The 57,671-nt window shown below is 68.9% G+C and carries 47 protein-coding genes, 1 pseudogene and 1 riboswitch (1 of these 49 running past the window's edge); of the genes and pseudogenes, 27 read left to right on the top strand and 21 right to left on the bottom strand.

What is annotated here, in order from left to right:
• From ACFOM9_RS07285 to ACFOM9_RS07245, 9 genes are all read left to right on the top strand, one after another.
• Positions 1-156: the 3' portion of a GNAT family N-acetyltransferase gene (locus ACFOM9_RS07285; RefSeq protein WP_386708307.1), read on the top strand. It extends 456 nt beyond the left edge of the window; the window shows 156 of its 612 coding nt (coding positions 457-612); its start codon lies beyond the left edge, outside the window; it ends in the stop codon at positions 154-156.
• A gap of 2 nt (positions 157-158) precedes the next feature.
• Positions 159-980: a septum site-determining protein MinC gene (minC, locus tag ACFOM9_RS07280; RefSeq protein WP_386708304.1), complete on the top strand. Its 822-nt coding sequence runs from the start codon at positions 159-161 to the stop codon at positions 978-980.
• A 117-nt stretch (positions 981-1,097) separates the two neighbouring features.
• On the top strand, positions 1,098-1,907 hold the full coding sequence (gene minD, locus ACFOM9_RS07275) for a septum site-determining protein MinD (protein ID WP_386708301.1): 810 nt from the start codon (positions 1,098-1,100) through the stop codon (positions 1,905-1,907).
• A 2-nt stretch (positions 1,908-1,909) separates the two neighbouring features.
• Complete coding sequence (minE, locus tag ACFOM9_RS07270; protein ID WP_386708299.1) at positions 1,910-2,173, top strand: cell division topological specificity factor MinE; 264 nt, start codon at positions 1,910-1,912, stop codon at positions 2,171-2,173.
• Positions 2,174-2,435: 262 nt separating this feature from the next.
• Positions 2,436-2,978, top strand: coding sequence for a hypothetical protein (locus ACFOM9_RS07265; protein ID WP_386708349.1), 543 nt, complete (start codon positions 2,436-2,438; stop codon positions 2,976-2,978).
• A 320-nt stretch (positions 2,979-3,298) separates the two neighbouring features.
• A complete protein-coding gene (locus tag ACFOM9_RS07260; protein WP_386708296.1) occupies positions 3,299-4,114 on the top strand; it encodes a hypothetical protein in 816 nt (271 codons plus the stop codon).
• Positions 4,115-4,254: 140 nt separating this feature from the next.
• Entirely contained in the window at positions 4,255-4,998 is a 744-nt protein-coding gene (locus tag ACFOM9_RS07255) for an endonuclease/exonuclease/phosphatase family protein (RefSeq protein WP_386708294.1), read from the top strand.
• The gene (gene clsB, locus ACFOM9_RS07250) at positions 4,995-6,200 is read left to right on the top strand and encodes a cardiolipin synthase ClsB (RefSeq protein ID WP_386708291.1); all 1,206 of its coding nucleotides are present in this window, start codon (positions 4,995-4,997) and stop codon (positions 6,198-6,200) included. The genes ACFOM9_RS07255 and clsB overlap by 4 nt, the downstream gene beginning before the upstream one ends.
• Complete coding sequence (locus tag ACFOM9_RS07245) at positions 6,197-7,135, top strand: lysylphosphatidylglycerol synthase transmembrane domain-containing protein (protein WP_386708288.1); 939 nt, start codon at positions 6,197-6,199, stop codon at positions 7,133-7,135. Before clsB ends, ACFOM9_RS07245 begins: the two co-directional genes overlap by 4 nt.
• Here ACFOM9_RS07245 and ACFOM9_RS07240 read toward each other — a convergent pair.
• Both ACFOM9_RS07240 and ACFOM9_RS07235 read right to left on the bottom strand, forming a co-directional pair.
• Positions 7,132-8,415, bottom strand: a complete 1,284-nt coding sequence (locus tag ACFOM9_RS07240; RefSeq protein WP_386708285.1) for a sensor histidine kinase — start codon at positions 8,413-8,415, stop codon at positions 7,132-7,134. The two genes, ACFOM9_RS07245 and ACFOM9_RS07240, sit on opposite strands and share 4 nt — an antisense overlap.
• Entirely contained in the window at positions 8,408-9,115 is a 708-nt protein-coding gene (locus ACFOM9_RS07235) for a response regulator transcription factor (protein WP_386708282.1), read from the bottom strand. Before ACFOM9_RS07235 ends, ACFOM9_RS07240 begins: the two co-directional genes overlap by 8 nt.
• A 195-nt stretch (positions 9,116-9,310) precedes the next feature.
• Here ACFOM9_RS07235 and ACFOM9_RS07230 point away from each other — a divergent pair, with 195 nt between their 5' ends.
• The 8 genes from ACFOM9_RS07230 to ACFOM9_RS07195 all read left to right on the top strand — a co-directional run bounded on the left by ACFOM9_RS07230 (position 9,311) and on the right by ACFOM9_RS07195 (position 23,280).
• Positions 9,311-10,147, top strand: coding sequence for a phosphatase PAP2 family protein (locus ACFOM9_RS07230; RefSeq protein ID WP_386708279.1), 837 nt, complete (start codon positions 9,311-9,313; stop codon positions 10,145-10,147).
• The gene (locus ACFOM9_RS07225; protein WP_386708276.1) at positions 10,144-11,805 is read left to right on the top strand and encodes a phosphoethanolamine transferase; all 1,662 of its coding nucleotides are present in this window, start codon (positions 10,144-10,146) and stop codon (positions 11,803-11,805) included. The genes ACFOM9_RS07230 and ACFOM9_RS07225 overlap by 4 nt, the downstream gene beginning before the upstream one ends.
• Positions 11,802-12,572: a COG4705 family protein gene (locus tag ACFOM9_RS07220; RefSeq protein WP_386708273.1), complete on the top strand. Its 771-nt coding sequence runs from the start codon at positions 11,802-11,804 to the stop codon at positions 12,570-12,572. The genes ACFOM9_RS07225 and ACFOM9_RS07220 overlap by 4 nt, the downstream gene beginning before the upstream one ends.
• Positions 12,573-12,639: 67 nt before the next feature.
• Positions 12,640-13,074 (top strand): EamA family transporter, encoded by a 435-nt coding sequence (locus ACFOM9_RS07215; protein WP_386708270.1) that lies wholly within the window; start codon positions 12,640-12,642, stop codon positions 13,072-13,074.
• Positions 13,075-13,159: 85 nt separating this feature from the next.
• Positions 13,160-15,124 carry a M2 family metallopeptidase gene (locus ACFOM9_RS07210; RefSeq protein WP_386708267.1) on the top strand — a complete coding sequence of 655 codons (1,965 nt, stop codon included), beginning with the start codon at positions 13,160-13,162 and terminating at the stop codon, positions 15,122-15,124.
• Positions 15,125-15,347: 223 nt separating this feature from the next.
• Entirely contained in the window at positions 15,348-20,801 is a 5,454-nt protein-coding gene (locus tag ACFOM9_RS07205) for a HAMP domain-containing protein (RefSeq protein WP_386708264.1), read from the top strand.
• Entirely contained in the window at positions 20,798-22,570 is a 1,773-nt protein-coding gene (locus ACFOM9_RS07200; RefSeq protein ID WP_386708261.1) for a response regulator, read from the top strand. Before ACFOM9_RS07205 ends, ACFOM9_RS07200 begins: the two co-directional genes overlap by 4 nt.
• 2 nt (positions 22,571-22,572) lie before the next feature.
• A complete protein-coding gene (locus ACFOM9_RS07195) occupies positions 22,573-23,280 on the top strand; it encodes a sensor histidine kinase (protein WP_386708346.1) in 708 nt (235 codons plus the stop codon).
• A gap of 47 nt (positions 23,281-23,327) precedes the next feature.
• Here ACFOM9_RS07195 and ACFOM9_RS07190 read toward each other — a convergent pair whose 3' ends face one another.
• Positions 23,328-24,590 carry a multidrug effflux MFS transporter gene (locus ACFOM9_RS07190; RefSeq protein WP_386708258.1) on the bottom strand — a complete coding sequence of 421 codons (1,263 nt, stop codon included), beginning with the start codon at positions 24,588-24,590 and terminating at the stop codon, positions 23,328-23,330.
• Positions 24,591-24,866: 276 nt separating this feature from the next.
• A riboswitch (glycine riboswitch) is annotated at positions 24,867-24,984 on the top strand.
• A 64-nt stretch (positions 24,985-25,048) separates the two neighbouring features.
• Here ACFOM9_RS07190 and gcvP point away from each other — a divergent pair.
• Positions 25,049-27,931 (top strand): aminomethyl-transferring glycine dehydrogenase, encoded by a 2,883-nt coding sequence (gene gcvP, locus ACFOM9_RS07185; protein ID WP_386708255.1) that lies wholly within the window; start codon positions 25,049-25,051, stop codon positions 27,929-27,931.
• Between the two features lie 291 nt (positions 27,932-28,222).
• On the opposite strand, the gene ACFOM9_RS07180 is transcribed toward gcvP, so the two are convergent.
• The 5 genes and pseudogenes from ACFOM9_RS07180 to lexA all read right to left on the bottom strand — a co-directional run bounded on the left by ACFOM9_RS07180 (position 28,223) and on the right by lexA (position 35,520).
• Positions 28,223-28,801, bottom strand: a complete 579-nt coding sequence (locus tag ACFOM9_RS07180) for an alpha-ketoglutarate-dependent dioxygenase AlkB (RefSeq protein WP_386708343.1) — start codon at positions 28,799-28,801, stop codon at positions 28,223-28,225.
• 247 nt (positions 28,802-29,048) lie between these two features.
• Positions 29,049-32,396: an error-prone DNA polymerase gene (locus ACFOM9_RS07175; protein WP_386708252.1), complete on the bottom strand. Its 3,348-nt coding sequence runs from the start codon at positions 32,394-32,396 to the stop codon at positions 29,049-29,051.
• A gap of 64 nt (positions 32,397-32,460) precedes the next feature.
• A complete protein-coding gene (locus ACFOM9_RS07170; RefSeq protein WP_386708249.1) occupies positions 32,461-33,900 on the bottom strand; it encodes a Y-family DNA polymerase in 1,440 nt (479 codons plus the stop codon).
• 385 nt (positions 33,901-34,285) lie between these two features.
• Positions 34,286-34,888: pseudogene (gene imuA, locus ACFOM9_RS07165) on the bottom strand (translesion DNA synthesis-associated protein ImuA); the annotation flags it as partial.
• The gene (gene lexA / locus ACFOM9_RS07160) at positions 34,888-35,520 is read right to left on the bottom strand and encodes a transcriptional repressor LexA (protein ID WP_386708246.1); all 633 of its coding nucleotides are present in this window, start codon (positions 35,518-35,520) and stop codon (positions 34,888-34,890) included. The gene lexA and the pseudogene imuA, both read right to left, overlap by 1 nt.
• A 239-nt stretch (positions 35,521-35,759) precedes the next feature.
• Here lexA and ACFOM9_RS07155 point away from each other — a divergent pair, with 239 nt between their 5' ends.
• Positions 35,760-35,924 carry a hypothetical protein gene (locus tag ACFOM9_RS07155; RefSeq protein ID WP_386708351.1) on the top strand — a complete coding sequence of 55 codons (165 nt, stop codon included), beginning with the start codon at positions 35,760-35,762 and terminating at the stop codon, positions 35,922-35,924.
• Between the two features lie 8 nt (positions 35,925-35,932).
• Complete coding sequence (gene xth, locus ACFOM9_RS07150; protein WP_386708243.1) at positions 35,933-36,916, top strand: exodeoxyribonuclease III; 984 nt, start codon at positions 35,933-35,935, stop codon at positions 36,914-36,916.
• A 181-nt stretch (positions 36,917-37,097) separates the two neighbouring features.
• Here xth and ACFOM9_RS07145 read toward each other — a convergent pair whose 3' ends face one another.
• Entirely contained in the window at positions 37,098-37,322 is a 225-nt protein-coding gene (locus ACFOM9_RS07145; RefSeq protein ID WP_386708240.1) for a hypothetical protein, read from the bottom strand.
• A gap of 208 nt (positions 37,323-37,530) precedes the next feature.
• On the opposite strand from ACFOM9_RS07145, the gene ACFOM9_RS07140 reads away from it, so the two are divergent.
• The 4 genes from ACFOM9_RS07140 to ACFOM9_RS07125 all read left to right on the top strand — a co-directional run bounded on the left by ACFOM9_RS07140 (position 37,531) and on the right by ACFOM9_RS07125 (position 39,517).
• Entirely contained in the window at positions 37,531-37,980 is a 450-nt protein-coding gene (locus ACFOM9_RS07140; RefSeq protein ID WP_386708237.1) for a hemerythrin domain-containing protein, read from the top strand.
• 13 nt (positions 37,981-37,993) lie between these two features.
• The gene (locus ACFOM9_RS07135; RefSeq protein WP_386708234.1) at positions 37,994-38,335 is read left to right on the top strand and encodes a thioredoxin family protein; all 342 of its coding nucleotides are present in this window, start codon (positions 37,994-37,996) and stop codon (positions 38,333-38,335) included.
• Entirely contained in the window at positions 38,332-38,892 is a 561-nt protein-coding gene (locus ACFOM9_RS07130; RefSeq protein ID WP_386708231.1) for an isochorismatase family cysteine hydrolase, read from the top strand. Before ACFOM9_RS07135 ends, ACFOM9_RS07130 begins: the two co-directional genes overlap by 4 nt.
• 124 nt (positions 38,893-39,016) lie before the next feature.
• Positions 39,017-39,517: a lipocalin family protein gene (locus ACFOM9_RS07125; RefSeq protein ID WP_386708228.1), complete on the top strand. Its 501-nt coding sequence runs from the start codon at positions 39,017-39,019 to the stop codon at positions 39,515-39,517.
• A gap of 56 nt (positions 39,518-39,573) precedes the next feature.
• On the opposite strand, the gene ACFOM9_RS07120 is transcribed toward ACFOM9_RS07125, so the two are convergent.
• The 5 genes from ACFOM9_RS07120 to ACFOM9_RS07100 all read right to left on the bottom strand — a co-directional run bounded on the left by ACFOM9_RS07120 (position 39,574) and on the right by ACFOM9_RS07100 (position 44,306).
• Complete coding sequence (locus tag ACFOM9_RS07120) at positions 39,574-40,158, bottom strand: GIY-YIG nuclease family protein (RefSeq protein WP_386708225.1); 585 nt, start codon at positions 40,156-40,158, stop codon at positions 39,574-39,576.
• A gap of 107 nt (positions 40,159-40,265) precedes the next feature.
• Positions 40,266-41,192, bottom strand: coding sequence for an NAD(P)/FAD-dependent oxidoreductase (locus ACFOM9_RS07115; RefSeq protein WP_386708222.1), 927 nt, complete (start codon positions 41,190-41,192; stop codon positions 40,266-40,268).
• A gap of 196 nt (positions 41,193-41,388) precedes the next feature.
• Positions 41,389-42,732: a DUF763 domain-containing protein gene (locus ACFOM9_RS07110; protein ID WP_386708219.1), complete on the bottom strand. Its 1,344-nt coding sequence runs from the start codon at positions 42,730-42,732 to the stop codon at positions 41,389-41,391.
• Positions 42,733-42,862: 130 nt separating this feature from the next.
• Positions 42,863-43,198 (bottom strand): hypothetical protein, encoded by a 336-nt coding sequence (locus ACFOM9_RS07105; protein WP_386708216.1) that lies wholly within the window; start codon positions 43,196-43,198, stop codon positions 42,863-42,865.
• Between the two features lie 352 nt (positions 43,199-43,550).
• Positions 43,551-44,306: an SDR family NAD(P)-dependent oxidoreductase gene (locus ACFOM9_RS07100; protein ID WP_386708213.1), complete on the bottom strand. Its 756-nt coding sequence runs from the start codon at positions 44,304-44,306 to the stop codon at positions 43,551-43,553.
• A gap of 153 nt (positions 44,307-44,459) precedes the next feature.
• Here ACFOM9_RS07100 and ACFOM9_RS07095 point away from each other — a divergent pair, with 153 nt between their 5' ends.
• On the top strand, positions 44,460-45,344 hold the full coding sequence (locus tag ACFOM9_RS07095; RefSeq protein ID WP_386708210.1) for an AraC family transcriptional regulator: 885 nt from the start codon (positions 44,460-44,462) through the stop codon (positions 45,342-45,344).
• A gap of 79 nt (positions 45,345-45,423) precedes the next feature.
• Here the strand turns inward: ACFOM9_RS07095 and ACFOM9_RS07090 are convergent, their stop codons facing one another.
• A complete protein-coding gene (locus tag ACFOM9_RS07090; RefSeq protein ID WP_386708207.1) occupies positions 45,424-48,099 on the bottom strand; it encodes an excinuclease ABC subunit A in 2,676 nt (891 codons plus the stop codon).
• Positions 48,100-48,226: 127 nt separating this feature from the next.
• On the opposite strand from ACFOM9_RS07090, the gene ACFOM9_RS07085 reads away from it, so the two are divergent.
• Positions 48,227-48,736, top strand: coding sequence for a DUF411 domain-containing protein (locus ACFOM9_RS07085; protein WP_386708204.1), 510 nt, complete (start codon positions 48,227-48,229; stop codon positions 48,734-48,736).
• A gap of 166 nt (positions 48,737-48,902) precedes the next feature.
• On the opposite strand, the gene ACFOM9_RS07080 is transcribed toward ACFOM9_RS07085, so the two are convergent.
• From ACFOM9_RS07080 to ACFOM9_RS07070, 3 genes are all read right to left on the bottom strand, one after another.
• Positions 48,903-49,205, bottom strand: a complete 303-nt coding sequence (locus ACFOM9_RS07080; RefSeq protein WP_386708201.1) for a hypothetical protein — start codon at positions 49,203-49,205, stop codon at positions 48,903-48,905.
• Between the two features lie 335 nt (positions 49,206-49,540).
• Positions 49,541-50,077, bottom strand: a complete 537-nt coding sequence (locus ACFOM9_RS07075) for a DUF4199 domain-containing protein (protein WP_386708198.1) — start codon at positions 50,075-50,077, stop codon at positions 49,541-49,543.
• 304 nt (positions 50,078-50,381) lie between these two features.
• Positions 50,382-50,798 carry a response regulator transcription factor gene (locus tag ACFOM9_RS07070; RefSeq protein WP_386708195.1) on the bottom strand — a complete coding sequence of 139 codons (417 nt, stop codon included), beginning with the start codon at positions 50,796-50,798 and terminating at the stop codon, positions 50,382-50,384.
• 480 nt (positions 50,799-51,278) lie between these two features.
• On the opposite strand from ACFOM9_RS07070, the gene ACFOM9_RS07065 reads away from it, so the two are divergent.
• Positions 51,279-53,327, top strand: a complete 2,049-nt coding sequence (locus ACFOM9_RS07065; protein WP_386708192.1) for a M13 family metallopeptidase — start codon at positions 51,279-51,281, stop codon at positions 53,325-53,327.
• Between the two features lie 208 nt (positions 53,328-53,535).
• On the opposite strand, the gene ACFOM9_RS07060 is transcribed toward ACFOM9_RS07065, so the two are convergent.
• The 3 genes from ACFOM9_RS07060 to ACFOM9_RS07050 form a co-directional block, all read right to left on the bottom strand.
• Entirely contained in the window at positions 53,536-55,281 is a 1,746-nt protein-coding gene (locus ACFOM9_RS07060; protein ID WP_386708189.1) for a UvrD-helicase domain-containing protein, read from the bottom strand.
• Positions 55,278-57,296, bottom strand: a complete 2,019-nt coding sequence (locus tag ACFOM9_RS07055; RefSeq protein WP_386708186.1) for an ATP-dependent nuclease — start codon at positions 57,294-57,296, stop codon at positions 55,278-55,280. The genes ACFOM9_RS07060 and ACFOM9_RS07055 overlap by 4 nt, the downstream gene beginning before the upstream one ends.
• Before the next feature lie 89 nt (positions 57,297-57,385).
• Positions 57,386-57,671 (bottom strand): hypothetical protein (locus ACFOM9_RS07050; protein WP_386708183.1); only part of this gene is annotated, 286 nt, incomplete at its 5' end.

Here is a 57,671-nt window from a genome sequence, read left to right as displayed (position 1 = left end):
GGCGACCCCTCGGGCATCCGCGCCTCGATGCTGATCAAGGAACTGTGCAGTTACGCCTGGGTGCGCGAGCACTACGGCGAGCGGCTGCCCGACGTCCCGTGGCTGACGCAGCCCCGGCCGCCTGTCGCCGCGCCCCACCGCGCGACGGGAACCTGAGCGTGGGCGCGCCCTCCGCTCCGCCCACCCACGACTACGAACCGGCCGGCGAGCTCAAGATCGGCCAGGTGGGTGTCGCCAACCTGCGCGTGCGCACGCTCGACGTCGCCCGCCTGGCCACGGAAATGGCCGACCGGGTCAAGCGCGCGCCCAAACTGTTCGCCCGCGCGGCGGTGATCGTCGATTTCGGCGGCCTGGCCGCCACCCCCGACGCCGCGACGGCGCGCGCGCTGCTCGACGGTCTGCGCAGCGCCGGCGTGCTGCCGGTGGCGCTGGCCTACGGCAGCAGCGACAACGAAAAGCTGTCGGTGGAGCTGGGTTTGCCATTGCTGGCCAAATTCCGGGCGCAGTACGAATCGGCGGCAGAACCGCCGGCAGCGGCTTCCGTTGGAGCGGCTCCAGCCGCGAGTTCCGCCTCCTCACGCAAGATCGCGACTGAAGCCGACCCCGCAAGGCCAGACGCGGGCGAGGCCAGGGCCTCGGCCCCCGCCGGCCAGCCAGGCCTGATCCAGGCCACGCCGGTCCGCTCCGGCCAGCAGGTCTACGCCGACAACCGCGACCTGACCGTGCTGGCCACCGTGGGCGCCGGCGCCGAAGTCATCGCCGACGGCTCGGTGCACATCTACGGCACCCTGCGCGGCCGCGCGCTCGCGGGCGCGCAGGGCAACGAAAAGGCACGTATCTTCTGTCGGGCGTTCCACGCCGAACTGGTCGCCATCGCCGGCAACTACAAGGTGCTGGAAGAGATCCCGAAGGAACTGCACGGCAAGGCGGTGCAGGTGTGGCTGGACGGCGGGCAGCTTAAGATCGCGGCACTGGAGTGAGCGTCGTGACCGGCGGTTCGCGATCGCGGACCGCATCCACCGGCAATCACCGCGCCGCGTCCCTGCTCTTTCGAATCACCCATCACCAATCACAAGAATAAAAAACGGAGAAGTCCTTTGGCTGAAATCATCGTAGTCACCTCGGGCAAGGGCGGCGTCGGCAAGACCACCAGCAGCGCCAGCCTGGCATGCGGCCTGGCGCGCCGCGGCAAGAAGGTCGTGGTGATCGACTTCGACGTCGGCCTGCGCAACCTCGACCTGATCATGGGCTGCGAGCGCCGGGTGGTGTACGACTTCGTCAACGTCACCCAGGGCGAAGCCTCGCTGCGGCAGTCGCTGATCAAGGACAAGCGCTTCGACAACCTGTTCGTGCTCGCCGCCTCGCAGACCCGCGACAAGGACGCGCTGACCAAGGAAGGCGTGGAGAAGGTGCTCAAGGACCTCGCCGATGACGGCTTCGAATACATCATCTGCGACTCGCCGGCCGGCATCGAGAAGGGCGCGTTCCTGGCGATGTACTTCGCCGACCAGGCGGTGGTGGTGGTGAACCCCGAAGTGTCCAGCGTCCGCGACTCCGACCGGATCCTCGGCCTGCTCGATTCCAAGACCCGCCACGCCGAGAACGGCGAACCGGTCAAGGCCAACCTGCTGCTGACCCGTTACAACCCGCAGCGCGTCGAGGGCGGCGAGATGCTGTCGATCAAGGACGTCGAGGAAGTGCTGGGCCTGAAGACGATCGGCGTGATCCCCGAATCGGGCGATGTCCTCAATGCGTCCAACAAGGGCGAGCCGGTGATCCTGGACATGGAATCGATGGCCGGCCAGGCCTACGACGACGCCGTCGCGCGGCTGATGGGCGAGGACCGCCCCATGCGCTTCACCCAGCTGGAGAAGAAGGGCTTCTTCAGCAAGATCTTCGGGGGTTGAGCATGGGCATGTTCGATTTCCTCAAGGCCAAGAAGAACACCGCCTCGATCGCCAAGGACCGCCTGCGGATCATCATCGCGCAGGAGCGCACCAACCGCAGCGGACCCGACTACCTGCCGCTGCTGCAGCGCGAACTGCTGGAAGTGATCCGCAAGTACGTCAGCGTCGACGTCGACGCGGTCAAGGTGGACGTGGTCAAGGACGGCGAGCACGACGTGCTCGACATCTCGGTCGCCCTCCCCGAAGGGCGCGCGGCGGCGGTTTGACGCCGGCGTCGCTGTCGGCTCGACCAGCCGCCTTGCCGCCCCTGGGATATCCGAAGCCCTCCCCTTTCGAGGGAGGCCGGGTGGCGATGGGAGTCCATCCGCTGCAGTGAACCGATGCATGCACCGCGCCGAACCCCATTCCCACTCCAGTCCGTCCGACCCTCAGGCACGGCCTGCGGCCGTTGCCGACGGCGCGGGCCAGCCGCTGGCAAACACGCCTGATCCGCTTGAAGCGGAGCGGGCCGGGAGCGGATCGGACGAGATCGCGGCAACAAGGTTGGACAAGGACGTGCTGCGCCTGCGCGACATTGCGTACGCCGACGCCGCCGCCCTGCTCGCCCGCTACGACCTGCGCCTCGAACGCGTGGCCGACGGCGAACCGATTCCTGGCAGCTACTGGGGCGAAGACGAGGCCGGGTTGATCGGCCAAGTGGTGCACGTGCGCGATGACACGCCCGTGCATTCGCTGCTGCACGAAGCCTGCCACCTCATCGTGCTGCCGCCCGAGCGCCGCGCGGCGGTGCATACCGACGCCACCGACTCGATCGAGGAAGAAGACGCGGTCTGCGTGCTGCAGGCGTTGCTCGGGGACGCCCTGCCCGGCGTCGGCCGCGCGCGCGTGCTGGCCGACATGGATGCCTGGGGCTATACGTTCCGGCTCGGCTCGGCTGCCGCCTATTTCGAACGCGACGCGGCGGCAGCCTGGCACTGGCTGCAGGCATGCGGCCTTGTAGGCGCGGACAAGACGCTGCGGATTCCCGCGGCATCGGGCGAAGACCCCGGCGACGCCACGCAGGCGGGTTGATCCGGAAGCTGCCGCACGACGACGCGGCGCCGCCTGCACGCGGCGCGCCTTGCCTGCGCTGCACCGGCAGCACGATCGCGATAATTCACCGCGATTGCATCCGCGCTGTACGCCGATTGGCGGCTTGCGCTGCGATCGTCGCGATGGGCGCCCGTCCGCTGTCGCAGCGCGGCGGCTTCTGCAAGCATCGTCGATCCCGCACGCGGCGGACGATCGACCACGTCACCGTCGACGCGGAAATCCGAACCCCCGGATCCAGGGTCCTCCGTGCGACGCGCGCGGCTCGAACGCCCGCGTCCGCCGTCTTCAGGAAAGTGCCAATGCCCGTTGCCACGCGCCCCCTGTTCGCTGCCATCCCCGCCCTGTTCGCTGCTGCCACGATTGCGCCGGTCGCGGCGCAGTCGACGATGGCCGACCCGGGCGCGATGTTCGACGGGACGATGGCGGTGGCGCGCCTGTCGGATGCGGAGGCCAGCTGCGAGCAGCTCTACGCCGAAGCCACCCACCTGGAACGCACGGTCGCCGCAATGCCCAAGCCGGAGGATCCCGCCACGCTGGCGATGAAGATGCAGGCCGACATGCGCGAGGCGCAGCACAGGATGGTGGCCGGGCAGCGCGCGCGCAGCCTCGGCACGTCGCTGCTGTCGCTGGTGCCGGGCGGGGGCATGGTGGCCGGCGCGGTGTCCTCGCTGGGCAGCAGGGGCGCCGGCACGGCCGCGCTCGACAAGACGATCGAGGAGTCTATGCGCGCGCAGCAGGACAGCGTGGCGGCGATGATGGCCATGTCGCGGCTGCAGGCGCGGCAGGGCTACGTCACCCAGCTGTTCGTCGAGCGCGGTTGCAAGCCCTCGCAGCTCGACGCCGCCGCGGTCGCCGTGGCCGCTGCCGCCCTGGGAGACAGCGGCGCGGTTGCGATCGAACATTCGACCACAGCGAAGCCTGCCGGCGACGCGCAAGGCGCGGCGCGCTTGGATGGACAGGTACGGGAGGCTGTCGTCTCGCAAACGCGCCTGCCAGCCGGCACGCGGGAAGCCGAGCAGACGCCTTCCGCTCCCATGGTTCCGGATGAAAACGGGGCCGGCGCAGCTTCGGACACCGACGCTGCGACAGACACGCCGGGTGCGGGCGACGCCTGAGCCCGCCGCATATCGCCCGAGCGCACGCGTCGCGCCCACCATCCCGGATCCGCACCGGACGCGGCGATGACGCGACACCACATGCACGCGGCATTGCTTAGCGTCGTCGTTCCTCCCGCGCACCCGCGCCGAACGGATCGATGACCGACTTCACCCTGCTCACCCTCAACATCCACCAGGGCTTCAGCGCGCTCAACCGGCGCTTCATCCTTGCCGAGCTGCGCGAAGCGGTGCGCGCCGTGGCGGCCGACGTGGTCTGCCTGCAGGAGGTCCTGGGCGCGCACGAACCGCATGCGCAGCGGCACACGGACTGGCCGCCGGTGCCGCACTACGAATTCATCGCCGATACGCTGTGGCCGCAGTTCGCCTACGGGCGCAACGCGGTGTATCCGGAAGGCCATCACGGCAACGCGGTGCTGTCGAAATTCCCGATCGCGCGCCACCTCAACCACGACGTGTCGGTGCCTGCGGCAGAGCAGCGCGGGATGCTCTGGTGCGTGCTGGACGTGCCGGGGCAGTCGCTGCAGATCCATGCCATCTGCGTGCACCTGGGCCTGCGCGAATCGCACCGGCGTCTGCAGCTGGAGGCGCTGTGCCGGCTGGTGAGCGAACACGTGCCAAGCGATGCGCCGCTGCTGGTCGCCGGCGACTTCAACGACTGGCGCCGGCGCGCCGACGCGCTGCTGGCGCGCTGTGGGCTGGATGAAGTGTTCGTCGCCGCCACCGGCCGCCTTGCGCGCACGTTCCCGGCGCGGATGCCGCTGCTGCCGCTGGATCGCATCTACGCGCGCAACATCGCCTCGGCACGGCCGCGGGTGCTGTCCGGCCGGCCGTGGTCGCACCTGTCTGATCACGCGCCGCTGCTCGTGGACGTCCGCACATGAGCCGCGGGCCCGCGCGCGACTGGATCGGCGGCAACCGCGTCGAACTGCTGGAAAACGGCGAGGCGTTCTTCCCGCGCGTCATGGCGGCGATCGAAGCGGCGCAGCGCGAAGTGCTGGTGGAGACCTTCATCCTGTTCGACGACAAGGTGGGGCGCCAGCTGCAGGCGGCGCTGGTCGCAGCCGCGCGCCGCGGCCTGCGGGTCGAACTGACGATCGACGGCTACGGATCGCCCGACCTCCCGCACGCGTTCACCGCTGCGCTGGTGGACGCCGGTGTCGGCCTTCGCTACTTCGATCCCAAGCCGCGGCTGCTGGGCATGCGCACCAACCTGTTCCGTCGCCTGCACCGCAAGATCACGGTCGTCGACGGGAAGACGGCCTTCGTGGGCGGGATCAACTTTTCCGCCGACCACCTCGCCGACTTCGGCGCCGAGGCCAAGCAGGACTACACCGTCGAGATCGCCGGGCCGGTGGTGGCGGTGATCCGCGCCTTCGCCCTCACTGCCCTGCACGCCCCGGCCGCGCCGCGCGGCTGGGAGCGCGTGCGGGACGAGACGCGCGCGAGCGACACCGAAGGCGGGGCGGACGTGCGCTTCGTGTGCCGCGACCGCCGCCACCCTACCGACATCGAGGACGCCTACATCCACGCGATCCGCGCAGCCCGGCACCGGGTGGTGATCGCCAACGCCTACTTCCTGCCCGGGTACCGGCTGCTGCACGAACTGCATCGCGCGGCGCGCCGTGGCGTGTCGGTGACGCTGCTGCTGCAGGGCAATCCGGACATGCCGATGGTCGCCAACGCCGCCCGTGGCCTGTATCCGTACCTGCTCGGGGGCGGCGTGCGCATCGTCGAATACTGCCAGCGCCCGCTGCACGCCAAGCTCGCGCTGGTCGACGACGACTGGGCGACGGTCGGCTCCAGCAACCTCGATCCGCTGAGCCTGTCGCTGAACCTGGAAGCCAACGTCCTGGTCCGCGATCGCGCATTCTGTGCGCATGTCCGCGACCGCCTGCAGTGGCTCGTGGACCACCACTGCCGCGAGATCGACGCCAGCGCGCTGCCCCCGCGCACGCCGCTGCGCACGCTGTCGCGGCTGGTGATGTTCCACGTCATCCGCCGCCTGCCGCGCTGGGCCGGACTGTGGCCGGCGCACACCCCGCGCGTGGTGGCGGTGTCGCCGGGAGAGGAGCCGCCGCAGTGAGCGCCCGGGCCACGTGGCGACGACTGCAGCCGCTGCTGGTGGTGGGGTTCCTGGTCGCCGCCGGCTGGCTGCTGTGGCGCCAGGCGCACGACATCGCGTGGAACGAGGTCGGTGCCGCGCTCGCGGCGTACCCGCCGTTGCAGCTCGGCGCCGCGGTGCTGGCTGGGCTCCTGGCGCACGCCTGCTATTGCGGACTCGACCTGCTCTCGCGCCGCATCGTCGGCCACGGACTGCCCTGGACGCGCACGCTGGCGATCGCGTTCGTCAGCTACGCGATGAACCTCAACATCGGCGGCACGCTCGGCGGGATCGGCTTCCGCTACCGGCTGTACGCGCGCAGCGGCGTGGACGTGGCCACGATCTCGCGGATCGTGGCCTTCGCCATCGCCGGCAACTGGTCGGGCTTCCTGCTGCTGGCCGGGCTCGTGTTCCTGTTCGCGCCGCTGCCGCTGCCATCGCAGTGGCACCTGGCGCAGGACGCGCAGCGGCTGCTCGGCGGCGGCATGCTCGCGCTGCTGGGCGGCGCGCTGGCGATGGCGGCCTGGTCGCCGCGGCGACACTGGACCTGGCGCGGCCAGGGCGTCGAGCTGCCGTCGTTCGGCCGTGCGCTGGCGCAGACCGCGATCGCGGCTGTCAGCTGGCTTGCGATCGCCAACCTGCTGCACCTGCTGCTGCCCGACGGCATCGGCTACTTCGACGCGCTGGGCGTGTTGTTGTGCAGCGTGCTGGCCAACCTGGTGATCCGCGTGCCCGGCAACCTCGGCGTGCTCGAGACCGTGTTCCTCGGCCTGCTGGGTGGGCGCGCCGGCGGCGCCGAAATCCTGGCCGCGCTGCTCGCGTACCGCGCCATGTTCTACCTCGGCCCGCTGCTGCTCGCCCTGGGTGTCTACGCGTGGCTGGAAGCCGGACGACGGCGCGGGCGGGACGCGTCCTAGGATCCTGTACGCGCCGCGCCGAGATCGAGCCTCACCCGCGTGCCGCGCGGTTCGCGCGGATCGATGCGCAGGCGCCAGCCGAGGTGCTCGCACAGGCGCGCGATCAGGTCCAGGCCAATGCCGCCGCCGTCGCGCCCCCCACCCCCACGGGCCATCCGCGCATAGATGGCGCTGATCTCCTCGGGCGACATGCCGTGGCCGGGGTCCTCGATCACCACCACCGCACCGGGCTCCAGGGCAATCGAGATCGTGCCGCGATCGCTGTTTTCGATCGCATTGCGCAGCAGGTTGCCGATCGCGGCCTGCACGATCGCCAGCGGCGCCAGCAGTTCGCAGGGGGCAAGCCCACGCACTTCCAGCTCGAGGTCCTTGTCGGCGCACAGGTGGCGGTGGTCGTCGACGATCTCCGGCAGCAACTGGTCGAGGCCGAAGCGGTCGCTGACCTGCGCCAGCCGCTGCGGATCCTTGGCCAGCACCAGCAGCAGTGACAGCAGCTCCTCGACGCCGCGCGCGGTACGCAGCACGCGCGAGAGCTGGTTGCGCACCGCATCGGGCGTGCCCGGCTGGCCGAGCGCCAGCTCGGTGGCGCCAGCGATCACCGCGATCGGCGTGCGCAGTTCGTGGCTGCTGCTGTCGATGAAGGCGCGCTCGCGCTCGACGAAGCGCTCGTTGCGCAGCAGGTAACCGTTGACCGCCTCCGAAATCACCACCAGCTCCGAACTCGCACGCTTGCCGACCGTCACGCGCTCGCCGGCGCGATCCGGGCGCAGCGCACCGATGTCGCCGGCGAGATCGGCGAGCGGCTTGACCAGGCGCCGCAGGCCCCAGGCGATCAGCAGTCCCGACAGCGCGAGGCCGCCAAGCGCGGATCCGACCATCAGCGTGGTCAGGTGGCGCTCGCGATCCTCGAACTCGGTGATGTCCAGGGTCAGGATCATCCGCCGCCCTTCGATGTCCTTGACCAGCACGACGCGCCTGCCGCCGTTGACGCGCACCTCGTCATGCAGGCCCGGGCCCAGCCGGGCCACCTGTGCCGGTGGCGCGCTCCCGCCGGGCTCGCCGTACAGCGCCACGTCGGCGGTATCGCGCCAGCGGTAGCCGGGGTCCTCGCCGCGGCGGCTCAGGTAATGGTCCAGTTCCGACTGCAGCAGCGAACTCCAGACCACCCGCTCGGCGCGCTCGTTGACCACGTTGCCGTGGTAGACCACCGCCAGCGACAGCAACAGCATGTAGGCCACCACCAGCAGCGTGATGCGCAGCCGCAGGCCGGTCCTACGCATCGACGGCACCGGCATCCTCGCCCTCGGATGGGGCGGCGATGCGGTATCCGACGCGCGGCAGGGTGTGGATCAGCTTGGCCTCGAACGGAGCGTCTACGCTGCGCCGGAGTTCGTAGACATGCGAACGCAGCATGTCGCCATCGGGCGGCTCGTCGCCCCACAGGGCGTGCTCGAGGCGCTCGCGGGTGACGGCCGCGGGGCTGGCCTGCATCAGCACTTCCAGCAGCTTGCGGCCGGCCGGGAACAGGTGCAGGTGCTTGCCGGCGCGGGTGGCCTCCAGCGTGGCCAGGTCCAGGCGCAGGTCGGCCACTTCCAGCACGCGCTTTCGTCCGCGGCCACCGGCGCGCGCGGCCAGCGCCTCGAGCCGCACCTCGAGCTCCGGCAGCGCGAACGGCTTGGTGAGGTAGTCGTCGGCGCCGGCCCGGAAGCCGGCGATCTTGTCGGGAAGTTCGTCGCGCGCGGTCAGCATGATCACCGGCGTGTCGCGGCCATGGTCTTCGCGCAGCCGCCGGATCACCTCCGGCCCGGCCAGCCCGGGCAGCATCCAGTCCAGCACCACCGCGTCATAGGCCTGCGTGCTGGCAAGGTGCAGGCCGGTGACGCCGTCGGGGGCGGCGTCGAGCACGTGTCCGCGCGCCTCGAAGTACTCGAACAGGTTGGCAACGATGTTGCGGTTGTCCTCGATGACCAGCAGCCGCATGGAAGCGTTCCTTGGATGGGCCGGAACCGGCTTTCGCGCAGCATCGCACCCCCGATGTCGAAATTGCATCGGAATGGCGCTTAACGGCGATCCAACCCGGCTCCTACGGCGCTCCGACAGCGGCGCCACCAAGATTGTCGCCGGTCCGGTCTTCCATGCCGGTGTCATCGCCATCGCTCCCAGCACGAGTCCGTCTTGGACAATCCGCTCTCGCCCGGCTCCAGCGCGTCACATGCTCGCGCGGCCCGCGCCGAACTCCCGGCTGGCATCGATCCACGCCGTCCCGGTGCCGCCGGTTGGGCCCGCACTGGCGTGCCGTCATGGCTCTGGTGGCAGCTGCTGCTGCCGCTGGCGGCATTCGCCGCCGCCAACTTCGTGTTGCTCCAGCTCGGCGGTGATCGCTGGATTGCCGGCCACCTCTACTTGTGGGAAGGGGGCCATTGGGCGCTGAAGGACAACCTCGTCACCAGCACCCTGATCCACCAGGGCGGCAAGCGGCTCAGCGCCTTCGCCTGGCTGGGCGTCGTGGCGTGTGCCCTGGTCGCGTGGCGGCGACCGGCCTGGCGTTCGTGGCGAACACCGCTGCTGTACCTCGCGCTGGCGGTTTTGCTGTCCACCAGCATCGTGGCCTGGATGAAATCCTGGACCCACGTCGACTGCCCCTGGGACCTGGTCGGTTTCGGCGGCACGCGCAGCTACCACGACCTGCTGGCCGCCCTGCCTGCACACGCTGCGCTTGGGCGGTGCTTTCCCGCCGGCCATGCGAGTGCGGGGTATGCCTGGCTCGCGCTGTTCTTCTTCCTTGGCGAGACGCGCCCGCAGTGGCGCTGGAAGGGGTTCGCGGCAGCATTTGGCGCGGGCATGGTCTTCGGCATCGCCCAGCAGTTGCGAGGGGCCCACTTCGTGTCGCACGACCTCTGGACGCTGCTGATCTGCTGGCTGATGGCAGTACTGCTGCATCGGGTAATGTTCGCCCGGCGCACGCCCGTGCAGGCCGCGAGTGCAGCTGCCCCGGCGAGCCGAACGCCATGAACGCCGTTGCCCAGGCCACCGCGCCAGCCGCCGCCAGCCGCATGGCATGGCTGCGCCGCCGTCCCATGATTTCCACCGAACTGCTGGCGCTGCTCGCCAGCCTGTTCTTCACCGTCGCCTGCAACTACGAGCTTTGGCACACGCTTGTCGCCGACCTGCACGCGCATGCCAGGCTGGTGGTGGCGGTGTTCGTCTTCGTCACCGCGCTGCAGGCATTCCTGCTCGGGCTGGTGCTGGGGCGCTGGACGGCGAAGCCGCTGCTGACGGTGTTGTTCGCGACCACCGCCTTTGCCGCCTATTTCATGGGCACCTACAAGGTGTACCTGGACCCGGACATGATCCGCAACGTCCTGGAAACCGACCCGGGCGAAGCCAGCGAACTGGTCGTCTCGGGCCTGGTGCTGCCGTTGCTGGGGCTGGCCGCGCTGCCGATCGTGGCCCTGTGGCGGCTGCGGCTGCGCCGACGGACGCTGCTCCGGGCCGCGTGGATCCGCCTGGCCTTCCTCGCCGGGATGCTTCTGCTGGCGGCGGGCGGAGCGCTGCTCGCATTCCAGGATCTCTCGGCGCTAGCCCGCAACCATCGCGAGGTGCGTTACCTGGTCACCCCGGCCAACTACGTGGCGTCGCTGTCCAAGGTGCTGCTGGCCACGCCGCCCGGCCCGGCCAAACCGCTGCAGCCGATCGGCGAAGATGCCCACGAGCTGCCGCGTGCATCCGGCACGCGACCGCGCCTGCTGGTGTTCGTGCTCGGCGAAACCGTGCGCGCACAGAACTGGGGGCTGGATGGCTATATTCGCCAGACCACGCCGCGGCTGTCCGCAATGAAGGACGTCATCAACTTCCCCGACGTCGAGTCCTGCGGCACCAGCACCGCGGTCTCGTTGCCGTGCATGTTCTCGCCGCAGGGTCGCCACGCTTACGACGCGAAGATGATCCGCAGCCACCAGTCGCTGCTGCATGTCCTGCAGCGTGCCGGCGTGCAGGTGCTATGGCGCGACAACCAGTCCGGATGCAAGCGCGTCTGCGACGGACTGGAGTTCGAATCGACGTCCAACGCCGCTGATCCGGCACTGTGCAACGGCAAGCGCTGCTTCGACGAAATCCTGCTGTCAGGCCTGCAGGCGCGGATCGTGCCGGACGGCCGCGACCGCATCGTCGTCCTGCATATGCTCGGCAACCACGGGCCGGCGTACTACCAGCGCTACCCGCCGGCATTCCGTCGTTTCACCCCCACCTGCGACACCGAGCAACTGGGCGATTGCAGCCGCCAGCAGATCGTCAACAGCTACGACAACGCGGTGCTCTACACCGACCACGTGGTCGCCAGCGCGATCGACCTGCTCCGCAACCAGCCCGGCTACGACAGTGCGCTGGTGTACGTGTCCGACCACGGCGAATCGCTGGGCGAGGACGGCCTGTTCCTGCACGGAGTGCCGCGCGCGATCGCGCCCAGCCAGCAGACCCACGTACCGATGGTGATGTGGCTTTCGCCGGGCTTCGCCGGCCAGCAGGGACTCGACCTGGCGTGCGTGCGCGACGCCGCGGATGCTTCGGCCAGCCACGACAACCTGTTCCCCACCATCCTGGGCATGTTCGAGGTCCAGACCGCCATCTACGATCCGAAGCTCGACCTGCTGCGCCGCTGCAAACACGCATGACCGTGGACAAGGAGGCGTTGGGAACACGCGCATTCGCCAAAGTCCCCGAAGTCACCCTCGGCTTCTGGATCATCAAGGTGCTGGTGACGACGCTGGGCGAAACCGGCGGCGACGCGGTGACGATGTCGATGCAACTGGGCTACGCGGCCGGCACCGCGATCTTCCTGGTGCTGTTCGCCGTCGCAGTCGTGGTACAGGTCCGCGCCGAGCGCTTCCACCCATTCCCGTACTGGACGGCGATCATCATGTCCACGACGGTGGGCACCACGCTGGCCGACCTGGTCGACCGCTCGCTGGGGATCGGCTACGCGGGCGGCAGCATCCTGCTCGTGCTGCTCCTGCTGGCCTCGCTCGCGCTGTGGAAGCACAGCACGGGCTCGATCGACGTGGGCAGTGTCGCGTCGACCCGTGCCGGGACGTTCTACTGGGTGACCATCGCGTTCTCGCAGACCCTGGGCACCGCGCTCGGCGACTGGTCCGCGGACTCGGCTGGACTCGGCTACGCTGGCGGCGCGCTGCTGTTCGGATCGCTGCTGTTGCTGGTGGCGCTGGCGTACTTCAGGACATCGATCCCGCGCACCGTGCTGTTCTGGACCGCCTTCGTCCTCACCCGTCCGCTCGGCGCGGTGGTGGGCGACTTGCTGGACAAGCCGCCGCAGCACGGGGGCCTGGGACTGGACCGCTATGGCGCCAGTGCGGTGCTGCTGGCGCTGGTCGCGACGTTGGTGATGGTGCTTCCACAACGGCCGGCGCGGCGCGCACACTGATCGCTGTCCGGCGCGGCTTCGCGTTGCCGGACCGGCGGACCATCCATCACGATACGGAGGAGCGGCAATGGGCCACGGCATGGGCTGGTTCCACTGGGCGCTGCTGTCCGCCTGCTTCGCCGCGCTCACCGCGATCTTCGCCAAGCTCGGCCTGCAGCGCGTCGATTCGGATTTCGCCACGCTGATCCGCACGGTGGTGATCGTGGTCGTGCTGGGGGCCTTCGTCGCGGGGACGGGGAAGCTGGGCAACCCGCTCGCGCTGCCGCGGTCGACGCTGTGGTTCCTGGTGCTGTCGGCGCTCGCAACCGGCGCCTCCTGGGTCTGCTACTTCCGCGCACTGCAACTGGGCAATGCATCGCAGGTCGCGCCGGTGGACAAGCTCAGCGTGGTCCTGGTGGCGGTCTTCGCGTTCGCGTTCCTGCGCGAACGGCCGAGCCCGCGCGAATGGCTGGGGATCGCGCTGGTCGGTGCAGGCGTGCTGGTGCTGGGCTTCCGTCGCTGAGCCGTCGCGTCGCGCCGCCCACGCTTGCGACCGGAGCGGCCACCCACTAGCCTGCAGCCTTCCTGCCACGGCCCCGGGGAATTCCGTGACCTATCGCCACCTCCTGCTCGCCCTGTCCGTCGCCGGCGTGCTGGCGCTGTCCGCGTGCAAGCGCGAACCGTCGACCGACACCGCCATTCCCAAGGACGAGACCGCGGACCAGTTCATCGAACGGGTCAACGGCGAACTCAGGGCGATGTACCCGGAGATCACCGCCGCACAGTGGATTTCCAACACCTACATCACCGACGACAGCAAGCTGATCGCGGCCAAGTCCAACGAACGCTTCCTGACCCAGCTCAACGACTGGCTCGAGCAGGCCAAGCGCTTCGAGGGCAAGGAGATGTCCCCGCCGACCGCGCGCGCGATCAACCTGCTCAAGATCGGCACCTCGATGCCGCCGCCGCAGGACCCGGAGAAGCTGGCCGAACTGACCCGCATCGCCACCGACATGGAAGGCATGTACGGCGCCGGCACGTACTGCACGGGGGAAGGCGACGCGGAAAACTGCCGCCAGCTCGGCGAGCTCGAGGACGTGCTGCGCAATGACCGCGACTACGACGACCAGCTCGACGCCTGGCGCGGCTGGCATTCCATCGCCAAGCCCATGCGCGACAAGTACACGCGGTTCGTCGAACTGGTCAACGAAGGCGCGCGCGACATGGGCTATGCCGACGCCGGCGAGATCTGGCGCTCGGGCTACGACATGCCGCCGACCCAGATCGGCCCGGAAACCGACCGCCTGTGGAACCAGGTCAAGCCGCTTTACGACCAGCTGCACTGCTATGCGCGCACGCGGCTCGAATCGAAGTATCCGGGCGAAGGCTCGGTCGACGGCCTGCTGCCCGCGCACCTGATGGGCAACATGTGGCAGCAGGACTGGAGCAACCTGTGGGACCTGCTCGAGCCCTACCCCAACGCCGGCAGCCTCGACATCACCGGCGCGTTGAAAAAGCAGTACGAAGCCGATCTCAATGAAATGCTGGTCAAGCAGAACGTCATGCTCGATACCGACGGCCGCGCGGAGGTGGTGCACGCCGCGCAGCTGGCGATGGCAAAGAAGATGGCCGAGCGCGCGCAGGACTTCTACGTCTCGCTGGGCATGCCCAAGCTGCCAGCGAGCTACTGGGAGAATTCGCAGTTCATCAAGCCGCGCGACCGCGACGTGGTCTGCCACGCCAGCGCCTGGGACATGAACATGAAAGGCGACGTGCGCACCAAGATGTGCATCAAGCCCAACGAGGAAGACTTCACCACGATCTACCACGAGCTTGGCCACCTGTACTACGACCTGGCCTACAACAAGCAGCCGCCGCTGTTCCAGGCCGGTGCCAACGACGGTTTCCACGAGGCGATCGGCGACACCATCGTGCTGGCGATGACGCCCAGCTACCTGCACTCGGTGGGCCTGGTGGGCGAGCAGCAGCAGGGCCACGACGCGCTGATCAACTCGCAGATGCGCATGGCGCTGGCGAAGGTGGCCTTCCTGCCGTTCGGGCTGATGATCGACCGCTGGCGCTGGGGCGTGTTCGACGGCTCGATCAAGCCGTCCGACTACAACACCGCCTGGTGGCAGCTCAAGGCGAAATACCAGGGCGTGGCGCCTGTCGAAGCGCGCGGCGAGGAATTCTTCGACCCGGGCGCGAAGTACCACGTGCCGGGCAACACGCCCTACACGCGCTACTTCCTGGCGCACATCCTGCAGTTCCAGTTCTACAAGTCGCTGTGCGACGCGGCCGGCTACAAGGGACCGCTCAACGAGTGCAGCTTCTACGGCAACAAGGTCGCCGGGCAGAAGTTCTGGGCGATGCTCGACAAGGGCGCCAGCCAGCCGTGGCAGAAGACGATGAAGGAGCTGACCGGCAGCGAGAAGCTCGACGCCGCCCCGGTGCTGGAGTACTTCGCGCCGCTGCAGGAATGGCTGAAGCAGCAGAACGAAGGCCAGTCCTGCGGCTGGCAGGTGCCTGCGCCGAAGCCTGCGCCAAGGGAAGACAAGCCCGCCGCGGCTTGAGTGCCTGCCCTTCCCCGGCGTGCGGGAGCGCGCGCCGTATCCAGGCACTGCCCGCGTTCTTCACGTTCGCGACGCCGGCCGATGCGCTGTCGCGGCCCGCGGCCGGCTCGCCCCCGTGTTCCGCCGCGCGCCCGCCGGCGTGATTGCCATGTGAACGTTTCCGTCACGGTCCGATTCGTATCGTTCCGGGTCGGTTCGGGCATCCGCACGCAGGGGGCATGTGATGACTGGGACATTGGAGGCGGAACGACGTCCGCAGCGCGGGGATGCCCTGGACGACGGCGCGGACGAGCCCATGCGGCGGATGCTGTCGGCGATGCAGGCGGTCGCGCAAGGGGATTTCACGGTCGAGCTGCCGGGCCACTGGGACGGCCTGGAAGGCCGGCTGGCCGACGCGTTCAACGAGGTGGTGCGCGGCAACCGCGCGCTCGCATCGGAACTCGGGCGCGTGGGCCAGAAGGTCGGTCGCGAAGGCATGACCCGGCAACGCATCGCCCTGCCCAACCGGCATGGCTGCTGGGGCACGATGGAGGAATCGGTCAACGACCTGGTCGACGATCTGGTGCGTCCGGTCGCCACCATCACCGAGGCGATTGCCGGCGTCGCCAAGGGCGACCTGACCCGCAGCGTGCCGCTCGAGTCCGACGGCCGCCCGCTGCAGGGCGAGTTCATGCGCTCGGCGATGATCGTCAACCGCATGATCGAGCAAATGGGCGAATTCAGCTCCGAGGTCACGCGCGTGGCGCTTGAAGTCGGCACCGCCGGCCGCCTCGGCGGACAGGCCAATGTCGCCGGCGTCTCCGGCGTCTGGAAGGAACTGACCGAGTCGGTCAACCAGATGGCCTCCAACCTCACCGCGCAGGTGCGCAACATCTCCGAGGTGACCATCGCGGTCGCCAACGGCGACCTGTCGCGCAAGATCACGGTGGACGTGCGCGGCGAGATCCTGCAGCTCAAGGAGGCCATCAACACGATGGTCGACCAGCTGCGCGGCTTCGCCTCCGAGGTCACGCGCGTGGCGCGCGAGGTCGGCACCGAAGGCAAGCTGGGCAACCAGGCGATCGTGCCCGGCGTCGCCGGAACCTGGAAGGACCTGACCGACTCGGTCAACGCGATGGCCTCCAATCTCACCAGCCAGGTCCGCAACATCGCCGAGGTGACCACGGCGGTGGCGCGCGGCGACCTGTCGCGCAAGATCGCGGTCGATGCGCAGGGCGAGATCCTGCAGCTCAAGGACACCATCAACACGATGGTCGACCAGTTGAACGGCTTCGCCGCGGAAGTGACGCGCGTGGCGCGCGAAGTCGGCACCGAGGGCAAGCTGGGCGGCCAGGCCCAGGTGCCCGACGTCGCCGGCACGTGGAAGGACCTGACCGACCACGTCAACTCGATGGCGTCCAACCTGACCAGCCAGGTCCGCAACATCGCCGAGGTCACCACCGCGGTCGCCAAGGGCGACCTGTCGCGCAAGATCACGGTGGACGTGCGCGGCGAGATCGCCGAGCTCAAGGACACCATCAACACGATGGTCGACCAGCTCAACAGCTTCGCCGCCGAGGTCACGCGCGTGGCGCGCGAGGTCGGCAGCGAGGGCAAGCTCGGCGGCCAGGCGCAGGTGCCCGGCGTCGACGGCACGTGGGCCGACCTGACCGACTCGGTCAACGCGATGGCGTCCAACCTGACCAGCCAGGTGCGCAACATCGCCGAGGTCACCACCGCGGTCGCCAAGGGCGACCTGTCGCGCAAGATCGCGGTCGATGCGCAGGGCGAGATCCTGCAGCTCAAGGACACCATCAACACGATGGTCGACCAGTTGAACGGCTTCGCCGCCGAGGTCACGCGCGTGGCGCGCGAGGTAGGCACCGAAGGCAAGCTCGGTGGCCAGGCCCAGGTGCCCGGCGTCGCCGGCACCTGGAAGGACCTGACCGACAACGTCAATTCGATGGCGACCAACCTCACCACCCAGGTGCGCAACATCGCCGAGGTCACCACCGCGGTGGCCAGGGGCGACCTGTCGCGCAAGATCGCGGTCGATGCGCAAGGAGAAATCCTGCAGCTCAAGGACACCATCAACACGATGGTCGACCAGTTGAACGGCTTCGCCGCCGAGGTCACGCGCGTGGCGCGCGAGGTCGGCACCGAGGGCAAGCTCGGCGGACAGGCGCAGGTGCCCGGCGTCGCCGGCACCTGGAAGGACCTCACCGACAACGTCAACTCGATGGCGACCAACCTCACCACCCAGGTGCGCAACATCGCCGAGGTGGCCACCGCGGTTGCCAAGGGCGACCTGTCGCGCAAGATCGCGGTCGACGTGAAGGGCGAGATCCTTGAGCTGAAGAACACGCTCAACACGATGGTCGACCAGCTCAACGGCTTCGCCGCCGAAGTCACGCGCGTGGCGCGCGAGGTCGGCACCGAGGGCAAGCTCGGCGGCCAGGCGCAGGTACCGGGCGTTGCCGGTACCTGGAAGGACCTGACCGACAACGTCAACTCGATGGCGACCAACCTCACCACCCAGGTGCGCGGCATCGCCAAGGTGGTGACCGCGGTGGCGACCGGCGACCTGCAGCAGAAGCTGACCGTGGAGGCGGCGGGCGAAATCGCCGCGCTGGCCGACACCATCAACGGCATGACCGACACGCTGGCGATCTTCGCCGACCAGGTCACCACCGTCGCCCGCGAAGTCGGCGTCGAGGGACGCCTCGGCGGGCAGGCCAACGTGCCCGGCACCGCGGGCATCTGGAAGAACCTGACGGCCAACGTCAACCAGCTCGCTGCCAACCTCACCACCCAGGTGCGCGCGATCGCCGAGGTCGCCACCGCGGTGACCCAGGGCGACCTGACCCGTTCGATCACGGTCGATGTCCGCGGCGAACTCGCCGATCTCAAGGACAACATGAACCTGATGATCGGCACCCTGCGCGCGACCACCGAGAGCAACAGCGAGCAGGACTGGCTGAAGACCAACCTGGCCAGTTTCAGCGGCATGATGCAGGGCCAGCGCGACCTGATCACGCTCGGCCAGATGCTGCTGTCGGAGCTGGCGCCGCTGGTGAACGCGCAGCAGGGCCTGATCTACATCGTCGACGCGAACGATGCCAGCCGCGAACCGCGCCTGCGCCAGCTCGCGCGCTACGCCGACGCGCCCGGAGCGCCTACGCCCGCCACGCTCGCGTTCGGCGAGGGGCTGGTCGGGCAATGCGCGGCGGAAGGCCGACTGATCCTGATCGACGACGTCCCGCAGGGCGCGGTGCAGATCGAATCCGGCCTGCTGAGCGCCGTGCCGAAGAACGTCATCGTGCTGCCGGTGCTGTTCGAGAAGCAGATCAAGGCGGTGCTCGAGCTTGCGTCGCTGTCGGGGTTCACGCCGTCGCAGCGGATCTTCCTCGAGCAGCTGTCGGGCAGCATCGGCATCGTGCTCAACACCATCGAATCGACGATGCGCACCGAGCGGCTGCTGTCGCAGTCGCAGCAGCTGGCCAGCGAATTGCAGGTGCAGCAGGATGAACTGCAGCAGACCAACGAGGAGATCGCGCTCAAGGCCCAGATGCTCGCCGAGCAGAAGGCCGAGGTCGAGCAGAAGAACCAGCAGATCGAGCACGCGCGGCGCGAACTGGAGGACAAGGCGGCCGAACTGGCGCTGACTTCGCGCTACAAGTCCGAGTTCCTCGCCAACATGTCGCACGAGCTGCGCACGCCGCTGAACTCGATCCTGATCCTCGGCCAGCAGCTGGCGGAGAACCCGGACGCCAACCTCAGCGGGCGCCAGGTCGAGTTCGCCAAGACCATCCACGCCGCCGGCACCGACCTGCTCAACCTGATCAGCGACATCCTCGACCTGTCGAAGATCGAATCGGGCACGGTCACCGTCGACAGCGAGACGGTGCGCTTCGCCCACCTCCGCGAGAACCTGATGCGCGCGTTCCGCCACGAGGCCGAGCGCCGCAACCTCGAGTTCACCATCGAGATCGACCCCGCCCTGGGGCCGGCGCTGAGCACCGACCCCAAGCGGCTGCAGCAGATCCTCAAGAACCTGCTCTCCAACGCCTTCAAGTTCACCCAGCACGGCAGCGTGCGGATGCGGGCCTACAAGGCCGACTCGGGCTGGTCACCGGGCAACGACGTGCTCGCCGCGTCCGGCACGGTGGTCGCACTGGAAGTCAGCGACACCGGCATCGGCATCTCGCCGGACAAGCAGAAGATCGTGTTCGAGGCGTTCCAGCAGGCCGATGCCGGCACGGCGCGCCAGTTCGGTGGCACCGGCCTCGGCCTGGCGATCAGCCGCGAGATCGCCGGCCTGCTCGGCGGTGAGCTGCAGCTGCGCAGCATGCCCGGCGCGGGCAGCACGTTCACCCTGTACCTGCCGCTGCACTACGCCGGCGCCGACCGCGTCCACGATGCGCGCGCGACCCGGCTGCAGGCGCAGACGGGCACGTCCGCGGAGGAAGCGCCGGCGGCACCGCTGGAGGCGGTGGCCGACGACCGCGCCCAGCCGGCCGGCGATGCGCCAACCCTGCTCCTGGTCGAGGACGACACGCGCTACGCGACGGTACTGCGCGACCTGGCGCGCGCGGAGGGCTTCCGAGTGCTGGTCGCCCACACCGGCGCCGAGGCGCTGCGACTGGTGCAGGACGAGCGCCCGACCGCGATCTGCCTCGACATCTTCCTGCCCGACATGCTCGGCTGGACGCTGCTGGCGCGACTCAAGCACGACGCCGCCACGCGCCACATCCCGGTGCAGATCCTCACCGTCGAGGAAGGTCGCCACCAGAGCCTGGAACGCGGCGCATTCTCCTACCTCGCCAAGCCGGCCAGCACCGAGGCCATCGGCGCTTCGCTGCAGCGCATCCGCGAGTACGCGATGCCGCGGGTCAAGCGCCTGCTGGTGGTGGAGGACGATGCCAACGAACGCATCGGCATCGAACAGCTCATCGGCCACGACGACATCACCATCGACACCGTCGGCAGCGGCGAGGATGCGCTGCAGGCGCTGGCCGGCGGCGGCTACGACTGCGTGGTGCTCGATCTGCGCCTGCCCGACATGACCGGCTTCGAGTTGCTCGACCGCATCCAGGAGCGCCCTGCCCTGCACGACCTGCCGATCGTCGTGTTCACCGGCAAGGAGCTCACCGCCGACGAGGAACAGCGGCTCAGGCGCGCCGCCAAGAGCGTGGTGATCAAGGGCGTCGAATCGCCCGAACGCCTGCTCGACGAGACCGCACTGTTCCTGCACCGTGTGATCGCCGACCTGCCGCCGGGCAAGCAGCGCATGGTCGAGCGGCTGCACGCCTCCGACGAGGTGCTCGCCGACAAGCGCGTGCTGGTGGTCGATGACGACGTGCGCAACATCTTCGCCATGTCCAGCGTGCTCGAACGCCACGGCATGCGGGTCAGCACCGCCGGCAACGGCCAGGAGGCAATCGAGAAGGTGGCCAGCGAGGGCGACATCGGCCTGGTGCTGATGGACATCATGATGCCCGGGATGGACGGCTACGACACGATGCGCGCGATCCGCGAACTGCCCGATTCGCGCGCCTTGCCGATCGTCGCCATCACCGCCAAGGCGATGAAGGGCGACCGCGAGAAGTGCCTGGAGGCCGGCGCGTCCGACTACCTGGCCAAGCCGGTGGTGACCGATGAACTGCTGGGCGTGCTGCGGCAATGGCTGCATCGTTGAACGCTTCCCCGCTCGATGCGCTGCCGCCGGTCGCGCGCAGTCCAGGTTCCGAGCCGGCCGGGATCCTGCTGGTCGACGACCAGCCCGGACGCCTGCTGACCTACCGCACGATCCTCGAGCCGCTCGGCGAGCGGCTGGTGCAGGCAAGCTCGGGCCGCGAGGCGCTCAAGTCGCTGATGGAGGACGACTTCGCGCTGATCCTGCTCGACGTCAACATGCCGGGCATGGACGGCTTCGAGACCGCGAGCCTGATCCACCAGCACCCGCGCTACGAGAAGATCCCGATCATCTTCGTCACCGCGGTCAACGTGTCCGACATGGACCGGCTGCAGGGCTACAAGCTTGGCGCGGTCGACTACGTGATGGTGCCGCTGATCCCGGAGATCCTGCGCGGCAAGGTCGAAGTGCTGGTCGAGCTGTACCGCAAGCGGCGCGAGCTGCAGGCGCTCAACGCCAGCCTGGCCGCGCAGAACCAGGCGCTGCAGCGCGAGAAGGCGCGCGAACTGGAAGCGCTCAACGAGTCGCTGCGCGTGGCCAACGAGGCGCTCGCCACGCGCAACGCCGAGCTGCAGAAGGAGGTCGCGGAGCGCGCGCGCGCCGAATCGCGGCTGCGCGACGTCGACCATCGCAAGGACGTGTTCCTGGCGACGCTCGCGCACGAGTTGCGCAATCCGCTTGCGCCGCTGCAGAACGCGCTCAACATCCGCCGCCTGCGCGGCAATGGCAACGCCGACCTGCTGCAGGACACGATGGAACGGCAGGTCGCGCTGCTGGTGCGGCTGATCGATGACTTGCTCGACATCGCCCGGATCACCCAGGACAAGCTGACCCTGGCGCGCGCCAACATCCGCCTGGCCGACGTCCTGCACGCCGCGGCCGAGATCGCCCAGCCGTGGCTCGACGCGGGCCACCACCGCTTCGAGCTGGCATTGCCGGCTGAGGATCTGTTCCTGCACGCCGACCTCGCGCGGCTCGCGCAGGTGTTCGCCAACCTGCTGAACAATGCCGCCAAGTACTCCGACCCGGGCAGCAGGATCGGCCTGGAGGCCGTCCTCGACGAGGACGGCGACGAAATCGTGGTGAGCGTGCACGACACCGGGATCGGCCTGGCGGGCGACCAGCTCGAGGCGGTGTTCGATGTCTTCCGCCAGGTCGACACCGCGATCGAACGCTCGCGCGGCGGTCTTGGCATCGGCCTGACCCTGGTGCAGAAGATCACCCGCATGCACGGCGGCCAGGTCGATGTGCAGAGCGCGGGACCCGGCACCGGCTGCACGTTTCGCGTGCGGCTGCCGCGCGTCGTTGCCTCGACGCCCGCGACGACCGCCGGCAACGCGGCGCCCGCCGATGCGCGCGCGACGAACGCGGAGCGCGGCGGCACGCCCGAGCGCCTGGCGCGCGTGCTGGTCGTCGACGACAACCGCGATGCGGCCGACACCCTGGCGATGATGGTGCAGGTGCTCGGACACGAGGTCGCACGGATCTACGACCCGGCCCAGGTCGAGGCCGAAGTCGATCGCTTCGCCCCGGACCTGGTCTTCCTCGATGTCGGCATGCCCGGGCGCAGCGGCTACGACATTGCCCGCAGCCTGCGCGACAGGCACGCGGGGTCCACGCTGGGCATCGTCGCGGTCACCGGCTGGGGGCAGCCCGACGACCGCGCCCGCACCCGTGACGCCGGCTTCGACGAGCACCTGACCAAGCCGCCGCAGCTCGAAGCGATCCAGCGCCTGTGCGCATGGGCCGGCGAACGGAGCGCGCGCGCGTGAGCATGCCGCCCATCACCTCGTGGATGGACCGGCTCGCGCACGACCTGCGCGGGCCGCTGGCGCCGATGCTGACCGCGATCTACCTGCTGCGCGAGGGCACGGCCCAGGGCAGGCAGCGCGATGACCTGCTGGCGCTCATGGAGCGCCAGGTGCAGCGGCTGGCGAGCATGATCGACGAGGTCAGCGACATCGGCCGCGCCGAAAAGGGACGCCTGGTCGGGCGCATGGAGCCGATCGACCTCGAACTGCTGCTGGGCGAAGTCGCCTCACGCCTGCACGCCGTGCCCCCCGAGATCTCGTTCGCGCCCGACACCCGCGGATCGCGCATCCGCGGCGACGTCCTGCGCATCGGCCAGCTGTTCCAGATCCTGCTGGGCCTGCAATTCTCCCGCCGTCACCCGGCCGCGGTGCGCGCGCAGCTCGCGCGCGACGGCACCGACCTGCGCATGACCTGCGTGGTGCATTGCCGGGACGCAGCAACGTTTCCGATTTCGTCGCTGCTGAGCCTCCCGCATCCCGAGCCGCAGGACGACTCGCTGGGCCTGGGGCTGATGATCGCCGCCGCGATCGCCGAGGCACACGGCGGCAGCCTGCAGGGCGGCGCAGCCGGCGCCGACACGATCGAACTGGTGCTGAGGCTGCCGGAGTACCCCGGCGACGACGACGCGCAAGAGCCGGCCCGGGCCGCGATCGACCCGGCCGCCCGGTGAGCAACGCCGGCGCCCATCGACGGCGCTGACGCGCTCGCGCACGGTGGCTACAGCCGTTCGGTTGGTTCCAGCGCCGCGGCTTCCGGCGTGCACTCGGGCACGTGGCGGCCGGCCATTCCCATTTCCCAGCGCCAGAACACCCAGCCCAGCAGCGCGAACAGCGCGGATCCCAGGGCGAGGTGCAGGCCCTTGTGGCTCAGCAACGGCGACAGCACGCCCGCGACGATCGCGTTCATCACCAGCCCGGTGAACGCCTGCAGCGACGAGGCCGATCCGCGCTGCCGCGGATACATGTCGAGCACCGCCAAAGTCAGGATCGGGAACACCAGCGCGATGCCGAACGACCCGATCGCCATCGGCAGTACCGCCCACGGGATCGACGGTACCGGCATGAACAGGTTGTAGGCCACGTTGACCGCCGCGCCCACGCCGCAGCAGGCAAATCCGATGTTGGCCAGCCGCGCGCCGCTGATCCTGCCGGCCATGCGCCCGGACGTGAATGCGCCCAGCATCATGCCGCCGATCATCGGGATGAAGAACCAGCCGAACTGGCGTTCGTTGAGCCGCATCAGGTCCATCACGAACGCCGGCGCCGAGGCGATGTACAGGAACAGCGCGCTGAAGTTGAACGTGCCCGAAGCCGCCAGCCGCTGGAAACGCGGATTGACGAAGATCGCCGCGTAGTCGCGCAGCAGGCGCCTGGGCGCCAGCGACAGCCGCATCTCCACCGGGTGGGTTTCCGGCAACGCCACCGACACCGCCAGTAACAACAGCACCGAGAACCCGACCAGGAACCAGAAGATCGCCGACCAGTGGCCCCAGCCCAGGATCCAGCCGCCGATGATCGGTGCGATCGCCGGCGCCACGCCGAAGATCATCGACACTTGGCTCATCAGCCTTTGCGCGTCGTCGCCGTGCAGGACGTCGCGGATCAGCGCGCGACCGACGATCAGGCCGACGCCCGCCGACAGTCCCTGCAGCGCGCGGAACGCCAGCAGCGTCGACAGGTCGCGCGACAGCGCGCAGCCCACCGACGCCAGGGTGAAGACGGCCAGCCCGCCGATGATCACCTTGCGCCGGCCGATCGCGTCGGACAGCGGCCCGTGCACCACGCTCATCAATGCATACGCGATCAGGTAGATGCTGATCGTCTGCTGCATCGCCAGCTTGTCGGCGCCAAGTTCCGCGCCGATGTGGTCGAAGGCCGGGAAGATCGTGTCGATCGAGAACGGGCCGAACATCGCCAGCCCGCCCAGCAGCAAGGCGAGGCGTCGAAGCGGGACGGTCGGGGTCGGCTGGGGAGTGGGCATGGGGGAGGCGCGGCAAGGAAACGAGTTCCCCCGCTCCGGCACCGAAGCGGCCGGCCATCTTACGCGGCATGGCGCTGGCGCCGCATGGATCGTCGCGGCGCGATGCGTTCAGCGGAGCTCCGCCCCTGCGCCTTTTTCCCGCCCCCGCCCCGAACGCCACATGCGGCCGGGCTATAATCGCCGCTGCACGCAGCGGGAGAAGCGACCAGGCCAGGACGGCATGGCGCTGCCGAAGGCGCAACGCCCGTAATCGCTCAGGCCCCAGACCGCCGCGCGCCACAACACTCTGGAGAGACCGGCGGCCGCCAGCGGCGCGAACCGGCGCCGAAGGGGCACGAAGCGCGCATTCCCCGGCCGCTTCCAAACTCTCAGGCAAAAGGACAGAGGGGCGCCCACCGTGCGGGTTCGCACGCCCGCTCACGCAGGCCAGCCCTGCTGGCCACCTACGGACGCCCTCCATGCCCACGACGCCTTCCCTGCGCGACCTCGAACACAACGAAGCGTTCGTCGAACGCCACATCGGCCCCAACGACGCCGAGATCGCGCACATGCTGCGCGTCGTCGGCCACGACTCGCTCGATGCGATGACCGATGCCATCGTCCCGGCCTCGATCCGGTCGAAGGACCCGCTCGCGCTGCCGCCGTCGCTGACCGAGGTCGACGCGCTGGCCCGGATCCGCGCCATCGCCGACAGGAACGAAGTGTTCCGCAGCTTCATCGGCCAGGGCTATTACGGCACTCATACGCCGAACGTCATCCTGCGCAACATCCTCGAGAACCCCGCCTGGTACACCGCGTACACCCCCTACCAGGCGGAAATCTCGCAGGGCCGCATGGAGGCGCTGATCAACTTCCAGACCATGGTCGCCGAATTGACCGGGATGGAGATCGCCAACGCGTCGCTGCTCGACGAAGCCACCGCGGCGGCCGAGGCGATGACGCTGGCCAAGCGTTCGTCGCGCTCGAAGTCCAACGTCTTCTTCGTCTCCAAGAACGTGCATCCGCAGACCCTGGAAGTGCTGCGCACCCGCGCCGACGGCCTCGGCATCGAACTGCACGTGGGCGACGACGCCGATGCGGCCAGCGTCGAAAGCTACGGCGTGCTGCTGCAGTACCCCGACACCTTCGGCCGCATCCACGCCTACAAGGCGCTGGTCGAGGCCGTGCACGCGCGTGGCGGCCTGGTGGCGGTGGCCACCGACCTGCTCGCGCTGACCCTGATTGCCGCGCCCGGCGAATGGGGCGCCGACATCGTGGTCGGCAATACCCAGCGCTTCGGCGTGCCGTTCGGCTTCGGCGGCCCGCACGCGGCGTTCATGGCCTGCCGCGACGCCTACAAGCGCTCGATGCCCGGGCGCCTGATCGGCGTGTCGGTCGACGCCGAGGGCAACCCGGCCTACCGCCTGACCCTGCAGACCCGCGAGCAGCACATCCGCCGCGAGAAGGCCACGTCCAACATCTGCACCGCCCAGGTGCTGCTGGCGGTGATGGCGAGCATGTACGCGGTCTACCACGGGCCCGATGGCCTGGTCCGTATCGCGCGCCGCACGCACCGGCTGGCGGCGATCCTGGCGGCGTCGCTGCGCAAGTGCGGCGTCGCAGTCGGCGCTGATTTCTTCGACACGCTGCACGTGGTCGACGTCGACGCCGCCGACATCCACGCCAGGGCTGCGAAGGTTGGCATCAACCTGCGCAAGATCGACGCCACCAGCGTCGGCATCAGCCTCGACGAGACCACGACCCGCGACGACGTGGTCGCGCTGGCGCAGCTGTTCGACGCCCAGGTCGACGACATCGACGCGCTGGACAGTGACACCGGCGATGCCCTGCCCGCTTCGCTGCTGCGCCAGTCGAAGTTCATGCGGCACCCGGTGTTCAACAGCCACCACAGCGAGCACGAGCTGCTGCGCTACATGCGCGCGCTCGCCGACAGGGACCTGGCGATGGACCGCACCATGATCCCGCTGGGCTCGTGCACGATGAAGCTCAACGCCACCGCCGAGATGATCCCGGTGACATGGCCCGAGTTCGGCAACCTGCATCCACTGGCGCCCGCGGGCCAGACCAGCGGTTACCAGGAGCTGGTCGACGGCCTGGAATCGATGCTGGCCGAGATCACCGGCTACGACGCGGTCAGCTTCCAGCCCAACTCCGGCGCACAGGGCGAGTTCGCCGGCCTGATGGCGATCCGCGCCTGGCACCAGTCGCGCGGCGAAGGCCATCGCGACATCTGCCTGATCCCCGAGTCCGCGCACGGCACCAACCCGGCGTCCGCGCAGATGTGCGGCATGACCGTCGTGGTCACGCGTTGCGACGCCAACGGCAACGTCGACGTCGAGGACATTCGTGCCAAGGCCGCGAAGCACGCCGACCGGCTGGCCGCGATCATGATCACCTACCCGTCCACGCACGGCGTGTTCGAGGAGGACGTGGTCGAGATCTGCGAGATCGTGCACGCGCACGGCGGGCAGGTGTACACCGACGGCGCCAACATGAACGCGCTGGTCGGCGTCGCGCGGCCTGGCAAGTGGGGTTCGGACGTCTCGCATCTCAACCTGCACAAGACCTTCTGCATCCCGCACGGCGGCGGCGGCCCCGGCGTCGGCCCGTGCGCGGTGAGGTCGCACCTGGCGCCGTTCCTGCCCAGGGCGTTCGGCGGCGAAGGCGGCGGCATGGTCAGCGCCGCGACCCACGGCAGCGCCAGCATCCTGCCGATCAGCTGGATGTACATCGCGCTGATGGGCGCAGGCGGCCTGCGCAAGGCCACCCAGGTCGCCCTGCTGAACGCCAACTACGTCGCGAAGAAGCTCGAACCGCACTACGAGACGCTCTACACCGGTCGCAACGGCCTGGTCGCGCACGAATGCATCCTCGACCTGCGCCCGCTCAAGGACGCCACCGGCATCGGCGCCGAGGACGTGGCCAAGCGCCTGATCGACTTCGGCTTCCACGCGCCCACGCTGTCGTTCCCGGTCGCCGGCACCCTGATGGTGGAGCCGACCGAGAGCGAATCGCAGCACGAGCTCGACCGCTTCATCGACGCGATGATCCAGATCCGCGACGAGATCCGCGCGGTGGAGGAAGGCAAGCTCGACCGCGAGGACAACCCGTTGCGCCACGCCCCGCACACGGCGGCGCAGGTCTCGGCCAGCGAATGGACCCACGCCTACCCGCGCGAACTGGCGGCATTCCCGCTGGCCAGCCTGCGCCTGCAGAAGTACTGGCCGCCGGTGGCGCGCGTGGACAACGTGCACGGCGACAAGAACGTGTTCTGCAGCTGCATCCCGGTGGGCTCGCCGGACGAGGAACCGGAGGCGTTCAGCGAGCCGGACGTGGTCTGATCCGCGACCGGCAGGATGCTCCACGGAAAGCCCCGCGATGCGGGGCTTTCGTTTTTCGGACCTTAGCTATCGGAAAGCAAGCGAAGTGCTGCGCTCCGAAACCGGACTGGCAACCCGTAGGAGCGGCTTCAGCCGCGAGCTTTTCCAGACACGAGTTGGCAGAGCTCGCGGCTGAAGCCGCTCCTACAAGGGCGATGCTTTCTGTCCGCGATGGCCCAGAGGTGGATCCGGGTGGGAAGGAAAAGCCCGCGGCTTCCGCCGCCCCCGCGAAGGCAGGCACCAACCGCGGATTCAGCGCGGCGGGCGCACGCGGAACACCGCGCTCATGCGCGGGTGGCTGGGCCTGGCGGTCTTCGGAATGCCGTGCTCGTGCGTGCGCTGCGAGGCATGGCTCATCACCAGCAGGCTGCCGTGCGCGAGGTCGACGTCGAACGCATCGCGGTGGTCGGCCTGCGCGCGGATGCGCATCCGGCGCGCGTCGCCCAGCGACACCAGCGCCAGCGGATGTCCCGGCACCAGGATGCGCAGCTTGTCGTGGTGCATCGCCACGCTGTCGCGACCGTCCCGGTAGAGGTTCATGCCCACCGCGGTGTACGGCGCTGGCGCCAGGGCCCGCACCCGCGCCAGCATGTCGGCGAAGGGGAGCGGGCTGTCCGGCGGCAATGCATCGAGCCAGTACGACGAGGTGAGCCGCGGAACATCGACTTCCCGGTCGTACATCATCCGCCGCTGCGACTTCCAGCTCGCCCCATCCCGCAGCGCCAGGAACCAGGCGTCGGCGGTGTCGGCATCGACGAACGAGGGCCAGTAGCGGATGCCGCCCTCGGCGTCGTCGAGCAGCCGGGTCATCGGGGACTCGAACAGGTCCATGGAGTTGGCCGGACCGCGCCGTCGCTGCGTATGGATGGTCATGGTGATGCGTTGCGTGTGCAGGAGGTTTCGAGGCTGTAGTCGCCGGGCTGGACGGCACCGGGCCGCCGTGGGATGGGCTCGCAGGGCTTGCCTGTGATCATCTTCCGGCGCCATGGCGACGGCCGTGATGCCTGCGCATAAGGCATCGCGGCCAGCGCCGATTGCTCGCTGGCCCGGGGTGGCGGGATTGCCGGCGTCGGGCGGTTCAATGGAAATCCCGCGATTCCGTGCGCAGGCCGCCGAGCATCGCGCTCAGGTCCTCGAGGTCGCGCGCGACCAGGTGCTCGACGCCGTCGACCTGCTCCCACCGCCCGCGCACGGCAAGCAGGGTCGAGCCCAGCAGCGCCTTGCGCCGTCGCAGTGCCACGTGCGGCCAGACGATCACGTTGACCATGCCGTGCTCGTCCTCCAGCGTGACGAAGATCGTGCCGCTGGCGGTCTGCGGGCGCTGGCGCTGGGTGACGATGCCGGCGGTGTACACGCTGCGGCCGTGGCGCTGGCCGTGCAGCTCGGCGGAGCCGAGCACGCGGCGCGCACGCAGCTGGGCGCGCAGCAGCGACAGCGGATGGGCTGCCAGCGACAGGCCGGTGGCGCGGTAGTCGGACAGGATTTCCTCGCCCATGCCCGGCGCGGGCAGCGCAATGGCGTCCTCGTCGGGGCTGCCCGGCAGCAGGGGCCGCTGGCGCTCGATGCCGGCCACCTGCCAGCGCGCGTCGTTGCGATGCCCGGCCAGGCTGCGCAGGGCACCGGCTTCGGCCAGCGCGCGGCGCGCTTTCTCGTCGAGGTTGGCGCGCAGGCACAGGTCGGCGACGTTGCGAAACGGAGCCTGCCTGCGCGCGTCGACGATGGCGTCGGCAACCTGTTCCGGGAGCCCGCGCACCTCGCGCAGGCCGAGGCGGATGGCCGGCTGTCCGGCCGGTTCCTGCTTCTTTCCGTGCGGGCGACCCTGGCCGCGATCGCTTGCAGGTGGCGATGCCATTTTCGGGTGAGAGGCATCGCGGCCCCGGTCGCTCCCGCCTTCGACGGCCCGGTCGTCCAGGGTGCAGTCCCACTGGCTGTGCGCCACGTCCACCGGCAGGAACGTCACGCCCTCGCGCGCGGCCTTGCCCCGTCGCGCGTCCTGCACGATCTGGCTCGGCGAATAGAAACCCATCGGCTGAGAATTGAGCAGCGCGCAGGCGAAGGCCGCGGGTTCATGGCGCTTGAGCCAGCAGCTGGCGTAGACCAGCTTGGCGAACGAGGCGGCGTGGCTCTGCGGGAAACCATACGAGCCGAAGCCCTTGATCTGCTCGAAGATCTGGTCGATGAACTCCGGCGCATAGTCCTGCTCCAGCATCAGCGCACGGATGCGTTCGCGGTGCGGCTCCATGTCGCCGCCGTGGCGCCAGGCGGCCATCGAACGCCGCAGGCCGTCGGCTTCCTCCGGCGTGTAGCCGGCGTGGATCACCAGTTCCATCACCTGCTCCTGGAACAGCGGCACGCCGAGCGTCGGGCCGAGGATTTCCTCGATGCCCGGCGACGGGTATGCCACCGGATCCTTGCCCTGCCGGCGGCGCAGGTAGGGATGCACCATGTCGCCCTGGATCGGCCCGGGCCGCACGATCGCCACCTCGACCACCAGGTCGTAGAACTTCCGCGGCCGCAGCCGCGGCAGCATCGCCATCTGCGCACGCGATTCGATCTGGAACACGCCGACGGTGTCGGCCAGGCAGATCATGTCGTAGGTCGCCTCGTCGCCGGATGGGATCGTGGCGATCTCCAGGTCGCGCCCCCGATGCACGCGCACCAGGTCCAGGGCCTTGCGCAGGCAGGTCAGCATGCCCAGGGCGAGGCAGTCGACCTTGAGCATGCCCATCGATTCCAGGTCGTCCTTTTCCCACTGGATGATGGTGCGGTCGTCCATCGCCGCGTTCTCCACCGGCACCAGCTGCCACAGCGGCTGGTCGGAGATCACGAAGCCGCCGACGTGCTGCGACAGGTGGCGCGGTCGGCCGCGCAGCATCTCGGTCACCGCCAGCACGCGCGCGACCAGGGCATTTTCGATATCGAACCCGGCCTCGCGCAGGCGCTGCTCCATCGGCGTCTCGCCGTTGCCCCAGCCGTAGCACTCGGCGAGCAGCGCGACCTGGTCCGGCGGCAGGCCGAAAGCCTTGGCGACATCGCGCACCGCGCTCTTGCCGCGGTAGCGGATCACGGTGGCGGCCAGCGCGGCGCGCGTGCGCCCGTACTTGCGGTAGACGTACTGGATCACCTCCTCGCGTCGTTCGTGCTCGAAGTCGACGTCGATGTCGGGCGGTTCGTTGCGCGCCCTGGACAGGAACCGCGCCAGCAGCAGGCGGCTTTCCACGGGGTTCACCGCGGTGATGCCCAGCGCGTAGCAGACCGCGGAGTTCGCGGAGGAGCCGCGGCCCTGGCAGAGGATGTTGTTGTCGTTGGCGAACCGGACGATGTCCTCGACGGTGAGGAAGAAGGCCTCGTAGCTGAGCTCGGCGATCAGCGCCAGTTCGGCTTCGACCTGCTTCACGACCTGCCCCGGAACGCCTTCCGGCCAGCGCCTGCGCAAGCCGGCTTCGGTGAGCTTGCGCAGGTGCGAAGCCGGGGTCTCGCCCTCGGGCACCAGCTCGGCCGGATAGTCGTATTTCACCTGGCGCAGGTTGAAGGTGCAGCGGCGCGCAAGTTCGACGGCGGCGGACAGCAGCTCCCGCCCGCCTTCGACCGGTGCGTGGATGTTTGCGAGCGCGCGGCGGGTGCGCAGGTGGCGCTCGCCGTTGCGGAACAGGTGCGCGCCGCATTCGGCCAGCGGCAGGCCGTGGCGGATGGCGGTGACCGTGTCCTGCAGCACGCGCTGGCGGCGCGTGGCCATGTGCACGTCGCCGGCGGCGACCGGCACCAATCGCAGGTGCCCGGCAAGTGCGAGCAGCTGTGCGAGGCGCGCCGCATCGTCGCGCTCGCGATGCAGTTCCACCGCAAGGTGCGCGCGGTCGCCGAAGATCCTGCGCAACCAGCCGCCTTCGTCCGGATCGGGCTCCGCGCCGGGCAGCCACATCGCGAACAGTCCGGTCGCGCCCTCGTCGAAGGCCTGCCTTTCGACATCGGCGCGGCCGAGGCGGTACTCGCCCTTCTCCGCCGCGCGGCGGGCCACGGTGATCAGCCGGCACAGCTGCGAGTAACCAGCGCGGTTCTCGACCAGCAGCACCAGCCGCAGCCCGTCGTCGAGGCGGAACTCGGCACCGACGACGAGGTGCACGCCCACGGTTTCCGCCGCGTCCAGGGCGCGCACGATGCCGGCCAGCGAACATTCGTCGGTGATCGCCAGTGCCTCGTAGCCGCACTGCTTCGCGCGCTCGAACAATTCCTCCGCGCTGGCCGCGCCGCGCAGGAAACTGAAATCCGACAGGCAGTGCAGTTCGGCGTAGGCCGGCGCGTCGCCGTGCGGATCGTCATTGGCCGCCCCGCGCAGGCGTTGGCGCATGCGCACGATGCGCGGCACGTGCGCTCCCGGTGTGTCGGGGGCGACGCCGGGAGGGAAATCGAATTCGTCCTGGATGCTCATGGCGCTTCGGCTTTCCGGCGCGCGCAGCCGTGGTCCCGCAGGCAACCTGGAAGCCTCGGTCGGCTCATGCGAACCAGCCGTGCAGCATCCAGCTTCCCTGTTCGCCCGCCGGGGCGAAGGCCCAGGCGCGCTGTCCCTGCGTGGTTTCGATGACGTAGTAGTCGCGGCGTGCGTCGTCGCCGTCCCACCAGCCGCTTTCCAGTCGCTCCGGACCGGAGACGATGCGCGGCTGCGAATCGCGCAGCGGGATGGGCCTGGCCAGCAGCCATGCCGGGCGCGGCGGGCGCGGCGGCGCGGGCTGCGTGCAAAGCGCGTCGTCGGCCGCGGCGGCGCGGCGCCAGGCCCGCTCCGGGCGCGGATCGCCGGCGGCAGCCATGCGCCAGACGGCCTCGTCGCCCAGGCGCGCGCGCAGGCGTTCGCGCAGCTGCGGCCACGGCAGCGCCTGCGCCGGGCGGCTGTCGAACAGGTCGCGCGAAGCCGGAACGAACGGAGGCAGTTCGCGTGCCAGCAGCCTCACCGCGATGACCGGTTTCGGAATCGACGCTTGTTCCAGGCGGCTGCGGGTGAGCTCGAACAGCACGCCCGGCTCACGCTCGGCGGCAAGCAGCCCCACCGTCACGTCGGTGTGGGTCTGTTCGTGCTCCAGCCGCAGCACGAAGCGCTGCACGCCGCCGTCGCGCACCGACAGGTACGTCGCCAGGTCGCCGGCCAGGCGGCGCAGCGGGAACAGCAGCGCCTGGTGGCTTTCCACTTCGTAGCCAAGTTCGATCCGGGCATCGAAATGATCCGGCGGCATGTAGCAGGCCAGCGGATCGTCGGCCTCGCCGTGCAGGCGGTCGAGATGGTCGAGCAGTTCGCTGCCGAAGCGTCGGCGCAGGCCATCGCGCGGCAGCGCGCGCAGGGCGCCGAGCGTGCGCACGCCCATCCGGTGCAGGCGTTCGCCGGCGTCGCCTGCGCCGTCGCGATCCGGCAAGGCCGCGCGGCGCACCGGCACCCGCGCCAGCGCTTCGTGCATCGCGGCGGCGGACGTCACCGCGAAGCCGTCGCGCAATCCGGCGAACACCAGCGCCGCGCGCGGCGTCGGCGCCAGCGCGATGCGGTGGCGGAACCCCAGACCGTCCAGTTCCTCGCGCAGCCGCGCCTCGAAGCGCGGCCACGGGCCGAACAGGCAGAAGCTCGCCCGCACCTCCAGCACGATCGCGCCCGGCCACTGCGCGCTGACCTGCGAACTGTGGCGGTAGGCCCACGCGGCGAGGAAACGCTGCCAGCGCGCGTCGGCGGACGCGTCGTGTTCGACCAGGGCGACATCGGACAGCAGCGCATGCGCCGCCGACAGGCGCATGCCGGGTTTCAGCCCGGCCTGGGCGGCAGCCTCGTTGACCGCATGCAGTTGGCGCAGGTGCGCGGGGCCGGAGACCAGCGCCAGCGGACGCTCCGGGTGGGGGGTGCGGCGCAGGACGGCGTCGAGCGCCAGTTGCGGCAGGTGGATGCAGGCCCAGAGCATGGCGTGCTCAACGGAGCCCTGCGAGGGCGGCGACTTTTACAGGAGCCACTTTTGCAAGGGCGACGCTTGTGGGTGCTGCCCTTGTGGGAGCGGCTTCAGCCGCGAGCGCTTGCCTTGGCTCCTCCCCCTGCGACGGCATGGGGAGGCTGGGAGGGGGGGCCGACGGTTCGCTGCGATGCCAAAGGCACCCCTCCCCAACCCTCCCCTGCCTCCGCAGGGGAGGGGGCAAAGCGCTCGCGGCTGAAGCCGCTCCCACGGGATTCTGCTGTGGGTTCGAAGAGCTCGCGGCTGAAGCCGCTCCTGCAAAAGCCGCTCCTGCAAAAGCCGCTCCTACAGAAGCCGCTTTTGCAAAAGCAGTTCCTGCGAAGGCAGGGCCGACGAACGCGCGGGTGGGCACGTTGCCGCCCCGGCACTTGCGCACGTGCCAGGCGCCCTGGGCGTGTTCGAGCCGCAGCGCGGCCGGGGACGGATTGGCGGCGTGCCTGCGGTCGCGGAAGGCGAAACCGAGGCAATCGCCCGTGTCGGCGGCCACCTGCAGGCGCCGCAGCGCCTGGGGGTCGGCCTGCAGCGGCCAGCCCAGCACGGCGCCGCAGGCCGCGCTGCGCAGGCATTGCTCGAAGGCCCACAGCGCGTTACGCGCATCGGCATCGACGATTTCGAGGAATCGCAGGTCCACGCCCGCCGCCTGCCACGCCGGTGCATACGGCAGGTAGGGCGGCGCCACCACCGCGACCACCATGCCCGCGCGGGTCATGCGCGCGATCGTGGGCAGCAGCAGCGACAGCTCGCCCACGCCGTCGGCCGGCAGCAGCAGTTCGCTCAGTGCGCGTCGCGGCCAGCCGCCCTGCGGCAGCAGTGCATCGAGCGCGGCGTGCCCGGTCGGCTCGCCCCCGGCTGCAGTGGCGGGCGCGCGGCCCGCACGCCACACGGTCTGCGCCGACAGCAGCGCATCGAGGCTCGGCACGGCAGTGGCTTCCACGGCGGCCATCAGTCGCTGCGCACCAGGCCGCAGTACAGGCCCTCGATGGCGAAGTCGCTGCCCGGTTCCACCACGATCGGCGCGTAGTCGGGATTGCGCGGCAGCAGGCGGACCTGCGATTTCGTCCGCTCGAGACGCTTGATGGTGACCTCGCCGTCGATCCGCGCCACCACCACCTGCCCGTTGCGCGCGTCGCGCGCGCGCTGCACCGCGACCAGGTCGCCGTCGAAGATGCCGTCGTCGCGCATCGAGTCGCCCTTCACCCGCAGCAGGTAGTCGGGCTTGTTGGCGAACAGCGCGCGGTCGAGCAGCACGTGGCGTTCCACGCCCGCGTCGGCGCCGATCGGCGCGCCGGCGGCGACGCGGCCCAGCACCGGCAACTCCATCCGGTCCTCGCGCAGTCTGGTGCGCGCGCCCCGGCCGCGGCCGCCGGCCAGGCGAATGCCGCGCGCCTCGTTGGGCCGCACGTCCAGGTAGCCGGCATCCTGCAGCCGCCGCACGTGCTTGTGCGCCGCGCACGCCTGGCGGAAGCCGAAGGCGTCGGCGATCTGCTGCAGCGTCGGCGGCAGGCCTTCACTGGCGTCGTGCTCGCGGATGAAGTCGAGCACGGCGCGCTGGCGGTCGGTGAGGTCGTCGGTCATGGGTAAAAATCTATTTACCTTTGCGGGCGGACGCAAGCCCCGTGTCGGGATCGATTGCGCCATTGCGCCGTCTCGCCGACCGAGACCGGAACAGGATCAGTCACTTGGCCCGACTTCCTGTGCATCGGGCTTGCTGCAGTCAGGTTGCTGAGCGCACCGGCATCGCCTCGCCGACCGGTTTCACGCGCCGCCGACCGGGCGCGCAGTTTCCTCGACATTCCCCACCCCCGGAGATGCCCATGTCCCGCGGAGACAAATCCAGCTACACCGACAAACAGAAGCGCCAGGCCTCGCACATCGAGGAGAGCGAGAAGAAGAAGGGTCGCAGCGAAGATTCGGCCGAACGCATCGCCTGGGCGACCGTCAACAAGCACGACGGTGGCGGCAAGAAGAAAAAGGACTAGCGCCCGGGATGGCCGCCCGCCGCAAGCTCCGCGTCGCCACGTTCAACGTCAACGGCATCCGTACGCGGTTGCCGCACCTGCTGCAATGGCTGGAACGCGAGCGGCCCGACGTCGCCTGCCTGCAGGAACTCAAGGCTGCGGACGAGGCTTTCCCCGCTGCGGAGATCGAAGCGGCGGGCTACGGCGCGCTGTGGGTCGGCCAGCGTTCGTGGAACGGCGTCGCGGTGCTGGTGCGCGACGCCGAACCGGTGGAAATCCGTCGCGTCCTGCCCGGCGACCGCGCCGACGAACAGAGCCGCTACCTGGAAGTCGCCGCGCACGGGATCGTGGTCGGCTGCCTGTACCTGCCCAACGGCAACCCGCAGCCGGGGCCGAAGTTCGACTACAAGCTGGGCTGGTTCGAACGCCTGCTCAAGCACGCGCGCAGCCTGGTGGGCTGCGGCCATCCGGTGGTGCTGGCCGGCGACTACAACGTGGTCCCGACCGACTTCGACATCTACGATCCGAAGCACTGGCGGCGCGACGCGCTGCTGCAGCCCGAGAGCCGCGAAGCCTACGCCCGGCTGCTCGCCCAGGGCTGGACCGATGCGATCCGCGCGTTGCATCCCGAGGAGCGCATCTACACCTTCTGGGACTATTTCCGGCAGCACTGGCAGCGCAATTCGGGGTTGCGCATCGACCACCTGCTGCTCAATCCGACGCTGCGTCCGCGCCTGCTCCAGGCCGGCGTCGACCGCTGGGTGCGCGACCTCGACAAGGCCAGCGACCACGCGCCGACCTGGATCGAGTTGAAGGCCGAAGCCGGGGTTCGCGGCGACACGGCGAAGCCGAAAGCCGACACGAAAACCGCCGCCCGGAAAGTTGCGACGAAGGCTCCTGCGAAGGCGCGCACGAAGAAAACCGCCGTCAGGAAGACAGCCGCCAAAAAGGTGCCCAAGGCGGCCGCGAAGAAGACGGCCACCAGGAAACCTACGAAGAAGCCGGCTTCATGACCGGAGGCTCATTCCTCCGCACATCGACAGGGCTGCAGGCATGCAGGGCAATCCCGAACCGCTTCCGTCTTCCCCGCGTCGGATGTCCTCCCGTCACCGAGGCGGCGCTCCGCGCCCTCCACCCTGACGCCATGCAATCGCAGCCTTGGCCGCCGCCAAGGCAATCGCAGGTTTCAGCGAGCTACATGCTCTTGTCGACGCCACCGCCGTCGCCGCCCCGACCATCCTCGCCTGCCTCGTCGAGATCCGGACGCAGCCCCGACGGCGGCTGCGGCTGATGGGTGCCGGTCACTTCGTTGCCCTCGCGGCGCGGATGGCCGGCCGGGACGTTACTGGGGCCGTTCGGGGGGTCTTGCAGGTTGCCGGTCTTCCGCGACGAATCGTCCTGCTGGTCTGGCTTGTTCATGGCTCCTCCGGTTGCATCGGATGTGCGTTCACACGTGGCATGCCCGCAGGCTAGGCGACGGGCGATGAAGGCGGCGCGTTCGACGGTTGCACGTCGCATTCACGTCGCCTTGCCCAGCATCGGCACGTGCGCACCAAGCCCGCGCGCCTTCCGCTGGCGTCACCCAGCGCATCCCTGCAGCCACGCAAACAGCCACCAGGAGCCAACGATGGACGCAATTACCTTCCTCACCAACGACCACAAGGTCGTTCGCGCCATGCTCGAGGAACTCGCCGCCACCACCAAGCGCGCAGTCAAGCGGCGCACCGAACTGCTGCAGAAGATCGCGGCCGAGCTCGAAGCGCACACCCAGATCGAGGAAGAGATCTTCTATCCCGCCTTCAAGGAGGCCGGCGAGAAGTCCGACGACGACAAGATGTTCTTCGAGGCGATGGAGGAACATCGCACCGCCGGCGACCTGGTGCTGCCCGACCTGCTGCAGACCGAAGTGGGTTCCGACCAGTTCAGCGGCCGGGCGAAGGTGCTCAAGGAACTGATCGACCACCACGCCAAGGAAGAGGAGAAGGAAATGTTCCCGCGCGCGCGCAAGCTGCTCGGCAAGGCCGAATTGAACGAGCTTGGCGAACGACTGGCCGCCCGCAAGGCCGAGCTCATCTGACCGCAAGCCATCGATGGGCTACGAGCGCAACTACGCATCCCAGGCGCCGGCACGGCCCGAAGTCGATGCGCTGCCCGGCGCGGTGGTGCTCGAATTCGGCACCGGCTGGTGCGGCCACTGCAGCGCCGCGCAGCCGGCGATCGAAACCGCGTTCGGTGAGCATCCGCGCGTCACGCACCTGAAGATCGAGGACGGCCCGGGACGTGCGCTCGGGCGCTCGTTCCGGGTCAAGCTGTGGCCTACGCTGGTGTTCCTGCGCGACGGCCAGGAAGTCGCGCGCGCGGTCAGGCCGCGTGATGTGGAAGACGTCGCCACGGGGCTGCGGCACATCGACCCCGACGGCGGCGCGACATGACCCCGCGCAGCGTGAAGCCGGCGCCGCGCTCGGCGCTGCTGATCGTCGACATGATCAATCCGCTCGACTTCCCCGGCGCTCCCGCGCTGCTGCGGCAGTCGATCCCGGTGGCGACGCGCATCGAGCGGCTCAAGCTGAGGATGAAATCGCGCGGGCAGCCGGCGATCTACGTCAACGACAACTTCAGCCACTGGCTGCGCGACTTCCACGAGCTGGTCGCGATCTGCAGCGAGCCCCGCGCGGCCGGCGCGGCGCTGGCAGCGACGCTCGCCCCGGAGCACGACGACTACCTGGTGCTCAAGCCCAAGCATTCGGGGTTCTTCGCCTCGCCGCTGGAGGTGCTGCTCGCGCAGCTCGACATCCGCCACGTGGTCGTCACCGGCATCGCCGGCGACGGCTGCGTGCTCGCCACCGCAACCGATGCGCACATGCACGACCTGGAGGTCAGCGTGCCCTCCGACTGCTGCGCCTCGATCAGCAAGGCGCGCAACGATCGGGCGCTGAGACTGCTGCGCGAATCGATGAAGATCGACACCAGACTGTCGCGCTACCTGTGATCCACCGTGGGCTGGTCGTGCAGCACGGCGCTCCCGCTCCGGCAACCATCCCATGCAGCACCGATGAACACCTCTGCTTCATCGGCTACGGGCGATCCTGTGCTTCATCTTCCGAGGCGCCAGAATGAATTCCCATACCGCTGAACCCGTTACCGTTTCCTCCGTCGACCTGTCGCGCTACCTCGGCACATGGTTCGAGATCGCGCGCCTGCCGATGCGCCACGAACCCGAAGACTTCACCGATATCACCGCGCACTATTCGCTGCAGGACGACGGCAAGGTGCGGGTGCGCAACCGCGCCCTGGACGGCAAGGGCGAACTGGAGGAATCGATCGGCGAAGCCACGGTCGTCGACCCCGGCAACAGCAAGCTGGAAGTGACGTTCCTGCCCGAAGGCCTGCGCTGGATCCCCTTCACCAAGGGCGACTACTGGATCCTGAAACTCGATCCGGACTACACCACCGCGCTGGTCGGCAGCCCCGACCGCAAGTACCTGTGGCTGCTGTCGCGCCAGCCGCAACTCGACCAGACCACCATGGAGCAGTACCTCGCCCACGCGCGCCAGCAAGGATTCGACCTCGACACGCTGATCCGGACGCCCCATACCGGACGCTCTACGGCCTGATTGGAAACGACCGAGCACCATCGCCGCACGCCGCAGTTGGCACTGGTCGATCCCCCCTAAGCTCCCATCGAACCCCGATACCAGCGCCAGACTTCTTCGGGCAGCAGCGGTTCCAATTCGATCCCCAGCGCCGCGTACGCATCCAGCGTGTCGCGCACCATCCGCTGCTGCGGCGACGGCCCCGCCAATCCCTCCAGTTCGTCGGGCGAGAGCTGCGCCTGCGTCCAGGCGAACAGGGGGTCGCTGCGCGCCAGCAACACCGGCCGCAGCCAGTCGCGCAGCGGCGCGTGCACGGCGTGGCCGCGCTGGACCAACGCGTCGACCGCCTGCGCCAGCTGCGGCGCGACGCCGCGAAACCATTCCGTATGCCCGGCCCCCTCCCGGCGCACGGTCAGGGGCGGCGGCGCGTTGTGCTCGGCCAGCGGGCGACGCAGCTCCAGCTCCAGGTCCCGCGCATCGCGCACGGTTTCGGTTTCCACCAGAACCGCGCGATCGATGTCGAAGAACTCGTACCAGCGTCGATGCAACTGCAGTAGTCGCGACAGGGGGTCGCGCGAGAACCCGATCTTGCAGTGGTCCTCCCACGTGCAAGGCAGCACGTAGACGAAGCATCTTCCGCCGGTCGCAGGCGCGGCGCTCATCGCACGCAGCCAGACCTCGAACCTTCCGCGGTGCGCGCCATGCGCCCTGCGCCAATGCGCCGGCGCCAGGCAAGACCATCGCGACGCCTGGAAACGCAGCCACCCATCTAGGACGCCTGCATCGCTTCCCGGGGCACGAAAGGCAGCATCGCGTGCACCCGCGTCGCCGCGATCGCCGCCTGTCCCACCGCCACCGAAATCTGGTTCAGCCCGCTGACCACGTCGCCGATCGCGAACAGCCCCGGCACGGCGGTCATCTGCTTGCCGTCCACGATGATCTCCCCGCCGTCCGACAGCGCGGCGCCTGCGGCCGCGGCGATGCCTGCGCTCGTCGTCGAACCCAGGAACGGATAGATGCTGTCGAAGACGATCGTTTCCCCATCCTGGCAGGTGTAACGGCAGCGTTCGCCGTCGAAGCCCAGCGTCCCGCCGGCCGGCAGCACCCGCACCCCGGCTGCGATCGCGTCGCGCATCGCATCCGCACCGTCGCCGTCGTTCGGCAGCAGGCAGACGCGTTTCGAGTAGGCGCGCAGGAACAGGCCGTGTGCGCCGATGTCCGCAGCCGGCCCGTACACGCCGATGCACGCGTCGCTGGCCTCGTATGCGTCGCAGATCGAGCACAGCCGCAGCGCCCCGCAGGCGACGGCATCCTCCACCCAGGGCGCCTCGGGCAGCTTGTCCGCCAGGCCGGTGGCGAGGATCACGCAGCGCGCGCGCCAAGACCGTGCGCCGTCCGAGAGCGTGAAGCCGTCGTCGTCGCGTTCGATCTTCCCGACCTCGGCGGACTCGAAGCGCGCCCCGAACTCCATCGCCTGCGCCTTCATCCGGCGCAGCAGCTCCACCCCGGCCACGCCATGCGGGAACCCGGGGCAGTTGTTGCTCTCCGGGATCCACTTCGCGCGGCTGTCCCCGGCATCGAGCACCAGGCACGAGCGCAGGAAGCGGCCCAGGTAGGTGGCCGCGGTCAATCCGGCCGGGCCGCCGCCGACCACGACGACATCGAATGGTGCCGTGGAATCGGCGGAGTGGGACATGGTCGGGCTTCCTCCAATCGGGATCGCCAGCGTAGGCGGCGGCGTGTCACGGACTCGTTACCCAGGGCAGTTGGCGAGCGTGGAGGAAAACGGCGGTCGCTGGATCGCCATGCGCGCGTGCTTCGCAGGCGACGTCCGCTTCCACCATGCCGGCTGCTGCCAGCCCCGGTGCACCGGTCGAGACAGGTTTCCGGCTTCAGGCCGTCGAGCGCACGCGATCCGCTGGTGCGGGCGGCGCCTCGGGCGGCTCCCAGCCGAAGACACTGCGACCGCCATAGGCGTGCGATTCGCGCCGCTCGCGCGCAATCAGCTCTTCCACCGTCGGACCCGACGCAGCGCTTTCCAGCCGCCGCGCCTGCGCATCCAGGCGCCGCAGCGCCGCGAGCTGCTCTTCGCGGCCCAGCTTCGCCGACTGCACCGCCGACTTGAGTACGCCGATGGTGTGGTCGTACACGCGCGTCGGCACCGGGAACGGATGCCGATCCTTGCCGCCGTGGGCGAGCGAGAAACGCGCCGGATCGGTGAAGCGGCACGGCGTGCCGTGCAGCACCTCGGCCACCATCGCCAGCGCGCGCACGGTGCGTGCGCCGACGCCGGGCACCTGCAGCAGTTGGGTGAAGTCGCGCGGTCCGTTTTCCGCAGCGGCGGCGAGATTGCCGTGCAGGCGTCGCAGCACGACATCGCTGCCGCGCACGTCGTGGTGGTCGGGCAGCGAAAGGTGCGGCAGCGGTGCGGACGCCAGTTGCGCAGCGGCCATCTCTTGCGCGGCGAACAGATCAGCCTGCGGTGCGATGCGAGCGACGGACACCGCCGCCGTCGCGGGCAGGACAGGCCCGTCGATGCGCGCGAACTCCCGCGCGATCCGCGCCGGCGACCAGTCCTGCAGCAACGCCACCTGGGCATCGCGCGAGGCGGCCGCGCGCCGGTCGGCGAGGTTGACGATGTTGCCCTGTCCCGGGCCATCGACCGCGGCGTGCGGATCGTCGACGAAACTTTCCAGCCCTTCCGACAGCCAGTGGTAGCGCCGCGCCTGCTTCGACGCGCCGTTCATGCCCTGCTGCACCACCACCCAGCGGCCGTCGTCGCTGACGATGAAACCGTGCAGGTAGAGGTCGAATCCGTCCTGCACCGCGGCACTGTCGACCTTGGCCACCAGCCGGCTGGCGCTTGCCAGCGCAACGCCATCGATGCCGGTGCGCTCGCCGACCGCGAGCAGTTCGGACGGCGTGGCGCGCGAATGGCGACCGCGGCCGCCACACACGTGCACGCCCAGTTCGCCCGACAGCGGCGCCAGTCCGCGCTTCAGCGCACCGATCACGCTGGTGGTGATGCCGGACGAATGCCAATCCATCCCCATCACCGCGCCGAACGACTGGAACCAGAACGGATGCGCGAGCCGCCGCAGCAGTTCATCGCGCCCGTATTCCAGCACGATCGCCTCGCAGACCAGCGCGCCGAGCCGCGTCATACGATCGGCCAGCCAGCGCGGAACGCGGCCGCCGTGCAACGGCAGGTCGGCGCTGCCGGTGCGGCGGCTCATGGACGGATTCTCGGGATCATGCGCAACATGATCGCCGCACCCGGTCTCGCCAGCGGCGACCGCGCGTGCCTCGCGCTGAATGGTTCAGCGAGCAAGACCACGGCGTACGGACACTGCTTTCACCCAGCGATCAGCGCCCGTCTTCCCCGTTACCCATGCCGCGACGCTCGGCGCCGCCGGCCTGCTGGCGGGTCCCGGTGGGGCCGGCGCTGCCGCCCGCACCCTCGCTGCGCCGCGCGTCGTCGTTCTCCCGGCCACGCAGCTGTGCATCGACATCGGCGCCCATTCCCTTCTGCTGCGCATGGCCGCCCGGCTGCCCCTGGTCCACGGGCCCGGTACCCTGGTTCATGCCGCCCTGCGGATTCTGCGCACCGCCCTGTCCGCCCATGCCTTGCTTCTGGTCCGGATCCTGCCGGTCCTGATCCTGGCCCTGGCTCTGATTCTTCTCTCGATTCTCGTTCGTCATTTCGTACTCCGTGTTGCCGGTGCCTTCCCGATGGCATGTTTCGTCGCTTCCGTCGGGCACAGCGCACCGGAGATGGCGCGGAAGCTGCGCCGGCCGATCGGCCGACACCCACGCTACGCAGGCAGGCATTAACAACCGGCGCAGCGGGGATGAAGTCGCGCTAACGCGACTCAGGAATGTGAATCGACACGCGCGCCGAAGCCGCAAGGGCGCATCGACGAGTGCGCTGCCAGCGCACGCAATCGTGCGGCGATCGATGGAGCCCCGGCCCCACCGTCGCCGCAACGCAGCGCGCACTGCAATGAACGACGAAGCCTGACGCTTGGCGACGAGCGCCCCCGCCCGGCGCCGCTCAGATCGCCTGCCCGCCCGACACCTCGATCCGCTGCGCGTTGACCCAGCGGTTCGCGCCTCCGAGCAGGCTGGCGATCATCGGGCCGATGTCGTCGGGCACGCCGACGCGGCCCAGCGCGGTCATGCCGGCCAGCTGGGCGTTGATCTCCAAGTTGTCGCGCACCGCGCCGCCGCCGAAGTCCGTCTCGATCGCGCCGGGCGCGACGACATTCGCGGTGATGCCGCGCGGGCCGAGCTCCTTGGCCAGGTAGTGGGTCAGCGTTTCCACCGCGGCCTTGGCCGCGGCGTACGCGGCGTAGCCGGGGTAGGCGAAGCGGGTGAGCCCGCTGGAGACGTTGACGATGCGGCCACCGTCGGCGATCAGCGGCAGCAAGGCCTGGGTGAGGAAGAACACGCCCTTGAAGTGCACGTCCACCAGCCCGTCGAACTGCGCTTGGGTGGTCTGCGCGAACGGCGCCACGGCGCCGTAGCCGGCGTTGTTGACCAGGTGGTCGAAGTCCTCGCGCTGCCAGGTTTCGCGCAGCGCGGCGCGCACCCGGTCGGCGAAGCGGGCGAAGGTCGACGCGTCCGCGGTATCGAGCGGCAGCGCGACCGCGCGGCGGCCGAGCGCGGCGATCGCGTCGACCACCACCTGCGCCTCCTCGGCCTGGCTGCGATAGGTAAACAGTACGTCGCCGCCTGAGCGGGCGACGGCGAGCGCGGTGTTGCGGCCGAGACCGCGGCTGCCGCCGGTGATGAGGGTGATCGTGGACATGATCGGGCTCCTGTGGGATACGAAGGGGTGGCGCTGGAAGGCAGGGACACAGCGTCTGCCCCGCGGCCCCGCGGCGGTTGCCGGAAGCTCCCGACTCCTTGCCCGATCCTCCGGCGGCACCCCGCGCGCACCCGTCGGCGTTAGGCTTGGCGCATGGACGCCTTGCTCGAAGCCATCCGCCGCCACGCCGACGCCCACCCCGCCGGCAGCCCCGTGGCCACCGCGATCCCGGGCCTGTACACGGTGCGCGCCACCGCCCCCAGCGAGCTCATGCACGACGTGCTCAAGCCGATGGTCTGCCTCGTCCGCCAGGGCGCCAAGCGCGTGACCCTGGACGCACGCGACTACGATTTCGCTGCCGGCGACTCGCTGCTCATCACAGCCGACGTGCCCACCACCAGCCGCATCACCCGCGCCGATGCCGCCGCGCCCTATTACTCGCTGGCGCTGGAACTCGACCCCGCGATCCTCGCCGACCTGGTGGCGCAGATGGGCCCGCCGCCGGCCGTCGACGAGGCGCCGGTGCGCGTGGACCCTACCGAAGACGACGTGCTCGACGCCGCGCTGCGGCTAATGGCGCTGCTCGACCGCCCCGCCACAGTCCCGGTGCTGGGCGCGCAGCGGGCGCGCGAGTTGCACTACTGGCTGCTGGCCGGGCGCCACGGCGACGCCATCCGCCGCCTCGGCTTTCCCGGCGGGCAGGTGCACCGCATCGCCCGCGCGGTGAAGCTGCTGCGGCGCGACTTCGCCCATGCGCTGCCGGTCGAGCGCCTCGCCGCCGAGGCCGGCATGAGTGCGTCGGCGTTCCACCAGCACTTCAAGCGCGTGACCTCGCTGTCGCCTCTGCAGTTCCAGAAGCGCCTGCGCCTGATCGAAGCCAGGCGCCTGCTGCACGCGCAGGGTGCCAGCGCGAGCAGCGCCGCGTATGCGGTGGGCTACGAAAGCGTGCCGCAGTTCACCCGCGAATACGGACGCATGTTCGGGGCGACGCCGGTGGCCGACGTGCGCGCGACGGAGCGGCTGCGCGCAGCGTCCTGAAACGAGCCGAGCGATGGGGCGGCGCGATGGCTGCCTTCCTGGCGAGGGCGACGCCGGTAGTTGGCAGCGCCGCGCCAGCCTATCGGCGTTCGCGCGACGGCGCCCCTTCGACCAGCGCCGCGAGATAGGGCGCGGTGCGACTTCCCTTGGCCGCAGCCACCTCCCGCGGCGTGCCGGCGGCGACGATGCGGCCGCCCTCCTCGCCCGCGCCGGGGCCGACGTCGATCACCCAGTCGGCGTCGGCGACCACGCGCATCTCGTGTTCGACCACCACCACCGTGTTGCCGGCGTCCACCAGGCCGTGCAGCTGCACCATCAGCCGGTCGACGTCGAGCGGATGCAGGCCGGTGGTCGGTTCGTCGAGCACGTAGAGGCTGTTGCCGCGCTGCGCGCGCTGCAGCTCGGTCGCCAGCTTGATGCGCTGCGCCTCGCCGCCCGACAGTTCGGTCGCCGGCTGGCCGAGGCGCAGGTACCCCAGGCCGATGGCCTGCAGCAGCGCCAGCGGCCTGGTCACCGCGGCTTCGCCCTCGAAGAACGCCAGCGCTTCCTCCACCGTCATCGCCAGCACCTGCGCGATGTTGCGCTCGCGCCAGGTGACCTCCAGGGTCTTGTCGTTGTAGCGCGCGCCGTGACAGGTCGGGCACGGCGCGTAGACGCTGGGCATGAACAGCAGTTCGACGCTGACGAAGCCCTCGCCCTCGCAGGTATCGCAGCGCCCCTTGGCGACGTTGAACGAGAATCGGCCGGCGTCGTAGCGACGCGCCTTCGCCTGTCTGGTCGCCGCGAACAGTTTGCGCACGTGGTCGAACAGGCCGGTGTAGGTCGCCAGGTTCGAGCGCGGCGTGCGGCCGATCGGCTTCTGGTCGACGTTGACCAGGCGCCGCAGGGCATCCGCGCCGGCGACGATGCGCCCACCGGTTTCCATCGCAACACTCGGGCGCAATTCGTCGCTCTCGCTCTCCTCCGGCTCGGGTTCGTGGCCCAGGTGCTGGCCGACCAGTTCGACCAGCGCCTGGCTGACCAGGCTCGACTTGCCCGACCCGGACACCCCGGTGACCGCGGTGAACACGCCCAGCGGGATCCGCGCGTCGAGTTCGTGCAGGTTGTTGCGGCGGATGCCGCGCAGCTCCAGCCACGCCTCTGGCGCACGCGGCGTGCGCGCACGCACCTGGCCACCGTCGAACAGGTAGCGCGCGGTGCGCGACGCCTTCACCTTCTCCAGCCCCTGCGGCGGCCCGCTGTAGAGCACGCGGCCGCCGTGCTGGCCTGCGTCGGGACCGACGTCCACCAGCCAGTCCGCGCGCCGCATCATCTCCAGGTCGTGCTCGACCACGAACAGGGTGTTGCCGGCGCGCCTGAGGGCGTCGAGCGCGCGGTGCAGCGCTTCGCTGTCGGCCGGATGCAGGCCCGCGGTCGGTTCGTCGAGCACGTACACCACGCCGAACAGGTTGGAGCGGATCTGCGTCGCCAGCCGCAGCCGCTGCAGCTCGCCCGGCGACAGCGTCGGCGTCGCACGATCCATCGACAGGTAGCCCAGGCCCAGCGCCTGCAGCGTGCCGATGCGCTCCACCAGGTCGTGCGCGAGCCGCTGCGCGGCGATGCGCTTTTCCTCCGACAGCTCCGGCGTGCGCCGCACGTCCGAACCGCCCGCATGCGCCGAGCCTCCCGCGGCGACGCGACGCGCGGTGTCCCTGCGCGAGGCGGCGCGGCTCAATGTCTTGTTGCCTGCGGCCACCGGTTCGAAGCGGCCTTCCGCCGCGGGCCGCAACACCTCCGCCATGCGGCCCAGCGAGAGCTGCGACAGCGTGCCGATGTCCATGCCGGCGAACGTCACCGACAGCGCCTCGCGCTTGAGCCTGCGGCCCTCGCACAGCGGGCACACGCTGCCGACCATGTAGCGCGCCACGCGCTTTTTCATCAGCGCGCTCTGGGTGGTGGCGAAGGTGTGCAGCACGTAGCGACGCGCGCCGGAGAACGTGCCCATGTAGGCCGGCTCGGTCTTGCGGCGCACCGCGGTGCGCGTCTCGGCCGGCGTGAAGCCGGGATAGACCGGCACCACCGGCTGCTCATCGGTGAACAGGATCCAGTCGCGGTCTTTCTTCGGCAGGTCGCGCCACGGCTTGTCGACGTCGTAGCCCAGCGTCACCAGGATGTCGCGCTGGTTCTGCCCGTGCCACGCCGGCGGCCAGGCCGCGATCGCGCGTTCGCGGATGGTCAGCGACGGGTCCGGGACCATCGACTGCTCGGTGACCGCGTACACGTGGCCCAGTCCGTGGCACTCGGGGCACGCGCCCTGCGTGGTGTTGGGCGAGAAGTCCTCGGCGTACAGCATCGGCTGCGACGGCGGATAGCGGCCGGCGCGCGAATACAGCATCCGCAGCAGGCTCGACAGCGTGGTCACGCTGCCGACCGACGAGCGCACGCTCGGCGTGCCGCGCTGCTGCTGCAGGGCCACCGCGGGCGGCAGGCCCTCGATCGAATCGACGTCAGGCACGCCGACCTGGTCGATCAGGCGCCGCGCGTACGGCGCCACCGACTCGAAGTAGCGCCGCTGCGCCTCGGCGTACAGGGTGCCGAACGCCAGCGACGACTTGCCCGAGCCCGACACGCCGGAAAACACCACCAGCGCATCGCGCGGCACGTCGACGTCGACGTCCTTGAGGTTGTGCTCGCGAGCGCCGCGGACGCGGATGAAGGCGTCGCGGTCGCGCGGCTCCCGCGTGCGGCGGGGCGTGGCGGGCGTGTGTCGGGTCATGGGGCGATACTGCTGAACGAGGGCGTCACGGGGGTGCGATGGTGCCACGCAGGCATGCGCCCTCCTCCGCGGACATCACGGTCGCGCGCGCTGGCACAATGATCCCGTCCATCCCTCGCAGAAGACCATGTCCGTGCATGCTCCGCTCCGCTGCCTCCTCGCTTTATCCATCTCCTTCGCGTTGCCCGCCGTCGCGCAGGTCCTGCCGGCCAAGGCCGCGCCCGCAGCCTCGCCGGTCGCACGGTTGCCGCTGGTCGTCGTGCACAAGTCTCCGACCTGCGGCTGCTGCACCGCGTGGGTGGCGCACATGCGCAAGGCCGGGTTCCCGGTGGACGTGCGCGAGGCGGCCGACGTGACGCCGGTGAAGCGCCGCGTCGGCGTGCCCGCCGGCAAGGAGTCGTGCCACACCGCGATGGTGGGCGGCTACTTCGTCGAAGGCCACGTTCCCGCCGCCGACGTGAAGCGGCTGCTGGCCGAGAAGCCCGACGCCAGGGGTGTGGCGGTGCCCGGCATGCCGATGGGGTCGCCGGGCATGGAAGTCCCCGGCGGCCAAATGCAGCCGTACGCGGTGGAACTGGTGAAGAGCGACGGCACCACCGAGGTGTTCTCGCGGCACGGGGCCGACCGCCCGCATTGAGCGCCACGGCGTTGGCCGCGGCACGCGTCAACGCTTTGGCGCCCGCGGCGCGATGGCTTGCTGGTCAACGGCCACTGGCCGGACGCGGACTGTTCGATGCCCGCCGAGGCGTTTGCGCCGCGGCGGGTCGATCCGGCGCTTGACGCGGCCGAAGCCGCAAGTCGATTCAGGGACGCAGGCGCAGCGTCGGATTCTCGTCGAGCGTGCCGTCTTCTTCGATCACCACGTACCGGCTACCGGTCTGGTCGAACAGCACGGGGATCGGCGCCTGGAACATCGGTCGGCGGACGAAGGCCAGTCGCCAGCGGAAGATTTCCAGCGCCTCCAGCGTGACCAGTTGCTCAGGCCGGAGGCCGGCGCGCAGCGCGGCCGGATCAGCGACGGGTGCGGGCTTGCGGCGTTCCGGCGTTCGGGCCGGGGCGGCCGACCCTCGCGCGGCCCAGGGGCCAAGGAGGACGGTGGACTGCATCTGGGGACTGGGCATGACTCGAATCCAGGGCGGCGCCGGGCGCCGGACGTTGCGGGAATGCGCCCGGACCATCCGGGCACGTATGCCCCCCTGCAAGCGGCGTGCCGCACCGCGACATCGGAGTCGCGTCTGTCCGGATGCGGCCCGCGGCGTCCGCGCAATCCGCCGGGCGCCGGGCGGGGTCGCAGCCCGCTGCGCTCGCAGCGAAGCGCCGGCTCCGACCCGGCTGTTCCTGCCCCACCAGGAGCCATAGCCCGTGGCCGCGCCCACCTCATGCGGGACCCAACCCAGCGGTTCCGCGCGGAAACGCCAATCCACCTGGCCGCCGCGATGATTCAGCCCCGCGCCGGCAGCACCCGCGGATTGCGCAGCACCGCCGCCGACACCAGCGACACCAGCACGCCGACCGGGAAGACCTCCGCGAACGTCATCGGCAGGCGAAACAGCGGATCGGCGTACTGCCGCCTGAACTCGTCCATCTGCGCCGTGAGCTTCGCCAGCGCCGCGGCGTCGGCGCCGCCCGCCTTCGCCTGCGCGATCGCCGACGCCGCGTAGTGGCCGGCGAAGTCGCCCACCACCGTCGCCTGCGCCAGCTCCCAGGCCAGCACGTAGAAGATCGCCGCGACCAGCGAGATCCCCAGGCCCAGGCCGAAGGCCGGCCAGAACCGGATCACCCCGCCGCGATCCGCGTCGCGGTGATGCTTGATCCCAACGAACACCGCGCTCAACGCCACCAGCATGCTCAGGTAGCCCAGCGCCATGCCGAGCCAGCCGTGCGGCATCTGCTTGCCGAACGCCAGCAGGGTGCCCCACATGCCGCCAGCCACCACCAGCCCCGCGATCACGCCGTACTTCAGGATGTTGCGCCCCATCGAACCGCTCCCTTGTCGTGGAAAGTGCGCCATTAGCGCCGGCGTTCGGGCGCCCGGCAATCGTCAAAACGGGTGATTCGGCCTGTTTCGTTCGAAATTTGCCCCATGGTCCCGCCATCCGCACGGGCCGACTGCAGCTCTCACCCGTTCCCGCCGTCTCTGCATCGGCGTCCCGGCCAACGCCTCCGCAGCAACTCCCTCCGCGGCAACCGAACCTGTCGCAAGTGGCCTGGGCCACGATTGCCCCCGGCCCGGGCTGTTCGCCACCACGGCCATCTGCCCCAGCGCCCAACCCCGCGATGGCCTACGGCACCAGTCCCAGCTCCCGCGCCTTGCGCAATGCCTCGGTCCGCCGCCGCGCGCCCAGCTTCTCGAACAGCCTGGCCACGTGGGTCTTCACCGTGTTGGGCGACACGTGCAGGTTGGCCGCGATCTGCTTGTTCGAATGCCCGGCCGCGATCTCCCGCAGCACCGCCACCTCGCGCGGACTGATCCCCAGCTCCGCCAGCGCCCGCGGATTGCCGTCGAACGCCGGCGCCGCCACCCGTCGCCCCAGCACCCGAGCGCCGATCCACAGCCCCAGCGCCAGGAACCCCGCGGCCAGCAGGAAGTCGTAGATGGCCCCCGCATGCACCCGCGCCATGCGCTGGTAGTCGAGCCACTGCAGCGCAAGCGTGCCGACCGCGAGCAGCAGGCCGTAAATGGCGACTTGTTTCCCCACGGGCGCCTCGCGCGGCCGGCATCGATCCCGGATCTTACAAGCCGCATCCACCAGAGGGATTGGGCGCAGACGCTTCACGGCTCCATTGATCTCCCCACCGTGTCCGGGTATCGCGCTCGACCGGCCACCTCCGGCGCAGGAATCCGTCGCCCTGTGCGGCGCGATCCCGTCGACCCTGTCCGGTGCCGCAATCCGGTCGGTCGTGTCCCGTGCCGTGATCCGGGCGGCCATGCAGTGTCGTGATCGGATTGGCGTGCGCCGGCGGCATGATCCACCGGTCCTGTGCAGCCAGATCGAGCTCGGCGCCGAGCGGGGTGGACGTATGCGCTCCAAACGCCCGATGCCTGCACCCGTCGCCAACACGCGCCGCGCGCATCGCCCGGCGCCTCGGCCCACGCCACCGCTCATGACCTCCAGCGCTTGTCGCCTGCCCTCGCCGCGCGCAGAGTGCCGCACTGATTCCCGCACCGGACCCGCTCGATGGCCAAGCACGCCTTCCGCATCGCCCTGCTCTCCGCCGCGCTCGCCCTCGCTGCCGGCTGCGCCCTCGCCGCCGACGCGGCCGCGCCGCCACAGGATTTCCTCGCCTCGCACCTGGACACCACCGTCGACCCGGGCGTGGACTTCTTCCAGTACGCCAACGGCGGCTGGCTGAAGGCGCATCCGATTCCGGCGTCGGAAGCCAGCTGGGGCATCGGCAACGAGGTCGACGACGAGCTGTACACGCGGCTGCGCGGGATCAGCGAGGCGGCCGCCGCCAAGCCGCAGGCGGCGGGCAGCGACCAGCAGAAGATCGGCGACTTCTGGGCCACGGCGATGGACACCGGCACCGCCGACCGCCTCGGCGTGCATCCGCTGGACGCGGAGCTGGCGCGCATCGATGCCATCGGCTCGAAGGACGACGTGCTCGACACCGTGTTCGCGTTCAAGCCGATCGGCGTCGGCGGCCTGTTCCGCATCGGCGTGGCCCAGGACGACAAGGACAGCGCCACCATGGCGGTGCAGGTCCACCAGGGCGGGCTCGGCCTGCCGGAGCGCGACTTCTACTTCAATCCCGAGGCCGGCGTGGCGGCGATCCGCGCCGCGTACGTCGCGCACATCGCGCGCACGTTCGAACTGCTGGGGCGCGACAAGACATCCGCGGGCGCCGCGGCCACGCAGGTGATGGCGTTCGAGATCGCGCTGGCCAAGGCCTCGCGCAAGCTCGAGGACCTGCGCGACCCCGAGAAGAACTACAACAAGGTCACACCCGCCGAGTTCACCGCCAAATACACGCCGTCGATCGACTGGACCGCGCGGCTGGCGGTCTGGAACCTGCACCCGTCCTACCTGATCGTCGGCCAGCCCGAGTTCTTCGCCGCCGAAGACAAACTGCTGGGCGAAACCCCGCTGCCGGTGCTGCAGGATTACCTGCGCTACCACCTGGTCGACGCCTACGCCGATTACCTGTCGAGCGAATTCGACGACGCGCACTTCGACTTCCACGGCAAGGTCATGTCCGGCCAGCAGGAGCAGCGCCCGCGCTGGAAGCGCGTGATCGACGAGGAGAACGACGCGCTGGGCATGGTGCTGGGGCGCATCTTCGTCGCGGACTATTTCCCCGAGGCGTCCAAGCAGCGTTACACCGCGCTGGTCGAGGCGATCCGCTCGACCTTCCGCGACCGCATCGAGCGGCTCGACTGGATGGGTGAGCAGACCAAGGCCAAGGCGCTGGCCAAGCTCGCCTCGGTCACGCCCAAGGTCGGCTACCCCGACAAGTGGAAGGACTCTTCCGCGCTGTCGATCGGCCGCGAGTCCTACGCCGCCAACGTCATGGCCGCGCAGCGCTGGCAGTTCGCCGACAACCTGTTGAAGTTCGGCAAGCCGGTCGACCGCACCGAATGGGAAATGACACCGCAGACCTACAACGCCTACTACAACCCGTCCAACAACGAGATCGTGCTGCCCGCTGCCATCTTCATGGTGCCCGGCGTGCCGGACGCGCAGGTCGACGACGCTGTCGCCTACGGCTACGTCGCCGCGAGCACGATCGGCCACGAGATCACCCACGGCTTCGACGACCAGGGCCGCCAGTACGACGCGCAGGGCAACCTGTCGGGCTGGTGGACGGACGAGGACACCACCCGCTTCAACGCCGCCGCGCAGAAGATGGTCAAGCAGTTCGACGCCTACGAGCCGCTGCCGGGCCTGCACATCAACGGCAAGGCCAGCCTGGGCGAGAACATCGCCGACTACGGCGGCGTGCTGCTGGGCCTGGAGGCGTTCAAGAAGACCGAGCAGTACGCGCGCGGCGAAAAGATCGGCGGCCTGACACCAACCCAGCGCTACTTCCTCGGCTACGCCTTGGGTTGGATGAGCCAGCAGCGCGAACAGCGCCTGCGCCAGCGCCTGCTCTCCGACGTGCACGCCCCCGCCAAGTGGCGCGTGCTTGGGCCGATGTCGAACATTCCCGAGTTCTACGAGGCCTTTGGCGTGAAGCCCGGACAGCCGATGTGGCGGGCGCCGGAGGAGCGGGTTCGGATCTGGTGAGGGGTTGGGCGGATAGGCGCGACGGCGATCAACCAGCAATGCCGGCCGCGCCGTTCAAACCATTGGAGTGCTCTCCGGAAAGCCGAAAAGCCTCTAGGAGCGGCCAACGTGCCCGAACTCCTTAACCGCGGGGATTGCGCGTGGCTGGGACGACCGCTTTCGGCCAGTAGCGGACGTTAACAAAATGACCCCTGACCCCAATCCTGTCCTATGGCGCGGGAGCGGGTTCGATTGCGCCGTCGAACAAGCTGTCAAGCATTGCCAGAGAGGCGTCGGAAAGCTCCTGGGTGAAGAGCAACGCTAATCGCGTTGTTGGGCGGGAACAACACACATAGAACAGATTGCGGTTCCTCTCGAACGCATCTTGCTTGCCGGACGGTACTCCTTCGGCCGACCATTGCAGGAACTGGTCGAAGTTGTACTTATTCCAGCCGCGTCCGAGAACGACCAGAACATTCTCGAACTCGTCGCCCTTCACGCTGTGCTTGGTTGCGAACGGGGTATGGCCGTCGATGAACCTGTCCAAGGCAATAATTTCCTTGTAGGGAACGTCCCGCAACTGCCGTATCTGTTGGACCCGGCGTGGCGGCTCTTCCCCTTCCTCACCATGCCACTCCGCGGCCTCGCCAAGCGCGACGAGCACAGCGTCCGGCGGTCGTGGACGCGCATGCTCGAGTATGTAGTCCAGCACTTGGCCTATCGTCCCATCGAGCCGGATTTTGGCGAGGCCCTCCATAGAGGAGAACCATGCAATCTTGTCCGCATGCGAAGAAACGGCAGGTGCCGAGCCGCCAAGCAACGAGAACATCTCCGCGAATCGCTTATGATGGAAAGCCGTGCATGCAGGTTCGAGCGCGTCGCAAAAGAACGCAATGAGCGGATCCTCTTTTTTGATGAACTGATCCGTATACGAAAAGATCTTGGTGATCGAATCGTAGCCCTGCTCTGAAGCAAGAACGTTGTGGGTGAGCATGAGAACCTTAGTTCGCTGGGGAGCCACGTTCCAGCCGTCAGATTCCAGCTTCTTGATGAGCGTCGCCAAGTAGGTATGGGCCACCTCGGCAGGGAGATCGCCTTTCCAGTGCCCGCCGCCCGCGCCGGATCGGCGTTCGCCTTGCCAGGCATTGGTGTGGAACGCAATCGCCGAACCAACTACACCCTCGTCCTTCACCGCTTGGGGCAGATCTGGTCTCATCCTGTTCAGGACATCAACTATCCTGGTCGCTGAACGGAAATTCGCCTTTTTGCCGATTTCCAGCAGCGCATCATGGGCGACGTGGCCGCATGTCTTGTCGTAGATGCGCTGCCAGTGATCACCGAACAAGCCGATCATGGGTCCGGCCGCGCGCCCGAGCAGATACTCGCTCATGCTGGTCATCACCGCTACGTCCGTATCTTGGTATTCGTCTATCAATACGAACGGATACTGCTGCGCAAGAAGCACTTGGAACTTCGCGTTCGGGAGCAGGGAGACCATCAATCCCAAGACGTCGTCATGGTGCAGGGTGACGGTGTTTGTGGTGACACGGCGGTGGCCGAGTTCGTACTCGACGGTCCGGCTGCCGATTCCGTCGACCTCGGCCAGCTTCTCTTTCCATTCCGGCATCGCCGCGACCAGTGACCTCAGCGCCGGCTGAAATTCCCTGATCAGCGACCAGCAGAACGCATGGATGGTGTCGACGAAGACCAGCGGGTCGCTGTCGATGCGGCTGTTGATGACGGCAGTGGCAGCGTTGGTGTAGGTGATGCAAGCGATGCGCTGGTGGTTCCTGCGCAGCTTGGGGCCCTCATGTTTAATGAGGTGCTTGAGCGCTTCCACCAGCGAATAGGTCTTGCCCGCGCCGGCGCCGGCTTCGAGCAGGAAGTTGCGGTGGTCTTGCAAGCATTGTGCGACATGTGCTTCCGCTTCCCGCGCGGCGATCAGTGCGGGGCTGGATTCGGGTACGGCATTCATGCAGCCACTTCCGCTTCGCCGAGTGGCGCGGGCACAGGGGGCAGGTCGCCTTCAGCGAGCCATACTAATCCGCCCCGGATGTAGCGCGGGATATTCCAGTCCTCATCGGACAGGGCATGGTTGAGTGCGAACTTGGATTTCTTCACCTCTTTCGCTTCCTCCCAAGCCTGGGTTTCCTTCTCCTGCTCGCCGGGTCCCGGCAGCGCGAAGAGTTCCGGGTTTGCCAGCATGAACGCATCTTCGAAGCTGCGGCCACAAGGGCCCGCCTCGGTCTCAGGACACTGGTACGCGAGCCGCAGCCGATTTTTGGTCTTGGCTGCATCATCGGCCACCAACAGTTCCGCAGGGGTGATGTCATTGTTGTCGTACCAGGACTTCAGGCACGCATTACTGGTCTTGTGTCCCTGCGACACTTGGCAGGCCACGAGCTTGCCGGCGCCGTTGGCCTTAACGCTGTCGAGGTCGGTGATGACCAAGGTCCGGAGCTCAAGGAACTTGACGAGGTCGAAGAAGATGTGCGCATAGGCGCCGCCGACTTCGACGACAGAGAGATACTGGCTACCGAGCTTTTTCCCCTCTGCAAGGTCCTTGTTCAACATCCGGATGATCCTTGGAAGCAGCAGTCTTTCCGTTGTGCCTTCGATCAGGACCGCTTTGTCTGCGAAGAACAGATCGCATCGAGTGAGGGTCATGTATTGATGCAGGAAGGTGCGATCTGGCTCAGGCTTACCGGCAAGCCCTTTCCTGAGATCCTTGACCTTGGTGCTGACGGTGCCGTTCTTGTCCGTGGAAGCCAGGAAATACCGGATCGTCTCGAAATGAGCTTCATTGGCGACATGGGACGAGTGCGTCGAAACGACAAACTGCACGGGCCACGACTCGCCGGTTTCCTCGCTGAATGCCGATGCAATGTCCGCGATTTTTCGGATGAAGACTTCCTGCATCTGCGGATGCAGGTGAACCTCAGGTTCCTCGATGAAGACGAGGTGCACCGAGGGCCGGGGCTCCATCGCAAGATAGAGCTTGAAGAACTCCCGGAGCTGCAGGAGGATCAGGATGATATTGCGCGTTCCTAGGCCGTTGTAGGCCTCGGGAAGATGGATGCCATTGGACCCGGTATACCGGACTTTAGTGTGGTTGGTCAGAAGCTTGGCGACGTCGAGAGTAGTTTCGGTCAGGAGCTTGGGGTCGTTGAGGCCTGGATAGCCAAATAGCGACAATGCGGGAAGCAACTGGTCGAGCTTCTCGTTGAAGTCGTCGCCGATCTTGTCTTGGATGGACTTGACCGCGACCTCGAGTTCTTGGGCGATGACATGGCTGTCCGTGTCGCCCGCGTTGCTCTTGGCAGTCGAGAACAGGTTCTCGAGCACCTTGCCGATGACTACGCGCTCTTTCTGGCTAGCGTCATCCAAGCCCCGCTGTGCGCTGATGAAGCCGCCGACGCACAGTTGCCTCAACGTCGACTTTTCAATGCCTTTTTCGTTGGTTTCATCGTTTGGGTCGACGGCGACGAAGGTGGTTTCGTACAGTGACGGAATGCGCTCGCGGAGGAGGCGGAAAAAGTCGGGTTTCGCATCCTCGTCCGTCTCCGCAAAATCGGAAAACAGATCGGGCATCTTGCCTTCCTTGAGCTGGTACCGGACGACGGCTAAGGCTTCTGTGCATTCGGGATCGAGGTCGACGATCAATTCGCTGAGCAGACCGAGGTGCTCGCCCTCTTCATACGAAAAACGAAGCCGGACTTCTATCGCAGGCAAGATCTTCCTTATCTCGTCCTCGTTCTCGCCCTTGGATTTTCGGAGATGGGACTCCCAGAACTGTTGGTAGCAGCAGAATGAGAAGTCCTCCAGAGAAAAGGAAGGCGTAGCATCGGATAGAAGGCGCTTCATTACTTCCGTCAAGGATGTTTTGCCGCTGTTATTGCGCCCGACGATGACGGTGGTTCGGTTCTCCAGAAGCAGCTGGACATCGTGCAGCAGCCTGAAATTCTTAGCTTCGATCTGCTTGAGATACATGATCAGTTCCCCCTTGAATCGCGCAATGGCCGAGGCCCACTGCAATCTGGTGAGACTGGGAGATTACGCCAAGAATTATCGCGACCTCCTCAGCGATCTCTCCTCATTCCAAGAATGACCGCTTTGGGTCGCATCACGCCTTGCTTCTGGGTGTAGGAGAAGCCTGACCAACCCTTCATCAGGAGTTGGGCATGGCAATTCTTCACACATCTCAGCACCACGAGCCCTGGAACAAGGGCAAGCTGATCGGGCAGAAGGCACCGCTCAAGCTGAAAGACATCTGGGGTATTCGCATTCGCCTTCAGCTCGGTGACCTGCCCCCGGTAGCCGTACCAACCATTACTGGGAGAGCCCGGGGTTGAAGGGTACTGCGGT

The organism is Luteimonas notoginsengisoli, assembly GCF_042648885.1.
Lineage (GTDB): Bacteria > Pseudomonadota > Gammaproteobacteria > Xanthomonadales > Xanthomonadaceae > Luteimonas > Luteimonas notoginsengisoli.
The sequence above is the reverse complement of the archived record's forward strand: the minus strand, read 5'-3'. Positions and strand labels throughout refer to the sequence as shown.

Bases quoted from the DNA above. Each gene is read 5' to 3' on its own strand.
- ACFOM9_RS07135 (WP_386708234.1), top strand. From the start codon at position 37,994: ATGGGCTACGAGCGCAACTACGCATCCCAGGCGCCGGCACGGCCCGAA.
- ACFOM9_RS07220 (WP_386708273.1), top strand. From the start codon at position 11,802: ATGACCGTGGACAAGGAGGCGTTGGGAACACGCGCATTCGCCAAAGTC.
- ACFOM9_RS07120 (WP_386708225.1), bottom strand. From the start codon at position 40,158: ATGAGCGCCGCGCCTGCGACCGGCGGAAGATGCTTCGTCTACGTGCTG.
- ACFOM9_RS07195 (WP_386708346.1), top strand. From the start codon at position 22,573: ATGCCGCCCATCACCTCGTGGATGGACCGGCTCGCGCACGACCTGCGC.
- ACFOM9_RS07155 (WP_386708351.1), top strand. From the start codon at position 35,760: ATGTCCCGCGGAGACAAATCCAGCTACACCGACAAACAGAAGCGCCAG.
- ACFOM9_RS07180 (WP_386708343.1), bottom strand. From the start codon at position 28,801: ATGGACCTGTTCGAGTCCCCGATGACCCGGCTGCTCGACGACGCCGAG.
- ACFOM9_RS07065 (WP_386708192.1), top strand. From the start codon at position 51,279: ATGGCCAAGCACGCCTTCCGCATCGCCCTGCTCTCCGCCGCGCTCGCC.
- clsB (WP_386708291.1), top strand. From the start codon at position 4,995: ATGAGCCGCGGGCCCGCGCGCGACTGGATCGGCGGCAACCGCGTCGAA.
- ACFOM9_RS07175 (WP_386708252.1), bottom strand. From the start codon at position 32,396: ATGAGCATCCAGGACGAATTCGATTTCCCTCCCGGCGTCGCCCCCGAC.
- ACFOM9_RS07095 (WP_386708210.1), top strand. From the start codon at position 44,460: ATGGACGCCTTGCTCGAAGCCATCCGCCGCCACGCCGACGCCCACCCC.
- ACFOM9_RS07055 (WP_386708186.1), bottom strand. From the start codon at position 57,296: ATGTATCTCAAGCAGATCGAAGCTAAGAATTTCAGGCTGCTGCACGAT.
- ACFOM9_RS07075 (WP_386708198.1), bottom strand. From the start codon at position 50,077: ATGGGGCGCAACATCCTGAAGTACGGCGTGATCGCGGGGCTGGTGGTG.
- minE (WP_386708299.1), top strand. From the start codon at position 1,910: ATGGGCATGTTCGATTTCCTCAAGGCCAAGAAGAACACCGCCTCGATC.
- ACFOM9_RS07255 (WP_386708294.1), top strand. From the start codon at position 4,255: ATGACCGACTTCACCCTGCTCACCCTCAACATCCACCAGGGCTTCAGC.
- ACFOM9_RS07110 (WP_386708219.1), bottom strand. From the start codon at position 42,732: ATGAGCCGCCGCACCGGCAGCGCCGACCTGCCGTTGCACGGCGGCCGC.
- ACFOM9_RS07235 (WP_386708282.1), bottom strand. From the start codon at position 9,115: ATGCGGCTGCTGGTCATCGAGGACAACCGCAACATCGTTGCCAACCTG.
- ACFOM9_RS07260 (WP_386708296.1), top strand. From the start codon at position 3,299: ATGCCCGTTGCCACGCGCCCCCTGTTCGCTGCCATCCCCGCCCTGTTC.
- ACFOM9_RS07130 (WP_386708231.1), top strand. From the start codon at position 38,332: ATGACCCCGCGCAGCGTGAAGCCGGCGCCGCGCTCGGCGCTGCTGATC.
- ACFOM9_RS07100 (WP_386708213.1), bottom strand. From the start codon at position 44,306: ATGTCCACGATCACCCTCATCACCGGCGGCAGCCGCGGTCTCGGCCGC.
- gcvP (WP_386708255.1), top strand. From the start codon at position 25,049: ATGCCCACGACGCCTTCCCTGCGCGACCTCGAACACAACGAAGCGTTC.
- ACFOM9_RS07225 (WP_386708276.1), top strand. From the start codon at position 10,144: ATGAACGCCGTTGCCCAGGCCACCGCGCCAGCCGCCGCCAGCCGCATG.
- ACFOM9_RS07215 (WP_386708270.1), top strand. From the start codon at position 12,640: ATGGGCCACGGCATGGGCTGGTTCCACTGGGCGCTGCTGTCCGCCTGC.
- xth (WP_386708243.1), top strand. From the start codon at position 35,933: ATGGCCGCCCGCCGCAAGCTCCGCGTCGCCACGTTCAACGTCAACGGC.
- ACFOM9_RS07060 (WP_386708189.1), bottom strand. From the start codon at position 55,281: ATGAATGCCGTACCCGAATCCAGCCCCGCACTGATCGCCGCGCGGGAA.
- ACFOM9_RS07240 (WP_386708285.1), bottom strand. From the start codon at position 8,415: ATGCGTAGGACCGGCCTGCGGCTGCGCATCACGCTGCTGGTGGTGGCC.
- ACFOM9_RS07190 (WP_386708258.1), bottom strand. From the start codon at position 24,590: ATGCCCACTCCCCAGCCGACCCCGACCGTCCCGCTTCGACGCCTCGCC.
- lexA (WP_386708246.1), bottom strand. From the start codon at position 35,520: ATGACCGACGACCTCACCGACCGCCAGCGCGCCGTGCTCGACTTCATC.
- ACFOM9_RS07140 (WP_386708237.1), top strand. From the start codon at position 37,531: ATGGACGCAATTACCTTCCTCACCAACGACCACAAGGTCGTTCGCGCC.
- ACFOM9_RS07080 (WP_386708201.1), bottom strand. From the start codon at position 49,205: ATGCAGTCCACCGTCCTCCTTGGCCCCTGGGCCGCGCGAGGGTCGGCC.
- ACFOM9_RS07205 (WP_386708264.1), top strand. From the start codon at position 15,348: ATGACTGGGACATTGGAGGCGGAACGACGTCCGCAGCGCGGGGATGCC.
- ACFOM9_RS07115 (WP_386708222.1), bottom strand. From the start codon at position 41,192: ATGTCCCACTCCGCCGATTCCACGGCACCATTCGATGTCGTCGTGGTC.
- ACFOM9_RS07170 (WP_386708249.1), bottom strand. From the start codon at position 33,900: ATGCTCTGGGCCTGCATCCACCTGCCGCAACTGGCGCTCGACGCCGTC.
- ACFOM9_RS07090 (WP_386708207.1), bottom strand. From the start codon at position 48,099: ATGACCCGACACACGCCCGCCACGCCCCGCCGCACGCGGGAGCCGCGC.
- ACFOM9_RS07085 (WP_386708204.1), top strand. From the start codon at position 48,227: ATGTCCGTGCATGCTCCGCTCCGCTGCCTCCTCGCTTTATCCATCTCC.
- ACFOM9_RS07125 (WP_386708228.1), top strand. From the start codon at position 39,017: ATGAATTCCCATACCGCTGAACCCGTTACCGTTTCCTCCGTCGACCTG.
- ACFOM9_RS07105 (WP_386708216.1), bottom strand. From the start codon at position 43,198: ATGACGAACGAGAATCGAGAGAAGAATCAGAGCCAGGGCCAGGATCAG.
- ACFOM9_RS07145 (WP_386708240.1), bottom strand. From the start codon at position 37,322: ATGAACAAGCCAGACCAGCAGGACGATTCGTCGCGGAAGACCGGCAAC.